This is a genomic window from Maribacter arenosus, assembly GCF_014610845.1.
In the GTDB taxonomy this organism is placed as follows: domain Bacteria; phylum Bacteroidota; class Bacteroidia; order Flavobacteriales; family Flavobacteriaceae; genus Maribacter_A; species Maribacter_A arenosus.
This window is the reverse complement of the sequence record NZ_JABTCG010000003.1, coordinates 346,029-403,699: the sequence shown is the minus strand read 5'-3', so window position 1 is coordinate 403,699 and position 57,671 is coordinate 346,029. Positions and strand designations below refer to the sequence as shown.

At 39.4% G+C, this 57,671-nt stretch carries 56 protein-coding genes (2 of these 56 cut by a window edge); 25 read left to right on the top strand and 31 right to left on the bottom strand.

The window, feature by feature from the left end; all coding sequences use genetic code 11:
- A protein-coding gene (locus tag HPE63_RS09835) for a M14 family zinc carboxypeptidase (protein WP_188314094.1) crosses the window boundary here: on the top strand, positions 1–1,897 show its 3' portion. It extends 635 nt beyond the left edge of the window; 1,897 of the gene's 2,532 nt are visible here — the last part of the coding sequence; its start codon lies beyond the left edge, outside the window; its stop codon occupies positions 1,895–1,897.
- Position 1,898: 1 nt separating this feature from the next.
- Here the strand turns inward: HPE63_RS09835 and HPE63_RS09830 are convergent, their stop codons facing one another.
- Entirely contained in the window at positions 1,899–2,942 is a 1,044-nt protein-coding gene (locus HPE63_RS09830; protein WP_188314093.1) for a lysophospholipid acyltransferase family protein, read from the bottom strand.
- Positions 2,939–3,862: a bile acid:sodium symporter family protein gene (locus HPE63_RS09825; RefSeq protein WP_188314092.1), complete on the bottom strand. Its 924-nt coding sequence runs from the start codon at positions 3,860–3,862 to the stop codon at positions 2,939–2,941. Before HPE63_RS09825 ends, HPE63_RS09830 begins: the two co-directional genes overlap by 4 nt.
- 343 nt (positions 3,863–4,205) lie before the next feature.
- Between HPE63_RS09825 and HPE63_RS09820 the strand changes: the two genes are divergently transcribed.
- A complete protein-coding gene (locus HPE63_RS09820; RefSeq protein ID WP_188314091.1) occupies positions 4,206–4,769 on the top strand; it encodes a thioredoxin family protein in 564 nt (187 codons plus the stop codon).
- A 350-nt stretch (positions 4,770–5,119) separates the two neighbouring features.
- Here HPE63_RS09820 and HPE63_RS09815 read toward each other — a convergent pair whose 3' ends face one another.
- Complete coding sequence (locus HPE63_RS09815) at positions 5,120–5,662, bottom strand: YfiT family bacillithiol transferase (RefSeq protein ID WP_188314090.1); 543 nt, start codon at positions 5,660–5,662, stop codon at positions 5,120–5,122.
- 110 nt (positions 5,663–5,772) lie between these two features.
- Between HPE63_RS09815 and HPE63_RS09810 the strand changes: the two genes are divergently transcribed.
- Both HPE63_RS09810 and HPE63_RS09805 read left to right on the top strand, forming a co-directional pair.
- On the top strand, positions 5,773–6,411 hold the full coding sequence (locus HPE63_RS09810; RefSeq protein WP_188314089.1) for a peroxiredoxin: 639 nt from the start codon (positions 5,773–5,775) through the stop codon (positions 6,409–6,411).
- A gap of 162 nt (positions 6,412–6,573) precedes the next feature.
- Positions 6,574–6,768, top strand: a complete 195-nt coding sequence (locus tag HPE63_RS09805; RefSeq protein ID WP_027064347.1) for a cold-shock protein — start codon at positions 6,574–6,576, stop codon at positions 6,766–6,768.
- Between the two features lie 513 nt (positions 6,769–7,281).
- On the opposite strand, the gene HPE63_RS09800 is transcribed toward HPE63_RS09805, so the two are convergent.
- The 3 genes from HPE63_RS09800 to HPE63_RS09790 all read right to left on the bottom strand — a co-directional run bounded on the left by HPE63_RS09800 (position 7,282) and on the right by HPE63_RS09790 (position 10,628).
- Positions 7,282–8,214, bottom strand: a complete 933-nt coding sequence (locus HPE63_RS09800; RefSeq protein WP_188314088.1) for a peptidylprolyl isomerase — start codon at positions 8,212–8,214, stop codon at positions 7,282–7,284.
- Positions 8,215–8,364: 150 nt separating this feature from the next.
- Positions 8,365–9,753 (bottom strand): M20/M25/M40 family metallo-hydrolase, encoded by a 1,389-nt coding sequence (locus HPE63_RS09795; protein ID WP_188314087.1) that lies wholly within the window; start codon positions 9,751–9,753, stop codon positions 8,365–8,367.
- Positions 9,750–10,628 (bottom strand): PPK2 family polyphosphate kinase, encoded by an 879-nt coding sequence (locus tag HPE63_RS09790; protein WP_188314086.1) that lies wholly within the window; start codon positions 10,626–10,628, stop codon positions 9,750–9,752. The genes HPE63_RS09795 and HPE63_RS09790 overlap by 4 nt, the downstream gene beginning before the upstream one ends.
- Positions 10,629–10,829: 201 nt before the next feature.
- Here HPE63_RS09790 and HPE63_RS09785 point away from each other — a divergent pair, with 201 nt between their 5' ends.
- Positions 10,830–11,513, top strand: coding sequence for a hypothetical protein (locus HPE63_RS09785; RefSeq protein ID WP_223198111.1), 684 nt, complete (start codon positions 10,830–10,832; stop codon positions 11,511–11,513).
- Positions 11,514–11,519: 6 nt separating this feature from the next.
- Here HPE63_RS09785 and HPE63_RS09780 read toward each other — a convergent pair whose 3' ends face one another.
- From HPE63_RS09780 to HPE63_RS09735, 10 genes are all read right to left on the bottom strand, one after another.
- Entirely contained in the window at positions 11,520–12,683 is a 1,164-nt protein-coding gene (locus HPE63_RS09780) for a sigma-54-dependent transcriptional regulator (RefSeq protein ID WP_188314085.1), read from the bottom strand.
- A gap of 13 nt (positions 12,684–12,696) precedes the next feature.
- The gene (locus tag HPE63_RS09775) at positions 12,697–13,569 is read right to left on the bottom strand and encodes a DUF6268 family outer membrane beta-barrel protein (RefSeq protein ID WP_188314084.1); all 873 of its coding nucleotides are present in this window, start codon (positions 13,567–13,569) and stop codon (positions 12,697–12,699) included.
- A gap of 14 nt (positions 13,570–13,583) precedes the next feature.
- Positions 13,584–14,480 (bottom strand): mechanosensitive ion channel family protein, encoded by an 897-nt coding sequence (locus HPE63_RS09770; RefSeq protein ID WP_188314083.1) that lies wholly within the window; start codon positions 14,478–14,480, stop codon positions 13,584–13,586.
- Between the two features lie 2 nt (positions 14,481–14,482).
- On the bottom strand, positions 14,483–15,820 hold the full coding sequence (locus HPE63_RS09765) for an ABC transporter permease (RefSeq protein ID WP_188314082.1): 1,338 nt from the start codon (positions 15,818–15,820) through the stop codon (positions 14,483–14,485).
- Positions 15,813–16,748 carry an ABC transporter ATP-binding protein gene (locus HPE63_RS09760; RefSeq protein ID WP_188314081.1) on the bottom strand — a complete coding sequence of 312 codons (936 nt, stop codon included), beginning with the start codon at positions 16,746–16,748 and terminating at the stop codon, positions 15,813–15,815. The genes HPE63_RS09765 and HPE63_RS09760 overlap by 8 nt, the downstream gene beginning before the upstream one ends.
- Positions 16,749–17,061: 313 nt before the next feature.
- Positions 17,062–18,183 (bottom strand): molecular chaperone DnaJ, encoded by a 1,122-nt coding sequence (gene dnaJ, locus HPE63_RS09755; protein WP_188314080.1) that lies wholly within the window; start codon positions 18,181–18,183, stop codon positions 17,062–17,064.
- 9 nt (positions 18,184–18,192) lie between these two features.
- The gene (locus HPE63_RS09750) at positions 18,193–18,753 is read right to left on the bottom strand and encodes a nucleotide exchange factor GrpE (RefSeq protein ID WP_188314079.1); all 561 of its coding nucleotides are present in this window, start codon (positions 18,751–18,753) and stop codon (positions 18,193–18,195) included.
- 184 nt (positions 18,754–18,937) lie between these two features.
- The gene (locus tag HPE63_RS09745) at positions 18,938–19,852 is read right to left on the bottom strand and encodes a TIGR01777 family oxidoreductase (RefSeq protein ID WP_188314078.1); all 915 of its coding nucleotides are present in this window, start codon (positions 19,850–19,852) and stop codon (positions 18,938–18,940) included.
- A gap of 123 nt (positions 19,853–19,975) precedes the next feature.
- Positions 19,976–20,638: a tRNA (5-methylaminomethyl-2-thiouridine)(34)-methyltransferase MnmD gene (gene mnmD, locus HPE63_RS09740; RefSeq protein ID WP_188314077.1), complete on the bottom strand. Its 663-nt coding sequence runs from the start codon at positions 20,636–20,638 to the stop codon at positions 19,976–19,978.
- Positions 20,638–21,111: a DUF4920 domain-containing protein gene (locus tag HPE63_RS09735; RefSeq protein WP_188314076.1), complete on the bottom strand. Its 474-nt coding sequence runs from the start codon at positions 21,109–21,111 to the stop codon at positions 20,638–20,640. The genes mnmD and HPE63_RS09735 overlap by 1 nt, the downstream gene beginning before the upstream one ends.
- Positions 21,112–21,214: 103 nt before the next feature.
- On the opposite strand from HPE63_RS09735, the gene HPE63_RS09730 reads away from it, so the two are divergent.
- On the top strand, positions 21,215–22,279 hold the full coding sequence (locus HPE63_RS09730) for a branched-chain amino acid aminotransferase (RefSeq protein ID WP_188314075.1): 1,065 nt from the start codon (positions 21,215–21,217) through the stop codon (positions 22,277–22,279).
- A gap of 131 nt (positions 22,280–22,410) precedes the next feature.
- The gene (locus tag HPE63_RS09725) at positions 22,411–23,268 is read left to right on the top strand and encodes a hypothetical protein (RefSeq protein WP_188314074.1); all 858 of its coding nucleotides are present in this window, start codon (positions 22,411–22,413) and stop codon (positions 23,266–23,268) included.
- Between the two features lie 95 nt (positions 23,269–23,363).
- On the opposite strand, the gene HPE63_RS09720 is transcribed toward HPE63_RS09725, so the two are convergent.
- On the bottom strand, positions 23,364–23,750 hold the full coding sequence (locus HPE63_RS09720) for a pyrophosphohydrolase domain-containing protein (RefSeq protein ID WP_188314073.1): 387 nt from the start codon (positions 23,748–23,750) through the stop codon (positions 23,364–23,366).
- A 164-nt stretch (positions 23,751–23,914) separates the two neighbouring features.
- On the opposite strand from HPE63_RS09720, the gene HPE63_RS09715 reads away from it, so the two are divergent.
- The 6 genes from HPE63_RS09715 to HPE63_RS09690 all read left to right on the top strand — a co-directional run bounded on the left by HPE63_RS09715 (position 23,915) and on the right by HPE63_RS09690 (position 28,356).
- Positions 23,915–24,103 (top strand): hypothetical protein, encoded by a 189-nt coding sequence (locus HPE63_RS09715; protein ID WP_188314072.1) that lies wholly within the window; start codon positions 23,915–23,917, stop codon positions 24,101–24,103.
- A gap of 388 nt (positions 24,104–24,491) precedes the next feature.
- The gene (crcB, locus tag HPE63_RS09710) at positions 24,492–24,866 is read left to right on the top strand and encodes a fluoride efflux transporter CrcB (RefSeq protein ID WP_188314071.1); all 375 of its coding nucleotides are present in this window, start codon (positions 24,492–24,494) and stop codon (positions 24,864–24,866) included.
- 247 nt (positions 24,867–25,113) lie between these two features.
- Positions 25,114–25,452 (top strand): P-II family nitrogen regulator, encoded by a 339-nt coding sequence (locus HPE63_RS09705; RefSeq protein WP_188314070.1) that lies wholly within the window; start codon positions 25,114–25,116, stop codon positions 25,450–25,452.
- 26 nt (positions 25,453–25,478) lie between these two features.
- Positions 25,479–26,726 carry an ammonium transporter gene (locus tag HPE63_RS09700; protein ID WP_188314069.1) on the top strand — a complete coding sequence of 416 codons (1,248 nt, stop codon included), beginning with the start codon at positions 25,479–25,481 and terminating at the stop codon, positions 26,724–26,726.
- A gap of 106 nt (positions 26,727–26,832) precedes the next feature.
- Positions 26,833–27,891: an outer membrane beta-barrel protein gene (locus HPE63_RS09695; RefSeq protein ID WP_188314068.1), complete on the top strand. Its 1,059-nt coding sequence runs from the start codon at positions 26,833–26,835 to the stop codon at positions 27,889–27,891.
- A 126-nt stretch (positions 27,892–28,017) separates the two neighbouring features.
- On the top strand, positions 28,018–28,356 hold the full coding sequence (locus HPE63_RS09690) for a P-II family nitrogen regulator (protein ID WP_188314067.1): 339 nt from the start codon (positions 28,018–28,020) through the stop codon (positions 28,354–28,356).
- Positions 28,357–28,445: 89 nt separating this feature from the next.
- Here the strand turns inward: HPE63_RS09690 and HPE63_RS09685 are convergent, their stop codons facing one another.
- On the bottom strand, positions 28,446–29,102 hold the full coding sequence (locus HPE63_RS09685) for a DUF1684 domain-containing protein (protein ID WP_188314066.1): 657 nt from the start codon (positions 29,100–29,102) through the stop codon (positions 28,446–28,448).
- Positions 29,103–29,319: 217 nt separating this feature from the next.
- Between HPE63_RS09685 and HPE63_RS09680 the strand changes: the two genes are divergently transcribed.
- A complete protein-coding gene (locus HPE63_RS09680; protein ID WP_188314065.1) occupies positions 29,320–30,534 on the top strand; it encodes an MDR family MFS transporter in 1,215 nt (404 codons plus the stop codon).
- A gap of 38 nt (positions 30,535–30,572) precedes the next feature.
- The gene (locus HPE63_RS09675) at positions 30,573–31,268 is read left to right on the top strand and encodes a DJ-1/PfpI family protein (protein WP_223198110.1); all 696 of its coding nucleotides are present in this window, start codon (positions 30,573–30,575) and stop codon (positions 31,266–31,268) included.
- Here the strand turns inward: HPE63_RS09675 and HPE63_RS09670 are convergent.
- Both HPE63_RS09670 and HPE63_RS09665 read right to left on the bottom strand, forming a co-directional pair.
- Complete coding sequence (locus HPE63_RS09670; protein ID WP_188314063.1) at positions 31,255–32,667, bottom strand: alpha/beta hydrolase; 1,413 nt, start codon at positions 32,665–32,667, stop codon at positions 31,255–31,257. The two genes, HPE63_RS09675 and HPE63_RS09670, sit on opposite strands and share 14 nt — an antisense overlap.
- A gap of 147 nt (positions 32,668–32,814) precedes the next feature.
- The gene (locus HPE63_RS09665) at positions 32,815–33,276 is read right to left on the bottom strand and encodes an Lrp/AsnC family transcriptional regulator (RefSeq protein WP_188314062.1); all 462 of its coding nucleotides are present in this window, start codon (positions 33,274–33,276) and stop codon (positions 32,815–32,817) included.
- A gap of 109 nt (positions 33,277–33,385) precedes the next feature.
- Here HPE63_RS09665 and HPE63_RS09660 point away from each other — a divergent pair, with 109 nt between their 5' ends.
- The 8 genes from HPE63_RS09660 to HPE63_RS09625 all read left to right on the top strand — a co-directional run bounded on the left by HPE63_RS09660 (position 33,386) and on the right by HPE63_RS09625 (position 45,505).
- A complete protein-coding gene (locus HPE63_RS09660; protein WP_188314061.1) occupies positions 33,386–33,799 on the top strand; it encodes a hypothetical protein in 414 nt (137 codons plus the stop codon).
- A gap of 94 nt (positions 33,800–33,893) precedes the next feature.
- Positions 33,894–34,745 (top strand): formyltetrahydrofolate deformylase, encoded by an 852-nt coding sequence (gene purU, locus HPE63_RS09655; protein WP_188314060.1) that lies wholly within the window; start codon positions 33,894–33,896, stop codon positions 34,743–34,745.
- Positions 34,746–34,899: 154 nt separating this feature from the next.
- Positions 34,900–35,610: a DUF4197 domain-containing protein gene (locus HPE63_RS09650; RefSeq protein ID WP_188314059.1), complete on the top strand. Its 711-nt coding sequence runs from the start codon at positions 34,900–34,902 to the stop codon at positions 35,608–35,610.
- A 366-nt stretch (positions 35,611–35,976) separates the two neighbouring features.
- Positions 35,977–37,497 (top strand): helix-turn-helix transcriptional regulator, encoded by a 1,521-nt coding sequence (locus tag HPE63_RS09645; RefSeq protein WP_188314058.1) that lies wholly within the window; start codon positions 35,977–35,979, stop codon positions 37,495–37,497.
- A gap of 620 nt (positions 37,498–38,117) precedes the next feature.
- On the top strand, positions 38,118–41,300 hold the full coding sequence (locus tag HPE63_RS09640; protein ID WP_188314057.1) for a SusC/RagA family TonB-linked outer membrane protein: 3,183 nt from the start codon (positions 38,118–38,120) through the stop codon (positions 41,298–41,300).
- Positions 41,301–41,310: 10 nt separating this feature from the next.
- Positions 41,311–43,011 (top strand): SusD/RagB family nutrient-binding outer membrane lipoprotein, encoded by a 1,701-nt coding sequence (locus tag HPE63_RS09635; RefSeq protein WP_188314056.1) that lies wholly within the window; start codon positions 41,311–41,313, stop codon positions 43,009–43,011.
- Between the two features lie 10 nt (positions 43,012–43,021).
- The gene (locus HPE63_RS09630) at positions 43,022–43,939 is read left to right on the top strand and encodes a hypothetical protein (protein WP_188314055.1); all 918 of its coding nucleotides are present in this window, start codon (positions 43,022–43,024) and stop codon (positions 43,937–43,939) included.
- A 105-nt stretch (positions 43,940–44,044) separates the two neighbouring features.
- Positions 44,045–45,505, top strand: a complete 1,461-nt coding sequence (locus HPE63_RS09625) for an aryl-sulfate sulfotransferase (protein WP_188314054.1) — start codon at positions 44,045–44,047, stop codon at positions 45,503–45,505.
- 284 nt (positions 45,506–45,789) lie between these two features.
- Here HPE63_RS09625 and HPE63_RS09620 read toward each other — a convergent pair whose 3' ends face one another.
- Both HPE63_RS09620 and HPE63_RS09615 read right to left on the bottom strand, forming a co-directional pair.
- Positions 45,790–46,314 (bottom strand): hypothetical protein, encoded by a 525-nt coding sequence (locus HPE63_RS09620; RefSeq protein WP_223198109.1) that lies wholly within the window; start codon positions 46,312–46,314, stop codon positions 45,790–45,792.
- A gap of 27 nt (positions 46,315–46,341) precedes the next feature.
- The gene (locus HPE63_RS09615; RefSeq protein WP_188314053.1) at positions 46,342–47,127 is read right to left on the bottom strand and encodes an alpha/beta fold hydrolase; all 786 of its coding nucleotides are present in this window, start codon (positions 47,125–47,127) and stop codon (positions 46,342–46,344) included.
- Positions 47,128–47,353: 226 nt separating this feature from the next.
- On the opposite strand from HPE63_RS09615, the gene HPE63_RS09610 reads away from it, so the two are divergent.
- Positions 47,354–47,548 carry a hypothetical protein gene (locus HPE63_RS09610; protein WP_188314052.1) on the top strand — a complete coding sequence of 65 codons (195 nt, stop codon included), beginning with the start codon at positions 47,354–47,356 and terminating at the stop codon, positions 47,546–47,548.
- Positions 47,549–47,554: 6 nt separating this feature from the next.
- Here the strand turns inward: HPE63_RS09610 and pyrF are convergent, their stop codons facing one another.
- The 9 genes from pyrF to HPE63_RS09565 all read right to left on the bottom strand — a co-directional run bounded on the left by pyrF (position 47,555) and on the right by HPE63_RS09565 (position 56,789).
- Positions 47,555–48,376, bottom strand: a complete 822-nt coding sequence (gene pyrF, locus HPE63_RS09605; RefSeq protein WP_188314051.1) for an orotidine-5'-phosphate decarboxylase — start codon at positions 48,374–48,376, stop codon at positions 47,555–47,557.
- Between the two features lie 97 nt (positions 48,377–48,473).
- The gene (gene prfA, locus HPE63_RS09600) at positions 48,474–49,550 is read right to left on the bottom strand and encodes a peptide chain release factor 1 (protein ID WP_188314050.1); all 1,077 of its coding nucleotides are present in this window, start codon (positions 49,548–49,550) and stop codon (positions 48,474–48,476) included.
- Positions 49,551–49,683: 133 nt separating this feature from the next.
- Entirely contained in the window at positions 49,684–50,958 is a 1,275-nt protein-coding gene (locus HPE63_RS09595) for a DUF3570 domain-containing protein (protein ID WP_317172910.1), read from the bottom strand.
- Positions 50,959–51,041: 83 nt separating this feature from the next.
- On the bottom strand, positions 51,042–51,251 hold the full coding sequence (locus HPE63_RS09590; RefSeq protein ID WP_188314049.1) for a DUF4266 domain-containing protein: 210 nt from the start codon (positions 51,249–51,251) through the stop codon (positions 51,042–51,044).
- Between the two features lie 9 nt (positions 51,252–51,260).
- Positions 51,261–52,256: an FAD:protein FMN transferase gene (locus HPE63_RS09585; protein WP_188314048.1), complete on the bottom strand. Its 996-nt coding sequence runs from the start codon at positions 52,254–52,256 to the stop codon at positions 51,261–51,263.
- Positions 52,253–52,687, bottom strand: a complete 435-nt coding sequence (locus HPE63_RS09580; protein ID WP_188314047.1) for a thioredoxin family protein — start codon at positions 52,685–52,687, stop codon at positions 52,253–52,255. The genes HPE63_RS09585 and HPE63_RS09580 overlap by 4 nt, the downstream gene beginning before the upstream one ends.
- A 23-nt stretch (positions 52,688–52,710) precedes the next feature.
- Complete coding sequence (locus HPE63_RS09575) at positions 52,711–53,151, bottom strand: QcrA and Rieske domain-containing protein (protein ID WP_188314046.1); 441 nt, start codon at positions 53,149–53,151, stop codon at positions 52,711–52,713.
- 181 nt (positions 53,152–53,332) lie between these two features.
- Positions 53,333–54,514, bottom strand: a complete 1,182-nt coding sequence (locus tag HPE63_RS09570; protein WP_188314045.1) for an AIR synthase related protein — start codon at positions 54,512–54,514, stop codon at positions 53,333–53,335.
- An 88-nt stretch (positions 54,515–54,602) separates the two neighbouring features.
- Positions 54,603–56,789, bottom strand: a complete 2,187-nt coding sequence (locus tag HPE63_RS09565; RefSeq protein ID WP_188314044.1) for a glutamine synthetase III family protein — start codon at positions 56,787–56,789, stop codon at positions 54,603–54,605.
- A 211-nt stretch (positions 56,790–57,000) separates the two neighbouring features.
- Between HPE63_RS09565 and HPE63_RS09560 the strand changes: the two genes are divergently transcribed.
- On the top strand, positions 57,001–57,671 hold the 5' portion of the coding sequence (locus tag HPE63_RS09560) for a glutamine synthetase beta-grasp domain-containing protein (RefSeq protein ID WP_188314043.1). 340 nt of this gene lie beyond the right edge of the window; 671 of the gene's 1,011 nt are visible here — the first part of the coding sequence; its start codon is at positions 57,001–57,003; its stop codon lies beyond the right edge, outside the window.

Here is a 57,671-nt window from a genome sequence, read left to right as displayed (position 1 = left end):
GACGAACCATTATTGGTTCGACATGAACCGTGATTGGTTACCTGTACAGTTGCCTGAAAGTAGGGCACGTATCAAGAGTTATCATAAATGGAAGCCAAATATCCTTACTGACCATCATGAAATGGGAACGAATTCCACCTTCTTTTTCCAACCGGGCGAACCCACCAGGGTACACCCATTGACCCCTAAAATGAATCAGGAGTTGACCGCTGAAATAGGTACCTACCATGCGAAAGCCTTGGACAAAATAGGTTCGCTCTATTATTCTGAGGAAAATTATGACGATTACTACTATGGCAAAGGTTCTACTTTCCCGGATGTCAACGGGGGAATAGGTATTTTGTTCGAACAAGGCAGTTCCCGGGGTCATGTTCAAGAATCGGAAAACGGCCTATTGACCTTCCCATTCACTATACGAAATCAGTTTACAACGGCCTTGTCTACCATTGAAGCTGCTAAAAACTTAAGGATTAAGCTATTGGATTATCAACGCGGGTTTTTTAAGGATTCACGAGCGGAAGCGTCCAAAAGCAAAGTTAGATCCATTGTTTTTGGCGACAGCAAAGATGCTTCTAAAAACTGGCATTTGGCAGAGATTTTGAATCGTCATCAAATAAAATTCCATGCCTTGTCGAATGATGCGACGATAAATGGAAAAAGTTATAAAAAAGAATCTAGCTACGTAATACCCCTAGATCAAAAAAACAATCGATTGATCAAGGCTATGTTTGAAAAACGTACCACGTTTACCGATAGCCTATTTTATGATATCTCGGCTTGGACATTGCCTTTGGCTTTCAATGTAGATTATGCTGAAGAAAATAATGTTTCACATTTAGGAAAAGAAATCATTGACCTTGAACCTTTGATAGGAAATATCAGTGGTAAGAGTACCTACGCCTATTTGTTCGAATGGAATGAATATTATACCCCAAAAGCCCTTAACAGCATAGTCGAAAAGGGGCTTAGGGCCAAAGTAGCAAAATCCCCTTTCGGCTTAGAGGGTAAGAACTATGATTATGGTACCATTATGATACCGGTTCAGAATCAGGATTTGAATCCAGAGGAGCTTTACGCTTTTCTAAAAGGAGTGGCCCAGGAAAGTCAATTGCAGATTACTGCCGTTGCAACGGGACTTTCAAAGGGTATCGATTTGGGAAGCAACCAATTCGATCCCATAAAAAAACAAAAGGTGGCCATATTGGTTGGTCAGGGCATTCGGCCCTATGACGCTGGTGAAATCTGGCATTTGTTCGATACGCGGTACAACATTCAATTGACAAAGTTGGATATGTCCTATTTCAGTAAGGTGGATTTAAGCAAGTACACTGATCTGATTATACCTGGTATGAGTTCTACGGGTAATAATGCTATCAGTAAAAAAGATGCTGAAAGATTAAAGGAATGGGTCAAAGATGGGGGTACCTTGATCGGCTATCGAAATGTTGCTGAATGGGTTGATAAAAATGAGATCATCACCTTGAAGTTCAGAAAAGACACGTTGGTCGCCAAGGATATTTCCTTTGCCATGAAAAATGATTTCAAAGGAGCCCAAGTCACAGGAGGGGCTATTTTCGAAGCAAAATTGGATAGATCACATCCGATAAATTATGGATATAAGAATGACAGATTGGCCTTGTTCAGAAACACGACCATCTATATTGAACCCGATAAGAATAGTTATAATAATCCCATCCAATATACCAACAACCCTTTATTAAGCGGGTACATCTCGGAGGAAAACCTAGAGCATTTAAAAGGTTCAGTTCCGTTCCAAGTAAAGCGGGTCGGTAAGGGTCGGGCAGTTATTTTTACGGACAATACGAATTTTAGGGCCTTTTGGTATGGCACCAATAAATTGCTAATGAATGCTATATTTTTTGGGGACATAATGTAAACTAGCCCAACTTTACAAACAAAAAGTTTAACAACAAAAGGGCCAAAAGGATTACCAAAGCCCATCCTTGGCCTAACAAATAGACAAAAACCATAAACACTATTAGGTAATATAATGGAAAAAGGATCAGACCTACGGCAAAACGTAAGGTAGTCCTGAATTCTATATCCAGGTCCAATGGCTTCACGAATTTGTTCCACAAGAGTATAATAGGAAAGTTGATCATAATAAAAATCCACTTTTTTAGTATTGAAAACCAATGGGTTTTCTCTTGAATCGAAGTCTTCGATAAAGTAGAATCGATTTCTTGGATGGCCCTATTAACCTTAGAGGGATTTAAATAATCAACGTTTTGGTTCCTCAGTTGTACCAACGTATTATCATAATCCATCTCCTTGGGTATATGGGTTGTAAGCAGCTTCAATCTGGCATAGACCTCATCTTTGAGTAGGGTTTCGGTGGCATCCAAATTTTTTGGATTATAAAAATCCTGTACCGCAAAATCCCTCCCAATATGCAACGCAACACTATCTGGAAAACCTTCTGCTTTAAGATAATTCAATCCTACAGGCACAATTCTAACATCCAGATCCGGATTCTTTTCCAAGGCACTGAAAATCATCTGTACAAAACCCTTTCGCATAGGCCATCTAACCCTTCTCTGAATCCCATGGTTTCCCTCAGGGAAAAGCATTATGGTTTTTTGTTTTGCTAGTAGCTCACCGCATTTTTGAAAAATGGCAGGATTATTCTTTAAAGTATCCCTACCATCCCTAATTCTATAAATGGGTATCATTTGCAGGTAATGCAAAAACGTACTTACCTGTCGATTTTTAAACAAATCAGATCGAGCTAAAAAATAGGGTGCAACCCTGACGTTCATCACAATCATCAATGCATCCATCAAGGCATTTTGATGGTTTGCCAATAATATTATGGGTTTGTCCTTGGGAATGTTTTCACGACCTTCAACCTTAATCTTTTTATAGTAAAAAAACAGACCGGTCCTGATATAAAACTTTAAAATGTTATATCCTATCTTCATGAAGCCAATTCCTCTTTCTCGATCGGCTTAAACCCCCAAATGCCAGAAAGAACCAAACCGGATACCAAATGCCAGATGCCCCAAAAGGCTGCTAGTAAGGCCATCCCTCCCAATCCATCGAAGAAGGTGAAAATCAATAGTAGTCCCAAACCTGAATTTTGGATTCCCGTTTCGATAGTAATAGAGCGCACATCCCTATTGGTAAGCCCTATAAGCTTGGCAATGGAAAAACCAGTTAAGAAAGCCAAAAGGTTATGGAAGATCACGATCCAAAAAACGTAAAAAACATAGTCCATAAATATTTCCCTGTTCTTGTAAAGTGCTAGGAAAATCAGAGAAATAAAAAAGAGCAGTGAGACCCATTTCAATACTTTGGCCATTCTTTTGGCCAAGACGGGACTAAGATAATTGACCCACATTCCCAAAACCAAAGGAATTGCCAGCAAAAGGGAAACTAATTTCACCATCTCAAAGGGTGATATGGCGACATCCCTCAAGATCGAAGCCGTTGGTCCGTACAAAGATCCCCAAAATTGTAGGTTTATAGGGGTCATGAAAACGGCCAGTAGGGTTGCCACCGCAGTAAGGCTTACTGATAATGCGGAATTACCTTTCGCCAAATGGGTAATAAAATTTGAAATATTCCCGCCTGGACATGCAGCTACCATGAACATACCCAATGCTATACTGGGAATGGGTTCGATTAACCATACCAACAGAAAGGTAATTAGAGGCAAGAGTAAAAACTGGCTAAAAATACCTGTAAATATAGATTTAGGGCTTTGGAACAGTCGTTTAAAATCTTCCACGGAAATCTCAAGGGCAATACCGAACATGACCAAGGCCAAGACCGCATTTAATATCCAAAGGGTTTGGCTATCAAAATTAATATGAATAGTATCAAGCACGGTATCGGTCAAACGGTCAGGTTATTTTAGTGTTGGGAACTGTTGGTTCTAACTAGTATAAAACAACATCAATTCCAGCATCGGATCCCAAGATAAGACATTCGCCTAAAAAATTCGCTATTTGTTTTTTGTGAAAAATAATTAAGGCAAACAATTCTTTAATTGAAAGCTCCTTTTTTTATACGATTTGGCATTTCTTGGCAAGTGTTTTTTCCAATCCTACTTCCAAAATCAGTTCTAGGTCATATCACTGTTGAACTGGCCATACGCATGGGTTCAATTTAAAAATATAAATGTACAACCGATAGTATTAACGAATTACTTTTAACTTTAAGTACTTTTTAAATGCGAAACTATGGCCGATACCCCAAGTAATATGTTGCCTTTGGGCACTAAAGCACCTCCCTTTGAGCTAATGGATACCGTTAGTGGCAAAACCTTGTCCTTGAATGGGCTTAAAGGAGAAATTGGAACAATAATTCTATTCATTTGCAACCACTGCCCTTTTGTAATCCATATTAATCCCGAAATCACAAAAATGGCTAAGGAATATCAGGAAAAGGGCATATCCTTTATTGCTATTTCCAGTAATGATATCATTAATTATCCGCAAGATGCGCCGCATTTAATGAAACAAAAAGCGAAAGAAGCGGGGTATGGTTTTCCGTATTTATATGATGAAACGCAGGAAGTAGCAAAGGCCTACCGCGCGGCATGTACGCCCGATATTTATCTATTCGACAAAGCATTGGGACTTGTTTATAGAGGGCAATTGGATGACTCACGCCCGGGGAATGACATTCCCGTTACCGGAAAGGATTTACGGGACGCCATTGAGGCGTTGATTGCGGGCAGGGAAATCAATCCTAACCAAAAACCCAGTATTGGATGTAGTATAAAATGGGCAGATCGTCGGTAGATCGTCAAAATGAAAATCGACAAAAACGATGCACTATTAAAACGAGCAGCAAGTGATACACCTTTATAACACTATTTGAGCAAGATACATAAACCGTTAAGGTGTATAAACCTGATAAGTGGATTTTCAACAACCCCATAGTCGGGATGAAGTTTACATGATTATTTCGAGTTCGGGGGCCTTTTGGAATAATGGACAACGAACGTCGTTCCAAGCCTGGGGATTTTCTCTTTATCCCCGCCGGTAATGAACATCGCTTTGAAAACATTACCGATGATTTTGTTACCTAGGTAATCTTTTACGGTTCAATGGGAGGCAAAAAACCGAAAACTTAGCACATTAGATGAGATCTACCAACCCTTTCTCGAAATTAATCCTTGGATATGGGCACAATGATGGCGGCTGTGCCATGCATACTTTCCAATATTCTCTTTAACTGAAATCTTAAGATTATTGTCAGGATGAACATAAGACTTGTCCATATCCTCTGGGGTCAAACCTTTTAAAAGAAATACCAATTTGGCATGCAATGCTGTTATATAGTCCAAGGAAAGGGCCGTGGGGGCCGTTTTTGCATCAATTAAATCACTCCAACTTTTCTCATCATAAGCCTTTATCACGGGGTCCTTCTCAGTCATTGCCCATTTAAATCGGGTATAGCTATGATGATGGCTATCTGCCAAATGATGTACGACTTGCCTTACGGTCCATCCGCCAGGCCGATAAGGAGTATCCAATTGCTCGCTGGTCAAAGGGTTTATCAAATTCTTCAAGGTATTCGGTAATTCTTCCAAGTCCTGAATCCAATTGTCAATGGTATCCTTCCCAACCATTGGCGAATATTCAAAATGCCCAATAGGGTATTTCAAAGCTTCCAACTTTGCGTCTTCCATGCAATAAAAATAGAAAAATTAATACAGTTTTAACCAAATATGAATGTTTGCAAACCAATTATCTACTATTTTTATCGGGTAAATAGTTTACTAATTTAAAAACAACCAAAATGGCAACAATTCGATTGGGGGATAAGGCCCCGGATTTTACAGCAGACAGTTCGATGGGAACTATTAATCTATATAATTACTTAGGGGACAGTTGGGGAATCCTATTTTCTCATCCCGCAGATTTTACACCCGTATGTACTACGGAATTGGGTACGGCGGCCAAGTTTAAGGGTGAATTCGATAAACGTAATGTAAAGATGCTCGCATTGAGTGTCGACGGGGCCGCATCGCACAATGAATGGATCAAAGACATCAACGAGGTTCAAAAAACCACGGTGAACTTTCCCATTATCGCGGATGAAGATAAAAAGGTTTCCGATTTGTACGATATGATCCATCCAAATGCGGACAATAACTTAACCGTTCGTTCTGTATTTATTATTGCTCCGGACAAAACGGTTAAACTGACCTTAACCTACCCTGCTTCGACAGGACGTAATTTTTATGAACTTTTAAGGGTTGTGGACTCGCTACAATTAACTGCCTATCATAAAGTGGCCACCCCAGCGAACTGGGAACATGGCCAAGATGTGGTTGTTAGCCCCGCCATACCAACCGATGAAGCGCGAAAAATGTTCAACAAAGGGGTGGTTGAAGTTAAACCCTATTTAAGAATGACCCCCGATCCAACCACTTAATGCAAGGATATGTAATCGCTACAGCAGATTATTCTTCCAGTATGAATAAGGTTTTTTATTAATTTAATAAAAGAGATAACATAAAGATAACTTACAAAATTTCACACATTTAAATAATTTAAACTACATTTGCCCTTTAATTAATATTTAATAATTTTTATTATGAGTAAAGGAACAGTTAAATTCTTCAATGATTCCAAAGGATATGGTTTTATCACTGAAGATGGTTCGAACGAAGATCATTTTGTACACATTTCTGGCTTAATCGACGAAGTTCGAGAAGGTGATGTTGTGGAATTTGAACTACAACAAGGTAAAAAAGGATTAAACGCCGTTAATGTGAAAGTAATTGACTAGGTAACGATTTTAACTTTTTTATAGTACCCCCAATGACAATTCATCGGGGGTTTTTTTTTAAAAGTTTTTTCCAACTCTAAGGTTTGTTAATTATTTTTGTTGAAGTATTAACGCAACCTTTACCGTTTTAGGGCATCATTAGTTAAACAAAACCATTCCCCACAATTACTAATAATCTATTTAGGCATGACTACCTTTGTATCCATTTTACTATCACTGGTCTTTATTAACATATTACTCTTATTGGTAAGCATTTTGGGAACCAAAAAATAGTAATGTCCCTACATTTTTGAAACCACAAAGTAGGGTTAGTAGTTTTATTGTTGTTATATATTAACAACACCTATTAATTTCTGACCATGTCTACTTTCATCGCCGTCGTATCTATACTAATATTGATCAATATTGCTCTATTGCTAGCGAGTTTTGGCCAGCAGTTGAAGAAATGAACTCTGGAACAAAAAAGCCCCGGTATGTACCGAGGCCAAATAATATCACAAAACTAGGTATTTCTTACTTAGTACCCATCAACTCCACATCGAAGATCAATGTAGCGTCTGGAGGGATCACCCCACCAGCACCAGCACTTCCATAACCCAAATTCGATGGAATCACAAATCGAGCTTTATCACCGACCTGCAATAAGGCGATACCTTCATCCCATCCTGGAATGACCTGACCAACCCCTAACTGAAAATCGATAGGTTGATTTCTTTTATAGGAAGAATCAAAAACTTGACCATTCAAAAGGGAGCCTTCATAATGTACCGAAACAGTCTGCCCGACCTTGGCCTTTTCCCCATTTCCTTTTTGAATTATTTTGTACCGAAGTCCACTTTCGGTTTCGTCGAAACCCGCTGCTACCTTGTCCAATGCCCTAGCCTGTTTGGCCTTTTCCTCTGCCAATCTTTGCGTTTTGGAACTTTCAAAAGTTTTAAAAGCAGCCACAGCATCCCAATTTTCAGCTTCAATGCCGACCCTTACGATTTCCAAACTTTCAATAGTATCAGATTGGCCAATGGCATCGACCACCTCTTGTCCGGCTTCCACACGACCGAAGACCGTATGCTTGTTATCCAACCATGGTGTAGGCACATGGGTTATGAAGAATTGACTGCCATTGGTGCCAGGTCCAGCGTTTGCCATCGATAATATTCCGGGGACATCATGTACCAAATCTGGATGGAATTCATCATCGAACTTATAACCAGGATCTCCTGTGCCCGTACCCAATGGACATCCCCCTTGAATCATAAAATCCGGGATAACCCTATGGAATTTTAATCCATTATAATAAGGTACGCCAAGTGCCTTGGCGGTGTTTTCCCTAGCCCCCTCAGCCAAGGCCACGAAATTACCCACTGTTCCCGGGGTTTTATCATGAGTTAATTTTACAAGTATTTCTCCCTTTGAAGTATTGAATTTTGCGTAGATTCCTTCTTGCATTTTTCGCTTTTTTTAATGAGCTGCAAAGATATACAAATTAGTTAGGTAAAAGAATTTCGGCAGACATGTTCAAAAGGAAATACATCCACAATTCATTCTTAGTCGCTCTTATTATGGGGTGCGCCTTCTACTCTACCTTACTTCACCAGCCTATGGGGATTTTACAATCCCATACTTATCAAACAAATAGACCAAACTGGTCATTGCCGCTGCCCCAAGTTCCAATTCCCTTTTATTGACATGTTCAAAGGTGTCATTTTCAGCATGATGATGGGCAAAGTAGCGTTGTGAATCGGGGCGTAAACCTGCCAATACAATGCCGTCATCTTTCAAAAGTCCTACGTCTGCCCCACTACCACCACGGACAAACAGATGAATAAGATAGGGTTCAAAAAGATGTCGCCAATTATTGACTTGCTCGAAATGGGCATCTGTACAATCGAATGAAAAACCCCTAGGGGTAAAGCCTCCCGCATCACTTTCGAGGGCAAAAACATGGTTTTCCTTTTTATCTTTGGCGACTTCGGCATATTTTCTGCCACCTCGTAACCCATTTTCCTCATTCATAAAAAGCACCACCCTAATGGTACGTTGTGGTTTATAACCACTTGCTTTTAAAAGCCGCAGAACCTCCATGCTCTGCACACAACCTGCACCATCATCATGTGATCCATCTCCTAAATCCCAAGAATCCAAATGCCCACCAATCACCATAATTTCATCGGGATATTTACTACCACGTATTTCGCCAATGACGTTAAAGGATTCAACGTCATCGAATATTTTACAATTCTGTTTAAAATAGAACTTGGCATTGGGACTCAGTTTTAGGGTAGCACTTAAAAACTCTGCCCCTTTTGTGCTGATCGCTGCCGCAGGTATGCGCTTTGATGCCACGGTATTTCCATAATCCATAGCACCCGTATGGGGTAAATCATCCAATCTTAAATTCATTGAACGCACAATGACACCAATGGCACCGAATTTGGCAGCTTCCTTGGCGCCAGAATAGCGTTGATCCACACAACCTGAATAGGCTTCAAATGTGCTAATCAGTGTAGGGTCCATAGGTCTATTGTAAAACACGATTTTACCCGTTATTTTTTCCGCTCCCAAAGTCGCCAATTCCTCTATGCCGTTCACCTCAATAATATTTGCCTTAATACCTCCCAAGGGTGTGGCTACGGAACCACCCAATGCGCAAATAGGCAAGTTAGTGGTTAATCCTGGGGTAGTCTCGACATATGCAAATTCGGGAGTGCCCCTCACCCATTTAGGCACCATTACTGGCTGAAGCCAAACTCGGTCTATTCCCATAGAATCCAATAGTGATTTGGTATACTCCACGGCTTGCTGGGCCTGGACTGTCCCTGAGAGCCTGCCTCCAATCTGATTGGACAAATAATTGAGCCAATCGTACGATTTTCCTTTGGTCAACGCCAAATCATAAATAGCCTTTATCTGTTTCTCATCTTCAAATTGGGAATTCCCCTGATGCGCAGTAAATAAAATAAAAAAGATAATAATCAAAAACCTCATTCGCTTTGTAGTTGTTGTTTATAGCTGTCTAAATTAGCCTTTATTTTATCATCGAGTTCGGGCTCGGCGATATCTTTGTATTTTTTTAACTCTTGTATTAATATTTGGGCCACAATTAACCTTGCCGCTTTTTTATTGTCTGCAGGTATAACAAACCATGGTGCTTTTGGTTTCGAAGTCCTTTGTATGGCCTCTTGATAACACTGTTGATATTTTGACCATAATTTCCTTTCTTTTAAATCCCCAGGGGAAAATTTCCAATGCTTTTGTTTTAAACGTAATCTTCTTAGGAGCCTTTGCCGTTGTTCTTCCTTTGAGAGGTTTAGGAAAAATTTAAAGATAATGGTCCCATTTGCTGCCAAGTGATTTTCAAAGTTGATGATTTGATCAAATCGGGAATCCCAAAAATGCTGATCAATATCCGAAACTTCATTGATACCTGGTATATTCTCTCCTAGGATATATTCGGGATGTACCCGGGTAACCAACACGTTTTCGTAATGAGTTCGATTAAAAATCCCGAATTTACCTTTGGCGGGAAGGGCGATATAGTGCCTCCATAAGTAATCATGCTTCAATTCCAATTCGGTCGGTACCTTAAAACTATGCACGACCACGCCTCTAACATTAAAATCTTTGAATACTTCCCGAATAAGACTATCCTTGCCCGAAGTATCCATACCCTGTAAACAAATCAAAACGCTATACTTGCCGTGGGCATAAAGCATATCTTGAAATTCCCCAAGTTCTTTCCGAACCGTTCTTAGGTCTTTTTTCAATTGTTTGTCGGTAACCCCAAAATTCTCAATTGTGGGTATAATATCTAGATTTGTAGTTAAATCTGCCTTATAATTCTTTATATCGATATTCTTCATGCCTTGAATATAAAATATTTTTATCGTTGAAATGCATTAATTGTTAAAAATAAAGACCGTTTAACCCTGCAATTTCACTCCTTGTCCAAAATATGGGTGATACCCTGCGTTCTAACGAAAAAAATGGGTTGCAAAGGCATTTCGTGCGTAATTTTACCATGTAATATTCCCAAATTTTACAACGGACAAATTACCTATATTATGAAGAACTATTCACTAATAGCAATAGTACTACTGGTTTTGTTTTCTTCCTTCACAGTGGATAATGCTTGTGATTACGCAGGTTCAAATATAAACTATGTGAAATCGCAGACTGAGAAGGCCCTAGCGGTCGACGATATAAACCAAGCCAGGTTTTATACCTATAAGGCTGTGAATTCCATTGAAAAATCAAAAAAACAACTCAAGGATTGTGGTTGTAATTATGCAGAGGAAAGTATTACCGATGGACTATCAAATCTAATCCATGCCACTAAGGCAACTTCATTGAACGGTGCACGCATACTCCTGAACAGAGCTTTGGAACATATAATCGGAGCGATTGAATCTATCGAAGAACATGAATTGCACAACAGCAAATATGGTAGTGATTTATTGGCTATGAATACTATAGTTTCCAATGCGGAAAAGGTGGCCATGAAAAAACCTAGTGGGAAGGAATTTGAGGTTAAAATTGATACCTATTTGGAAAAATACCGCGAATCCCTTGACAAAATAGTGAATTCGGTGGATTGCGAATCGGCGCGTGCATTTGCAGAAAACATCTACTTTCATTGCGAACAACAATTGCTGCTTCCCAATCTTTCCGAGGGTAAAAAATATTATAATTTTAGGACTAAGGAAATTACCGCGGAAGCCTTGGAAAAACTCAAGGGCTGTAAATAAAATATGCTATTTGCTCGCAAATAACCTTACATCCTCTTCTGTAACTTCCTGACCTCCCAATATAATCAACCGTTCAACAACGTTTCGTAATTCTCGTATATTACCGGTCCAATCGTATCCTTTCAATAGTTTTATGGCTCCTTTGGAAAACGCTTTTGGCACAATACCCTGCTCATTTGCAATCTTATTGGCAAAATAATCGATCAATAAAGGAATATCGTCCCTCCGCTCATTTAAAGCAGGTACATTTATTAATATTACAGCAAGTCGGTGGTAAAGATCTTCCCTGAACCTATTCTTCTTTATTTCCTCGGCCAAATCCTTGTTGGTTGCCGCAATCACCCTCACATCGACCTTTATATCTTTATCCGAACCTACCCTTGAAATTTTATTCTCCTGTAGGGCCCGAAGTACCTTAGCCTGTGCAGAAAGGCTCATATCGCCGATTTCATCTAAAAACAGGGTTCCCTTATTGGCAGCTTCAAACCTACCAGCCCTATCTTTAACAGCAGAGGTAAATGCCCCCTTAACATGGCCAAAAAGTTCACTTTCTATTAGTTCGGAAGGTATGGCAGCACAATTTACTTCGATAAAAGGCGATGAGCTTCTTGGACTTTTTTCATGGATCCAATGGGCCACCAATTCTTTTCCCGTTCCATTTGAACCCGTAATCAAAACGCGGGCATCAGTCGGGGCCACTTTTTCGATTATATCCTTGATAGCCGTAATTTCTTTGCTTTCCCCGATCATTTCATAATTCTTGCTAACCTTCTTCTTTAGAATTTTATTCTCTACGACCAATTCCTTCCTATCCAAGGCATTTCTCACCGTAGTTAAAAGTCGATTTAAATCCGGGGGTTTCGAGATATAGTCAAACGCCCCTAAACGCATGGTATTTACAGCGGTATCAAGATCGCCATGACCCGATATCATAATAAATGGAATTTCTGGTTTGATCTTACGTGCAGCCTCAAGTACTTCAACACCATCCATTTTTGGCATCTTAATATCGCATAATACCAAATCATAATCATTGTTTTTTACGGCCTCCAAACCTTTTACCCCATCTTCAGCCTCTTCTACTTGATATGCTTCGTTCTCTTCGGAAAGTATTTTGACCAATACCCTTCGAATAGCCGATTCATCCTCTACCACCAAAATCTTTGACATAGTGCACTTTTTTTTAAATTCCTATTCTAAATCCTGTCCTAAAATACAGACTGGGTTCATCATTCAACGTAAAAATATCATTTCTATCTTGATCCCGTAACACCCCATCCTGAAAAATCGTATGTCCGGCATATCCGTAGAACGACATATTTTTTGATATGTTATATTGATACCCTATCGTTATCAATGCCGCCGATGACGAAATAGACGATGCGAACCCGGTATTTGGCAAGATGATGTTATTTTGAAGATTCACAAAATACCCATCCAATATGAACTCGGTCTGAATCATATGGTTCTCTTTCAGGTGGTGTTTCAATCCCATTTTTGGGACCCCAACCACGTAGGTCCATTTAGGATGAAATTTTTTTTCAAAATATATAATGGGCAATGGAACGCGCAAGGCAACCGTAGAATTATACGCAATGCCCAGAACCAAGCGTATGGGCTTATCAATCTGTTGTTTATCCTTAAAAGCACCAACGGTTACATTTACGGAAACATCCCCATTCTCAAGGGAATTGGTTAGCGTTGATGATAACCTTGGCGTCAAAACCCCAATAAATCGCCAATCGTCTTTATACTTATATACATATGCAAGATTAAGATCGATGATGTGAAGATTTTTGATTCCTTCATTATCAAAAGGAGCATTATCCCCTATATCGTAGGCCAAATAATTATATTCGGTCCCTACGATAATGTTATCCGTGTCACGAACCTTTAAAGGTACATTGGCAACGAGTTTGTAACGCGAAAGTTCGGCCTCGGCCTTATTCTTCGGCATGAGCATATACTCTAACCTGAAAATATCAGGGGATTGGGCAAAAGCCTGAAAACCACCAAAACCCCACATAAGCATCAGTGCTATTCCTATCCTCCCCATTTGAGTACCATCTTTCATGGCTTTGGAGAATGTTGAAAGAGATGAACATCTCTCTGAGGAAAAGGTATTGAAATTTGATGCTCCCTAAACTTGGCATCGATTTTATAGCGTACTTCACTCTTGATTCTTGGATCGGTAAAACTGTCATTTGTATAAAAATTCAATGAGAACAACAGGGCCGAATCCCCAAAATCATCAAATAGAACAAATGGTTTCGGATTTTTTAAAATACCTTTTTGACTTTGGGCTATTTCTTCCAATATACTGGTAACCAGTCTAACATCACTACCATAGGCTACACCGATTTTCACATTCTCCCTTGTGGTCTTATGATTTTGGGTGAAGTTGTATACTATATCACTGATAAATTTATGATTGGGTATGATCACGACCTTATCATCCCTGGTAATGGCCCTTACCGTTCGTAGTTTTATTTCGAAGACCTTCCCGACCTTACCATCTACCTCTATAATATCACCAACACTTAATGATTTGTCTATAATGATAAAAATGCCCCCGATAATATCTTGGAATAGCTCTTGCAGAGCCAATCCCAAACCAACGAAAAGGGCAGCGGATGCAGTTATCAAAATAGTTATGTCGACACCTGCCATGCTTAGGGTAATCAAAACAACCACTACGTAGACCGCATATTTGATAAACTTGAAAATACTGATGAATTTCAATTTATCGTCTTGAACCATATTCCTTGTAAAGATCTGGCGCATCCATTTCAATGCAAAACTGGTTATAATAAACGCAATGGTAATCAGTAAAAGTAGCCCTACCGTAACGTCTATGGCCTTAGCGCCCTCCCCAACATGTATTCCCAAATCCAAAAACTCCTTTATAGAACCCCAGATATCCTTTTCTATGATGTCTTTAATTTTTTCGGACTCGTCCTGACTCATAATCAATATTTTATCCATTTAAACAATTCCTTATAACTTGGCTTCTTGCCATACATAAGGATACCCACCCTATATATTTTTGCGGCCAACCACACAATCCCAATAAATGTAATGATCAACAATAATATAGAAGTCACTAATTCCCATACGGGCACGCCCCCTTCCCCAATGCCCCCTGGCAAACGCATAAGCATTACTATTGGCGATGTTAACGGAAACAGGGAAAAACCTACTGCTATCGGACCATGTGGATTACTGAAAACCGAAAAGAACCCTACGTAAATCGCCAACATCAGGGGTAGGATTACAGGGAATATGAATTGCTGTGTATCCGTCTCATTATCAACGGCTGCCCCAATGGCAGCATAAATAGAACTATAAATCAAATACCCAAGGATAAAATAAACCACAAAAAAACAGATTAGCATTAACCATGGTATTTTATAAAGTTCCTGGGCATATGCCTGAATGGTCTGGTTAGGTGTAGGTACGGGAGGTGCCATGTTTCCTGCCATGCCCGTTACATCAGCCCCATTGCTCAATGTTGCGGGATCTATATCAAAAATGGCGAATGCCACCATCAAAAGTAAGGAGGCAGAGACTATCCATATGGCGAATTGGGTGATACCGGCCAAGGATGTTCCAATGATCTTACCCATCATCAATTCAAATGGTTTTACCGAGGATATGATAACTTCGATAATTCTACTGGTCTTTTCCTCAATTACACTTCGCATTACAAAACCTCCATATATTATGATGAACATCATAATCAAATATCCAAATCCGCCGCCAATGATCGCTTTGATTTCGTTAATGCCCTTTAGATTTTGTTCCCCATCAAAGGTGGCGGTATTAATTTCATATTTCTTGTCCATCAAGGCAAATTCCTTAGAAGAAACGCCCATATCCTGCAATCTTCGTTCCCTTAACCTATCTAGGAAAACGTCCTCTAATCTATCCAAAACGGATGTGCTCGGCGCCTCCTTTGTATAAAAATAAGCATGCTCGGCCACTTTCTCCAATTCGTCTTCATGGGGAATATGCAATAATCCATAATACCCCATTTGGGTTGTAGAATCTTTTGCTTGCTTTAATGTAATATCCTTAAACTGAACATAGGAAGTACTCTCTGTCGGATTAAAATCATTTGAGAAATAATCACTTTCATTGAAAACCCCTATAATCCGTTTTTGATTATCATTTATTTTGGTTAAATACGCGATAAGAACGACCATACCAACCATTAGGATAGGACTGAGAAAAGTCATAATGACAAAGGACTTGTTTCGAACTTTTGCCAAATACTCCCGACGTATGATGATGGGCAGTTTATTCATTTGCATCTTTATCTTGAATGGTTTGAATGAATATCTCGTTGGCCGAGGGGATAATCTCTACAAATTGATGGATTTTGGACCGTTTTGCCAAAAAAGACAGGATTTCTCCCGAATCATTCGAAGGTAGCTGTATGGTGAAGTCCAAATGATTTTCCTTTGGATCGATTTCCGAAGCTATTAAATTGAACTTGTCGGACAATATTGGTAACAGTTCATCTACATTATCGGCTGTAAGCCCTACTTTGAATACATTATTTTTGTAGGTCTTTTTAATATCGGCCAATTTGCCATCGAGAAGTTTTTCCGATTGATGGATTAGGGCGATGTATTCGCACAATTCTTCAACGGATTCCATACGATGGGTAGAAAATATGATGGATGTTCCATTCTCCTTTAAATTGATAATTTCATCTTTAATGATATTGGCATTGATCGGATCAAAGCCGCTGAAAGGTTCATCGAAAATGAGCAATTTGGGTTCATGAAGCACGGTCACTATGAATTGGATCTTCTGGGCCATTCCTTTTGACAACTCTTGGACCTTCTTATTCCACCAATCCCCAATTTCCAACTTCTCAAACCAATACTTCAATCTTTTTTTGGCTTCCACTTTTGTCAATCCTTTCAATTGGGCCAAATACAGGGCTTGTTCGCCTACTTTCATTCCCTTGTACAAACCCCTTTCCTCTGGTAGATAACCAATGGTCGAAATATGTTTGGGCTTTAATAATTCCCCATCAAAATATACCTCACCCATATCGGGGTAAGTTATTTGGTTGATGATACGGATCAAGGTAGTCTTACCTGCTCCGTTAGGGCCCAATAGGCCATAGATACTATTTTTTGGGATTTCCAAGGAAACTTTATTCAAAGCGACATGATTTCCAAAGTGTTTGGTAACCTCCTTAGTGACCAAGATGTTATTCATTAAAGCAATTTTGCCAAAGATATAGAATTGCTTCAAAACACAATTCCAAAAACACAATTATACGCCACTTAAACCACTGTAGTAATTTTTAAAAAATAAAAAGGCAAGGAAACCGATCATTCCGGATGGCTCAAAAAACAAAAACGACCATATTTATTCGTTTTAATGGAATTGGTGTTTCCCTAAAAAACAAAACCCACCCTTAATTGAATTAAGGATGGGAAAAAAATTGCTATGAAAAAGAAAATTAATATTGGTTTCCCAATATTATCCCAAATATACGTTTTTTATTTTATACACAAATTGATATTTGTCACGAGAACATATCTTTCACTTTTTCAAAGAATGATTTGTCAGATTTCTCAGGTTTTGGTTCAAAATTATCAGAACCGTCCATTCGTTCAAAAAATTCTTTTTGTTCTTTATTGAGTTCTTTAGGGGTCCATACGTTTACATGCACCAAGAGATCTCCACTACCATAACCATTAATACTCGAAATACCTTTACCCCTTAACCGTAATATTTTGCCCGATTGTATGCCTGGTTCCAATTTAATACGGACTTTACCTCCGACAGCATCGATTTCCTTGGAGGTTCCCAAAACGGCTTCCGGAAAACTTATGTAAAGGTCATAGTGTAGATTGTCCCCTTCCCGTTTGAGCGTTTCGTGATCTACGGTCTCTATGGCAACCAAAAGGTCTCCTGGTATTCCATTTCCTGGAGCTTCATTACCTTTGCCCGGAACTTTCAATTGCATACCATCCTCTACCCCGGCAGGAATTTTTATGGAGACGGTCTCTTCGTTTATTTTTAAACCTTGGGCATCGGCATCAGACGGTCTTTTATCAATAATCTGACCACTTCCACCACAGGCTGTACATGCTGCTGCAGTTTGCATTCGGCCGAGTATGGTATTGGTTATTTTGGTTACTTGGCCTCTACCCCCACAGGTGCCACAGGTTTTATAGGTAACACCTGAAGCCTGTATTTTACGTCTAACCTTGACTTTCTTCTCAACACCATGTGCCACTTCATCCAAGGTCATTTTAACCCTTATCCTTAGGTTACTACCTTTGACCCGTCGTTGGCCACCACCACCAAAACCACCAAAACCACTGAAGCCACCACCACCAAAGGCACCACCGAAGATATCCCCAAATTGACTGAAAATATCATCCATATTCATTCCACCTCCACCGAAACCACCGGCACCATCAAATGCGGCATGTCCGAATTGGTCATAACGTGCCTTCTTATCAGGATTGCTAAGTACCTCATACGCTTCTGCTGATTTCTTAAAAAGCTCCTCCGCCTTTTTATCACCAGGGTTTTTATCCGGATGGTATTCCAACGCTTTTTTGCGATAGGCCTTTTTTATCTCTGCAGCTGTGGCACTTTTACTAATGCCCAGTATTTCGTAATAATCTTCCTTCATACTAGAATTTTAGTTTCCGACAACTACTTTTGGATGACGGATGATCCTATCTCCCATTTTATATCCACGCTCAACAACATCCAATATTTTGCCTTTCAACTTTTTTGTCGGAGCCGGTATTTGGGTAATGGCATCATGAATTTCAGCATCAAAAACATCACCCTGTTTTACACCTACCTCTTCCATGCCTTTAGATTTCAAGGTATCCCTTAGTTTACCATTTATCAACTCTATACCTTTGAACATTTCCTTGTCTTCTGACTTGGACAATTCCTTTAAAGCACGTTCAAAATCATCCAATACGGGAAGTAAGGAAATTATGACCTCTTGCCCAGCGGTTTTGAACAAATCCATTCGTTCCTTAGACGTACGTTTTTTATAATTTTCGAATTCAGCAAACAATCTTAGAAACTTATCTTTCTCTTTAGCCAGTTCATTTTGAAGCTGTTCTTCTACAGACTGAATCTCTTCGTTGTCCGCAGATTCATCCTGTTCATTCCCCGTGTGGTTTATGGGTTGCTCATCAAGGATAGGATCATTTACCTCTTCGGCTTTATTTTTCTCACTCATTTTCAATTTACAGTTTTGGTATTATTTCTTAGGATGGCAAAAGTACTGCCATTTATTTAAAAATGTCAAAATGTCACGAATCTTTAGCAAATTTTATTCGGTATTCGAGAAAATAAAGAAAAGCATATAACTATAAGTTGATGTTGGGAACATATGCCGTATGGCAATCACCTAAAGGAATATTTTAATCCCCGTTATAAAAAAATTGAAGGGCATTGGCTATATTGGGATAGTCAAAAACAAATCCTTCCTCGGCAATTTTTTTACTACTCACCCGTTGGCTCGCATATAACAAATGTGACATCTCACCAAGAATCGATTGCATTGCAAACTTTGGGATATTAGGTAATAGAAGGGGTGCTTTCAAGACCTTTGCCAATTCGCATACCATTTTTTTATGTGTTATAGGATTCGGGGCCACCCCATTGTATATACCCTCTAATTGGTTTTGTACAACAAATAAAAATAGCCGAGCCAAATCGTTTATATGAACCCACGATTGCCATTGCTTACCACTGCCGAAAGTAGCCCCAACATAATATGAAATCGGTTTGGCCAGTTTCGGCATTACACCACCATCCTTCGACAACACCAAGCCTACCCTTATTTTCGCGACTGGAAACCCAAAATGTGCCAAAGCATCGATCTCCTTTTCCCATTTGTCAACAACCTCACCTAAAAAACTATTGTCGATCGATTGTTCTTCTTCGGTATATAAATGGTCGATTGAACTTGGATAAATACCGACCGCTGAAGCCGAAACCAAAGAAGTAATCGCACTAGTATCGATTTTACCCAAAGCATAGCCCAGAGTATTCAATGAATTTATGCGACTATATAAAATCTCGTTCTTGTATTCGGCAGTCCACCTCTGTGAAATACTCGAACCAGCTAGATTGATGATTGCCGTGACCCCTTCAAAACAATCTAAATCAATTTCATTTTGCTTAGGATTCCAATAGTACCCTTCGAAATTTTCGTTAGAAACGATCTTCTCTTTACTCGTACTCAAATAATTTACAGGAATCCCCTGCTTATTGCTTAATTCAACAATAGCTCTTCCCACTAACCCAGTCGCACCCGTTATCAATAACTTCATGCGACAAAGGTATGGCATCTAAAATCCGTGTAAGCGTATTTTAATTTCGATTTAACAGTCTTAACAGCCTATTTTGAAGATATTCAATTAGATATCTGCTTTTTTATGTTAAGTGAAGAAAAATCAATCCTTTCTGGCCCTCAACATTTCCCTTTTTCCGGGCGGGCCGGGTAATCTTTCGACTTTAAAACCAACTGATTGCATGGCTCTTCTTACGCTACCCTTAGCCGCGTAGGTGACCAAGATTCCCCCTTTTTTCAGTGCCTTGAACATAATCTTAAACATGTCTTCTGTCCATAATTCCGGTTGTATCCGGGCACCAAAAGCATCAAAATAAATAAGATCTATGCAGTCTTTATAGGTGATTTCTGCAAACTTGCATTGATTTTTGTGTAATGTAAAACCATCGGATATAGTTACTTCCGTATGCCATGGGGCACTATGCATATTTTCAAAGTGCTTCTTAAAATAGGGTGCATTCAATTCAGAAACATAATTCAATTGGGTAACTTCCTCTGCGGAGACGGGATATGCCTCTACCCCATAATACATGATTTTTTTGGATAACTTGGTAGCCTCTAATAATGTGATCAAGGCATTGAGGCCAGTACCGAAACCTATTTCCAGAATATACAGATCCTGCTTTTTGAATAAATCCAGTCCATGTTTTATAAAAACATGGTAAGACTCTTGAATAGCACCATGTTTTGAATGGTACTGTTCGTCCCAATCCTTAATCCGAATAGTCTTTGATCCATCAGCCGTTGTTATGATTTCGCGTTGCATTACTCTTTTAAAAGAACGCCATCGGCTTCAAAGCCTAATGTTCTTTTTGGCTTTGTGATTTCTGCAATCTCGTCTGCCGATTTGCCAGCATCCTCTGCATAATGCTTTTGGTCGTCAACACTCATTTCTTCAACGAAAGCCAAACCATTGATGATCACCTCTTTCCCCGCAATATCTTTCGGCATAAAAAATCCGTAATCCTTAAAGCGCACCATGGCTTCTTCCCCATCCTCCAACTCTACCTTCATCCAACAACCTTTTGACTGGCAAACTTCCTTGACCACTCCAGTAAATTTTGACTGAACGGTATCGGCAACAACCATAACTTTGTATGTTTCCAACATTTGTAGACTGGTCATACTCCCACTAGCCTCAATTTCATCACCAAACGATATCAATCCCTCATTAATTTCCTGTCCAGAACACATAGCGATGAACAAGAAGAATGCAACAAATATGTTAAAACCTTTCATAATTATCAATTTTTGGATTTACGTTGTAAAATTGATCAATTTTAAAGAAAAAAGGGAAATCCCTAGGGATTATTTTCTAATTTTATTCCTTAAACCATATGCAATGGAGACAAAGACGATGAACATAAAAGTTGAAAAGGCAAAAACATCAAAAATAGATCAGGTAGATTTCGAAAATTTATCCTTTGGTACTGTATTTACAGATCATATGTTGATATGTAGATACAAAAAAGGTTCATGGAAAGTACCTGAAATCATTCCCTACCAACCCCTTACGCTTGACCCCTCTGCTAAAATATTCCATTATGGACAGTCGATCTTTGAGGGAATGAAAGCCTATAAAGATGATAATGACGATGTCTGGCTTTTTCGCCCATTGGATAATTGTAGGCGGTTGAATATCTCGGCTAAAAGAATGGCCATTCCAGAATTGCCGGAGGAGTATTTTATGGATGGACTGATTGCACTTTTAAAGCTGGAAAAGGATTGGATACCAAAAACCCCAGGAAGTTCATTATATATACGTCCTTTTATTTTTGCTTCTGGAACAGGGTTCCATGCCTCCCCTGCCGATGAATATACCTTCATTATTGCCTTTGCCCCATCTGGCGCTTATTTTTCAGGTAAGGTCAAAGTGCTGATTGAAGAGAAATATTCAAGATCTGCCAATGGTGGTGTAGGTTTTGCAAAAGCCGGTGGTAATTATGCCGGGCAGTTTTATCCGACCCAACTTGCGATTGAGAAAGGATATAACCAGGTCATCTGGACAGATGACAACACCCATGAATTTATTGAGGAAGCGGGAGCAATGAATATTTTTGTTCGAATCAATGACACTTTGATTACTGCACCAACGAGCGATAGAATTCTGGATGGAATTACACGAAAGAGCATATTGGATATTGCCAAGGACGAAGGCATTACTGTCGAAGTACGTAAAATAACCGTCTCTGAAATCGTGGAGGCCGCCAAGGATGGGTCTTTGAAAGAAATGTTCGGTGCAGGTACAGCGGCCGTCATTTCACCAATTGCAGCTTTTGGTTTCCGAGATGTCGATTACGACTTACCGCAATTGAGCCATAGCTATGCCTCACTGCTAAAAAAACGTATCACCGATATACAATATAATAGGGCCGAAGATAAATTTGGTTGGAGGTTCAAAGTATAACCTTGCCCATTAATTCATGCATATCGCTGGTCCTAAATTCCCAAAAAGAAAAAACGGACTTGAATATTTTTTTCCCAATACCATTGAAGAGGATGTTCAGCTATACAATTACTAATATTTAATTTAAAACCATGCGGAAAACATTGGTTCTGGTTGCGGTTATAATAATTGGACTTAGTTCGGCTTGTAAGTCGAAGGACAAGAGAACAACCTCCGAGGAGCAACAGCAAGAATCGCAAAACCCGGTGATAGAAAGAATAGCAACGTTAAAAAAAGCAGGATTTGAGATCGTTGATTACCACAGCCATTTAAAAGGTGGGCTCACCATGGAGGATTTATTGGCACATTCCAAAAAAACAGGTATCGATTATGGGGTTGCCTTTAATGCCGGCATTGGCTTTCCCATCACCGATGATTCCACCCTATTGGCCAACTACGAGCAGTATAAGGACTATCCTGTTTATATGGCCATGCAGGCCGAAGGAAGGGAATGGGTAGATATGTTCTCAGAGGAGAATATTGCTACATTTGATTATGTATTTACTGATGCCATGACTTGGACCGATCGTAAAGGTAGACGAATGCGTCTTTGGATACCCGAAGAAGTTTTCGTGGATGACAAAGACGACTTTATGGATCAATTGGTGGATAAAATTGTTGGGGTAATGACCAATGAGCCTATTGATCTGTACGTGAATTCTACTTACTTACCCGATATTCTACAACCGGATTATGATGTCTTGTGGACGGCGGAGAGGATGGACAAAGTAATAGATGCTGCTGTGACCAACAATATTGCCATCGAAATCAATGCGCGATATAAAATACCTTCGGCTACTTTTATTAAAAAGGGCAAGGCGGCAGGTGTAAAATTCAGTATGGGCACCAATAACACCGATAAAAATCTCGGAACCTTGGATTACGCTATTCAAATGATCGATGAGTGCGGTCTTGAGCCCGGTGACTTTTTTCAACCTTCAAAAAAATAAGGTTGTCCCTTTATATTAAATGCACTGGCCATGTAAGCGTATATGCCACGACATGACCATGCACCTAAAATAAATCTACACCGCTAAACACCGCATTACTTGTCTAACACTTGTCGAATATTGGGCTTAAAATAATTTGGGCCCTTAAGCACTTTCCCATCTTCCCTATAAATGGGTTTGCCATCAGCGCCCAACTTGCTCATATTGCTCTTCTGAATCTCTTCAAAAACCTCCTCTATTTTATATTGCATCCCATGCTCCAAGATCGTACCACATAATATATAAAGCATATCGCCCAATGCATCGGCAACCTCGACCAGATCATTATTATTTGCTGCCTCAAGATATTCCTTATTTTCCTCATCCATCAAATTAAACCGCAATCTGTTCTTTTCAAACCCTAAATTTGCCCTCATCTTTTCTGATACCCCTAATCCGAATGAATTATGGAACAACTCCACAGCACTTATTTTATGCTTCATATTTCTATAATTAAATTAGCTTTGTTAAAAATATAAAAGAAAGGTATATTTCTTGGATCATTTTATCCACAATCAGAGAACCGCTCTTGTGGGAAATACCAAAAAAATGATGTTAAGTATATCCAATTTTCATAAACAGAAAACCACTAATTCCCTTAGCTATTATGTTCAGTAACGGACAATTGATTTTTGCCATTCTATTTATCGTCGTATTCGCCACGGTCATTGCCTATACCTATAAAAAAGATAAAAAACTGCATTCCAAGAATTATAAAGGAGTTAAGTGGGTAGGAATAATCTTTATATTATTCTTGATTATCCTATTCTATATTAAGTATATGCTTAATAATTAAGATAAAATTTGCATTTACCACAAAAGTTAAGGCTTTCACAACAATTTAGGTATTTTGTCCCGTATATAATACCAAACAACGTAATTTTGCGTTGTTCTACTAAAGAATCCAACAAATGATAACATTTATTACCTTGGTTTTGATATTGGTTTGCATCAATGCGGTTATGATACTTACAAGCCTTTATGGCGCAAACAAGAGTAGAAGCACCTCAAATAAAAGTATTGCAGATTCTTCTATATCAAAAATCTACCCTTTGGATTTATTTTCTACAGACTACAAAAAAGCCGTTTAGTTTTTTACCTTTAAAGAAAATCTAGCCTTGCAAGAGTAGTATCTGCATTAGGTACCTGCTCTTCAGCGGTCTTCATATGAACGTAAAAACCAGATGAAACAATTGTTGCTTGTTTTTTTAGGAGGCGGTGTCGGTAGTATCTTAAGACACATTATCTCAAGAACGTTCAACAATTATTTTCAACACTTTTATCTCGGCACTTTTGTCGTCAATATTATCGGCTGCCTTATTATAGGATTGGTATTGGGCCTCTCCTTAAAAAATAATTTACTCACCCAAAATCAAACCCTATTATTGACAACCGGGTTTTGTGGTGGTTTTACTACCTTCTCTTCTTTCGCATTGGAAAACCACTCCTTGTTAAAAGCTGGTGATATCCTACATTTTTCACTTTACACGATTTCAAGTATTGCCGTTGGAATATTGGCGGTCGTAATCGGTTTTTGGCTATCCAAGCTTATCCATTAAATAAGAATCCATTTCATTTTTGAATTTTTAGGAGTAAGGCCAGGCCTTTTTCTTAAAATACATTCCTTTTTCAACCTACCCCACTCTGTTTTTGTATATAAATTAAAAATATTACTATTCTATTTAAACTATACCCCTATTTTTTTGGGGTATAATTTATTATAATCGTAATTATTTGCAATATACCCCCTTTTTTTTGTGGGTATCAAATGAAAAATTATACATTTGACGCCATAAACTAAAAATTATGAAGCAAATCGAAGCAATTATTAGAAAATCAAAATTTGATGAAGTAAAGGATGCTTTACATCAAATTGAGGTCAATTTTTTTAGTTACTGGGATGTAACCGGAGTTGGCAATGAGAAACAAGGGCATGTTTATAGAGGTATATCCTATAGCACCAGTGATATACAGCGAAGATATTTGTCCATAGTGGTTTCAGATGAATTTTTGGAAAGAACCGTAACTACAATTCTAGATGCTGCCTACACCGGTAATGTTGGGGATGGAAAGATATTCGTTTCTGAAGTTTTGGAAGCTTACAGAATACGAACCAAGGAAAACGGGCACGCCGGAATTAACTAAATTTTAAACAACTAAACTTTTACAAAATGGATGCAGGATTATTTACAGCGAACAATGTTTGGATGATGGTTTGTACGGCCCTCGTTTTCTTTATGCACACGGGGTTCTCCTTATTGGAAATTGGTCTTACCAGAGAAAAAAACACAATTAATATATTATTCAAGAATGTCTTTATTATATGTATAGGACTCTTGTTATACTACATCGGGGGGTTTAATTTAATGTACCCAGGTGATTTTAACGGTTTCATAGGTTTTGGCGGATTTGGCCTCCCTATTGGGGCTGATGGACTTACACCGGAATATGCGGATGGAGGATATACCTATTGGACAGATTTCTTGTTCCAAGCTATGTTTGCAGCTACGGCAGCGACTATCGTATCGGGTGCAGTTGCCGAACGGGTGAAGCTAGGTGCCTTTATGATTTTTGTTATCATCTACGTTGGCTTGGTATACCCTATTGTAGGATCATGGCAATGGGGCGGTGGATTCCTTTCCACCCTAGGTGGAGACGAAGGCGGATTCTATGATTTCGCAGGTTCTACCCTAGTACATTCCGTTGGAGGATGGGCCGCACTTGTCGCTATTTATCTATTAGGTGCACGTATTGGCAAATTTGGGAAAGATGGTAAACCAAAAGCGATACCGGGCCATAATATTCCCATGGCTACCGCTGGGGTATTTATACTTTGGTTAGGCTGGTTTGGGTTTAATGGAGGTTCGGTACTTTCAGCCGATCCCGCATTGACTTCATTGGTTCTAGTGACAACGTGTTTAGCCGCTGCCGCGGGAGGGGTTTCCGCTTTTATTACCTCTTCGTTGTTATACAAGAATTTTGACGTGACCATGTTTCTAAATGGTATTCTAGGTGGTCTTGTAGGAATTACTGCCGGTGCAGACCTAATGTCTCCCTTGGAAGCAATCGCCATTGGATTAATTGCCGGTGTAATCATTGTATTTGGGGTTGCCTTCATAGACAAAATGAAATTGGATGATCCTGTTGGTGCGGTAACCGTACACCTTATCTGTGGTATTTGGGGCACGTTGGCCGTAGGTCTCTTCGGCGATAAAGCTGGTTTAGACCAGTTGGGCTACCAATTGATCGGAATCGGGGCAGCTGCAGTGTTCTGTTGTTTAACCTCCTTTATCATAATCTTCGCCCTTAAGAAAACCATGGGTATTCGGGTATCAAAAGAAGAAGAAGTCGAAGGACTGGATATTCACGAACATGGAATGGATGCCTATCCTGATTTTAGAATGAACCAACAATCTTAAAATAAAGACGGAGCGTTGGGTAGAACGCTCCGTTAATTACGCTTTCAATAAACATCAAATTTAATCATTAAAAATCTCCAATAAAGGAGTTCTAAAACATTGAATTATGAAAACGATTTTCAATACAATTTACGTAAAATATTCATTTATTTTATCCCTTTTTTTCATGGCAACAGTAACTTTTGCCCAGGAAGAGGAAGAAGCTAAACCGAAATTTGCTCTGAGCGGTTCAATTGATGCCTATTACCGAGCCAACCTGAATTCTGCGAATTCAGGAGCCAATTACTCAGCACCAGGCAGTTCATTTGCAAACCTTCCCGGTTTTGCACTGGGCATGGCCAATGTGATTGCAGGGTACGAAGGAGAAAAAGTTGGGTTTGTGGCAGATTTGGTTTTCGGACCAAGGGGTACTGATGCTATTTTTGCTTCTCCAATGTATTCCGCTACAGGAAATATTGTAAATCAGCTATATGCTTACTGGAATGTAAGTGATAATGTAACCCTTACATTTGGTAATTTCAATACATTCCTCGGTTACGAGGTGATTTCGCCGGTGGCGAATTTCAACTATAGTACATCTTATCTATTCTCTTATGGACCCTTTAGCCATACCGGCTTAAAAGCGGATTTTGATTTGGGTAATGATTGGTCGGCCATGTTAGCGGTAATGAATCCAACTGATTTGACAGAGTTCAACCCAAATGGGAAATATGCCTACGGAGCACAATTAGGTTATAGTGGTCAATATTTGAATTTCTTGGCAGATGACGGGTCTTTTGAAGTGGACTTCACCGGTGGATTTGATGTTTCTGAAGATTTCTTTTTAGGAATCAATGCAGCCTATTTCGATGGTGCCGAAGGTATTGGTAGTTTTGCAGGAGCAGCAATCTATCCTCAATTGACAACTTCAGAAAACTTTACTATCGGGTTAAGAGGAGAATATTTTACTGAAACTGATTTCTTTGGAGCTATTGGAGCGACTGATACAGAAGGAGATGCCAGTGTATTTGCGGTTACATTAACCGGTAGTGCAACCATTGGTGATTTAATAATAAAACCGGAATTAAGGCTTGATAGTGCTTCTGAAGATGCATTTTTGGATGCCGATGGGGAACCTCTTGGAAGTCTTTCTTCTTTTGTTATAGCAGCGATTTATTCGTTCTAAAAATAGTTAGTTGATTTTTATTATAGTTTAAGCTTGGTACAAAACCCTGACATTACTGTCAGGGTTTTGCATTTATTAATAATGAATATTTTACCTTTATATGTACTTAAATCTAAAAAACCAATTATGAAAAAAATAGAAGCGATTATTCGGAAATCAAGGTTTAAGGAAGTTAAGAACGCATTACATGAAATCGAGGTAAATTTTTTTAGTTACTGGGATGTAACCGGGGTTGGAAATGAAAAACAAGGTCATGTCTATAGGGGAATTACCTATAGCACAAGTGACATTCAAAGAAGGTTTCTTACCATTGTGATCACCGATGAGTTCCTAGAAAGGACTGTAAAAGCTATACTTGATTCTGCCTATACGGGCCAAGTGGGCGATGGTAAAATTTTTGTTTCGGAAATCACGGAGGCCTATAGGATTCGAACCAAGGAAAATGGTCATGAAGGAATCAACTAAAATTTTGACAGCAAACCCTAAATTGGTCAATTGACAGGCATGCTTATTTGATATTTTCAATAAACCATTCATCTACCAAGTTTCAGGTATTATTCCTTGTCCTTCTTAAAATCCATCACTCCCGCCAAAACTCGGGTGTCCATGGTATTTACATTGGGTACGATGGGGCAGGAATATTTCTTGTTATAGGCACAATAGGGATTATAGGCCTTGTTAAAATCAATGATTATACTATCTCCATTAGGAATGGCAAGGTCGATATACCTACCTCCGGAATAGGTTTCTTCCCCGTTGGTCTTGTCGGTAAACGGAAGAAAAAGATAATCCTTATGTTCTTCCTGCTGCATTAATTCCTTGTTCTGGTAAATCTCTAACCGATGCTCTTTCCCATTGAGCTGAAAATGGGCAATGCCATAAACGACCTCCTCTGATTTCCTATCCGTGGTGGTCGGCATTAAAAAGGGTAAGGCTTCAGGTGTCAAGACCAACTTTGCCTTAACCACATAATCCGTATTAGGTTCAAAAAATGCAAGACCTTCAAAATCCTTCCGATACCTATCGGGCAAGGGGGAGGTTTCGGGATTTTTGAATTCTTCATTCATATTGTCCTGAAACTTTAAGATATCTTTCAAAACATCATCCACGGCACTTGCTTTAGCATCCTTGGTCTCATCATGGTACCTTTTGTCTTCCTTGCACCCTAATAAAACCAACACCATCAATGTCAACAAAAAAGTCTGTCTCATTACAACCTCTATTTATTCTCCAAAAATACAACATATCAGATTTTTACTTAGATTTATTGCTTGGAAGAATCAATTATGGGACAAAAGTCGATTACTAAGTATGTAACTCTGTATCTATTTGAATGGATCCAGTGCTCCTATGTTTGAAAGTCGATTGAAAATCAATAACATAATAAGCCTGGCAAATTTGCCAGGCTTTTTTTATGACAATCAACCAATGAAAAAGCTTTACCTCGGTTATATAAATTCCTTTAACGGACTTTCCAAAGAAGTTTGGTGGCTGGCTTTGATCACTTTGGTCAACCGTGCTGGTACTATGGTCATTCCATTTCTATCTTTATACCTCACCCAAAACCTAGGGTTTAGCTTGGAAAATGTCGGAGGTATTATGACCAGTTTTGGTTTGGGCTCACTGGCAGGCACATGGATTGGAGGTAGGTTAACAGATAAAATAGGGTATTATAAAGTAATGCTGAACAGTCTTACCGTAGCAGGATTTCTATTTATCGCGATTCAATTCCTTGAGGGTTTTTGGCCCATTTGCATCGGTATATTCGTGCTCATGGTTGTTGCGGATGCCTTTAGGCCAGCGGTATTTGTGGCATTGAATGCCTACAGTAAACCAGAAAACAGAACTCGTTCTGTCACTTTAATTCGATTGGCCATCAACTTGGGGTTTTCAGCAGGGCCAACACTTGGAGGCATAATTATAGTCTCGTTGGGTTATGGAGGTCTTTTTTGGGTCGATGGGTTAACCTGTATGATTGCCGGAGTTCTTTTGTTGATTATACTACATCCTAAAAAATCGAGAGTATCGGATAACGTACTAGTTGAATCACCGAAATCGGCCTATAAGGACCCACAATTTCTTTTGTTTATTGCGGCCATGGTTTTATTTGGGTTTGCCTTTGTACAATACTTTTCTACAATGCCTGTGTATTATAGTGAAATCCATTCGTTGAGTGAATTTCAAATAGGTATGTTATTGGGACTCAACGGTTTTTTCATATTTGTTTTTGAAATGCCCTTGATCAAGTACATGGAAAGTAGACCTTGGTCCAAAATTTCGAATGTAATCATTGGCCTCGGTTTAACCGCCCTGAGCTTTGTAATCTTGAATTTAACTACGTGGATTGGAGTATTGACCATCGGTATTTTGTTAATGACCCTTGGAGAAATGATCGCGTTTCCTTTTTCAAATGCATTTGCGATGGACCGTGCTAAAAGAGGAAACCAAGGTGAATATATGGCACTTTACAGCATTTCTTTCTCAATTGCACATGTTTTTGGTCATAATTCGGGCATGCAGGGTGTAGCTCATTTCGGTTATGAAATAACGTGGTATGCAATTACCATGGTCTGTATTTTAGGAATATTGCTACTTTTACTTTTAAGAAATGTGCTATTAAAAACCCCAATAGAAAACAAATGAGATATCTATGTATTTACCTATTAATATGTGTTTTTTCTATGGGATGTAATCCGAAGAAAGTGGAAACAAGTGCAATTGGAAAAAGTGGAAGATATCTTCCCGAATTAACACCCAACAATTATAATGTTGCTTTTTTAATTATGAACGGCACATACAATACAGAGTTCACGGCCCCCTTCGACATATTTCAGCATACACGGTTCAGGAAGGGAATAAAGGCAATGAATACATTCACGGTCGCCAACTCTTTAGACCCCATAACAACATTTGAAGGCGTACGGATTCTGCCTGATTTTGATTACACCCGGGATTCTATCCCAAATATAGATATATTGGTAGTACCTAGCGCTGAACATCATTTAGATTCGGATTTAAAGGATTCTTTACTATTGAATTTCGTTAGGAAAATTGATAAGAATGCGCTGTTTATGACTTCACATTGCGATGGCGCCTTTGTATTGGCGGCTGCCGGAATACTTGATAGTGTAACATCAACCACGTTTCCTGGCGATATCGAATTGTATCGAAAGACCTTTCCCCACATAAAGGTAGAGGATAGTATTCTATTCGTGCACGACCACAAATACATCACCTCGGCTGGCGGGGCCAAAAGCTTTGAAGCGGCACTTTATCTATGTGAATTGTTATATGGCAAGGAAATAGCAATGTCGATTGCCAAAGGATTGGTAATTGATTGGGATGTCACTAAAGTTCCCCATCTTATTCTTCAATAATATCGTACCTCGCTTTTTTAAGATATTTATCGACCAATGCATTGAATTCAGGAGTAATTCTCAATAGTGCGGTATTTTCCAAGGCATAAAGCTCATCGACATTGTCATATCCGATCTTTAGTAATTCCTCCAAATAAAACAGGGCAGTCCCAAAATCCTCGACCTTGGCATTCAGGGAGATTACCCTCAAATACGCAGAATAATCCTCTGGAGCCGTTATGGTTTTCAACATCCAAAGAAAATTCAGCGCTTCCTCATCAAGTGGGGAATGCGCATTTACCATATCGATATTATCAGCAATCAAGGCATTCAAGTAGCCTTCTAGGCGTATTCCCATTTGTCGTTGAAAAATATTGGCACTTTTTTTATGCTTTTTGAGTTCATCCATTTGATAATTCCACCAACCCAAATTATTATAATTATAGGTAAGCATATCTTCCTCCAAATAATAATTATAATCATCCCTGATCAGTTCTTCCTTGAATAATATTGAACTTTGATTACGCTTTTGGTTTTTATATCCACTACTTCTTTTCAAGGCCTTCAGACTGTTCTTAAGTGTGTCCACGGTAATCAATGGTTTATATATCTCGACTATTTCATTGAGCTTGCGATAGGCTTCCAAAGGCATATTATTAGATATGAGTCTATTGGTCCAATTCAAGTTTTTGGTATACGTTTCCATGATAAAAGCGGTATCCATTGGAATGACCCTTTTTTCCATGGCCTTAAGATCAAACAATTCCATGGCTTGTGTTAACAACTCCTGAGATGGCCATTGTTGTCCGCCATCAAAAACCAAAGTCTGATTCGGGAATTTTAAAAAATCAAAAACACTCTTAATCTTCAGCATATTGGGGTAGTTAAAATCCTCGACCCCTACGATACCTATAAAATGAAAGGGATTCTTGCTCGATAGGACCTCAGTATTTGCAATGCTAGACCCACAAGAAACAACACCTTCGATCTGGGATAGAAATGTAGGCAATACCGAAGCCATTCGTGCCCCACCGTTAAAACCAGCGGTATATACCCGCCCTTTTTGAATATTGAACAGCTTAAAAACGGTCTGGAACAAACGTTTTGAGACAAGTACGTTCTTACTTAATGAAAGGCTATCGTTAATACTGTTCGATGCGGCCAACACGTACTGGTTCTTTTCGGCCGCCGTTAAAAACATACGAATTACTTTTTCGCCCCTACCCTGCATATCGTAAATGAATAAAATAGGCGACGGCTTGGTAACTTCAAATTTGGTTGGGAGATAGAGGGCAAAACTTTCGGCAATGGTATCATTGACGCTTATAGAATCCATCACAACACCTTTTTTAAAGGTCAATTGCTGAGCATAGGTTGAAAATGAGGCAAGAAAGATAATTAGGAAAAGGTTCTTTTTCATACCAATGATTTCATCAAAAATCTCGCCAAAGAGACTTAACAAAGATACAAATAAGGGGATTTAAATCGAAAATATTCTCCTATATCGATCCCATACATTAAATATGCATTGATATGGTGGGCAAAAACTATAAGAAAATGATAGTTTTTAATATTGTTTAGTTGCAATAGGGGCGCTAGATATAACCTCCGAGAGAATGATATGCGTTCTTGTCTCCCCGTATTGGATCAACTTATCAATAAATCGTTCTAAATGAAACTGGTCTCTAAGCACAACCTCCATCACAATATTCTCATTGCCCGTAACCCTGTAGCAATTAACGACCTCCTCTAAATTTTTCACGGTTTCTAGAAAGGGTTTTAATTTACCCATAAACGCCCTTAATGTAATAATAGCTTTCATTTGATGACCTGTTAAAGTATGCGATAGAATCGTTTTATATCCCATGATTACACCGATATCCTCAAGTTTTTTCACCCGTTCTGCCACTGCAGGTGGGGTTAGCCCAACTTTTCTCCCTATGCTCGCAAAAGATTCCCTCGCATTCTCTTGAAGGCATGCCAGAATACGCCAATTTAAGTCATCTAAGGTATTATTTAAAGCATTCATCCTATATTATCTTTGATTGTAAAGTAAATATAAGTTTTTACTTTTGATTCAAAATAAGAATTTTAAAAATCGAACGTAACTTTATTATATATTAATTGCTATTTGAAAAATGTCACGTAATAATTTAGGTAGTATACCAGTGTACAGAAAAGCCCTTGATCTTTGCAATATGAGCAGGGCTATCGCCTCGTATGTGACATTCAATAAAGATTTGCTTAAGCTCTATACATCGAATAGCCTAAGGGATATCATAGCGGATGCACTTTTGACCGATGCCATATTGATTCCCCAAAAAATTGCCCAAACCGAATTCTCATTGTCAAATGATGAGAAAAATAAAAATATCTCGTTTATCAAAGTCATGATAAAGAATATAAATTCCTATTGTACAGGATTGGAACGGGATGGCGTTCAGGAAATCGAATACTTGAACCTACTGCGAAAAGAAATAAAGAGTTTTAGAAAGTTATTTAAAACATGGACGGGCACTTTGCCCCATAACGGTAATATTCAATTGCCATAGACCGGAAGAATCGCCTTGGTCAATAAAAAACCACATTTTCATACTATTTTGATGCTTTTTTAGTTCTAATTTTGGATTATATAAATTAGTTAGCTTGAAAACCACAATACTCATTCATTGTCCTGACCAATCGGGAATCATTAGCGCTGTTACGGGTTTTATCCATGCGAAAGGCGGAAATATCATTTACCTTGACCAACATGTTGATAAAGAGGCCGATGTGTTCTTTATGCGTTTGGAAAGTGATTTTGACCCTAATTCATTGGACTTGGACCAGTTTAAAAACGAATTTACGACTACCTTGTCCAAGCCATATCAAATGGATTGGAGTTTACACTTGGATACCGTACTGCCAAGAATGGCGATCTTTGTCTCCAAATACAACCATTGTCTTTACGATCTTTTAAGTAGGCATCATTCGGGTGAATTAAATGCCGAAATCCCATTTATAGTTAGTAACCATAATGATTTGGAGCACATTGCCGAACAATTCAATATTCCTTTTTACCATATTCCCTTCTCCAAGGCTGCTAAACTAAAGGCCGAAAACCAACAGTTGGCATTGTTGAAAGAACACAAGGTTGATTTTATTGTTTTGGCCAGGTATATGCAAATCGTTAGTGGTACGTTGATAGATGAATATCCAAATAGGATAATCAATATCCATCATTCATTCTTACCGGCTTTCGCTGGGGCCAAACCCTACCATGCCGCTTTCGAAAGAGGGGTAAAGATCATTGGCGCCACAAGTCATTATGTTACGGAGGAACTCGATGCAGGACCGATTATCGAACAGGATGTAACTACCGTCTCCCATGCGCATTCTATCCAGGATTTTATAGGAAAGGGCAGGGATTTGGAAAAAATAGTGTTATCAAGGGCCGTTAAATTACATGTAAAACGTAAAACAATGGTATATAACAATAAAACTGTAATCTTTTCTTGATTTTAAATGAATAGTCAAAAATAGGAAATGGAATTTTCAAGTAGCATTCAATTTCCATGAAAAGAATGTTTTAGACCTTAATTGTGGAGCATTGAGGTAAACCTGTTCTCGTTTTTTAGAAACCCTATTCAAATAATCATAAATATATTATCGTATGAAAAAAAAGATACTAATATTGCTTCTCTCTTTCAATTTTATAGCCTGCGGGGAATTGCAACAAGTTATCAACCAGTTACCCCAAGATGAAACAGGAATCAGCAATATTGAAATTGCACAGGGTCTTAGGGAAGCCTTAAATATGGGTATCGAAAAACAGGTAAGTAAGCTGACACTTACCGATGGTTTTTACAAAAATGATCTCGTCAAGATCTTATTGCCAGAGGAGTTACAAAAGGTTGATAATACCCTCAGGGATATTGGTTTGGGAAATTTGGCCGATGAAGGACTCAAAGTTTTGAACAGGGCTGCTGAAGATGCTGTTGGTGAAGCTACGCCTATATTCATTGATGCCGTAAAAGGCATCACCTTCAATGATGCCAAAAACATATTGATGGGCAGTGATGATGCAGCTACCCAATACCTGACAAATGCCACCCAGGCAGCCCTATATAACAAATTCAATCCGGTAATCAAAAGCTCTTTCCAAAAAGTAGGGGCTGATCAAATCTGGAATAATTTGATTACCAGATACAATGGTTTGCCATTTACCCAAAAAGTAAATCCAGATCTCACAGATTATGTCACGAACCAAGCCCTTAATGGGGTCTATACCATGATTGCCATCGAAGAAAAGGAAATTCGAACAAAAGTAGGCTCGCGAACCACAGATCTTTTACGGAAAGTTTTTACACTGCAGGATCGATAAAAATAATTCATACATCACCCATACTAAAATCTATTTGTTGCCGTTAATTTATTATAGGGCAATTTTAACATTTTGCTAATCTTTAATTAACTAAGTTCTATCGTTAATTAAGTTATTTTGTATACGAATTATTTGAGTTAGTATTTTTTTGAGTTAGTTAGTTTAAAACCGGTGGGAGCACCGGTTTTTTTTTGCAATTTCCGCAACTTTTGCCACTCCCTTCCATAAACAAAACATTCATACGATTAAGAATTTATATCCTAGATCTCCAGGGTAATATATTATCGGGGTTTACCTTTTTAATATTTTTTTAAGATTTAGACCTCATATTATGTTTAACTTCAAGCAAGCTAATTCATCGATCTAATGAAGAAAATAGGAATCTTAATCACATTCTTGCTCTTCTTTATAAAACTCTACCCAGCGCATTCTAAGGTTTATAAGGAAAATAATCACCTTCTAAAAGGCGCGATTTATAGTGGAATATTGTCTGGTCTCGAAAATCCAATGGGATTATTCCCAAACGAAAATCTACGTATAAAACCTGTTAATGACCTCATTCTTACGTACACTTTGATGGGCATTTCCCCATTATCCCAAATAGGGATTTATCCGATTTTGAATGGCTTTGCGCGGCATACGCCAAAGATATTATCCATAAATTCCGAGTGGGGATCACATGGTTCTTTTTTGGGCAATGAGGAGTCTGATTATGACACCCTATCAAGAATCAGTATTCCTGAAAAATATAGACCAAAATTAAATTTTTGGATAATCATCTACCTTTATGTGGCCATGATAGGGTTTTACATTTCGGCTATAATCAATTTTAATCGTAAAATTGATTTTTTAGCCAGGATCCTGATCAGCAGTTTCGTTTTTATTCATTCCTTTTTTATTTTTCACGTATGCGTAAGTATATCAAACTTTGAATTCGTCTACCCGCATGCTTATAGAATGTCGTTGCCGTTTTCATTGCTTTATGGACCCTTACTTTATTTTTATTTTAAACGGATTACAGAACAATATCGGTTTAAGAAAAGTGATCTTCTTCATTTGGCGCCTACGGTATTATTACTTATATACGTAATCCCAATCTATTTGATGCCAGCCGAAGAAAAGCTAGCCGATTTGTTGACCAGATACAATGGTGGATTCGAAGAGGCCAAACGCCTACATGTGGTAACCCTGGTTGCCCTAAAGTTATCTTCCCTGATTATCTATGGCTACTTCATAAGAAAACTATACCTAAAAAGTAGAGACCAGGAAAAGTTGAGTAAAGGAAATAAAATCTGGAACAGGAATCTTTATAGAATCCATTTTCTATATGTTATAGCTTACTCCTTCTATGGTTTTATGATAGTCAATAATCTAGGTCATAATCTTATTTTCAATTTACAAGTCTCGGCAATGGCCCTAATGGTATTGTATTTGGGATATTCGGCCAATATTCAGCCCCAATTGTTCAGTGGGCTTTACTCTTATGACAATCAACTTTTTTATAAGTATGAGAAATCGGGTCTGACCGATAGCTTATCATCAGAGCTCAAGGAACGGTTAAAATTCTTGTTTGATGAGGAGAAAATCTACAAAGAAAATGACATTAACCTGGAAACCATCGCTGACCGGCTGAATACTACCAGACATAATGCGTCGCAGGTAATCAACGAGCATTTTGATATGAACTTCCATAAATTAATCAATAAATATAGGATTCAGGAAGCGATGTCGATTCTCGATACAGACTATCAACGAAACCTCAATATCATCGACATTGCCTATGAGGTTGGTTATAATAATAAGGTGACCTTCAATAAGGCCTTCAAGGAATATGCCCATGTAACGCCAAGCGAATATCAGAGAATTTCGGTCGGGGCCCAAACGTAAAAGCCTCGTAAACGTTCGTCGGTAAAGGAAAGGTTTATAAGTCTTATCCTCCATTAACCCTAAAGTGTTTTTATTTGGGGTATTCATCAATCAAAGTGTAAAAAGCAGCTCTGAGGGTTATACTCTTTAAATAATTCTTCTATCTCATTTTTAGGGTAGTCATTTGAATTAGTCATCAAAATTGTTCAGGGCTGCGCTTTACATTTCATATTGCATACCATATTCAGTAACCATCATTACGTCAATCCTTCCCTACTTACTTCCCTCCCAATACTCCATTACTATAATGCTATCCATTGGCAACATCCAAGAAGTGAAAAAAATTCCAAGTACATGGGCTTATATTGATTACCCATAGACCAATGTTGATGACTCTCAGAATATACCTTTTAGCCGCAGATACGATATAAAAGGTAAAACAAGCGTAAGCTTTCGTCGGTTAAGTAAACGTTTATAAGGCTTTCCTAAAATTGTGTTAATAGCATGTTACTTTGTCCTTAATGACTAATTAATGGTAACAAAGCTCTAAAACAATTACTCCTCAAATAGTTGAAACGCACCTAGGAATTCCCAAACCTAAATCAAATACAGAGTAACTGTTTTGAATTAAAATTCTAAGTATGAAAAAAAAATGTAATTGGGTGATTATGCTCTTCCTTATTGGAATATCGTGGGCATATACACAAGAAAAAACGGTTGCCGGTAATGTAACCGATCAGACCGGCATTCCACTCCCAGGTGTGAACATCTTGGTTGCCGGTACAACTAATGGTACGCAAACCGATTTTGATGGCAACTATGCGATTCAAGTGAGTGAAGGTGATATTTTGGTGTTCTCATATATCGGCCAAAAAACAAAGCGAACAACCGTAACTTCATCGAATGTAGTGAACGTACAACTAGAGGATGACACACAGGCTTTGGAAGAAGTAGTGGTCACCGCTTTTGGCATAAAACGGAATCCAAAGAATTTGGGCTATGCCGTAAGTAAAGTAGAATCAGAGGATATCATCGAGAACTCCGAACCTGATTTGATACGCTCGTTATCCGGTAAGGTACCTGGGGTAAATGTGAATTTTTCCACCGGAGTTGCAGGAGCATCCAATCAAATAAATATAAGGGGTGCCACTACTTTCGGAAGTTCTTCCCAACCACTGATCATTGTCGATGGTATTGCCTATGACAATTCACAAACGACTACGGCAGACTTGGCACCATCGAGCAGCCAGTCTACAGGAGGTGGAGGTTACGAATCGGGACTATCCTCCCTGGATCCTAATGATATTGCCTCGGTAAATGTTTTAAAAAGTACAGCAGCTGCGGCTTTGTATGGTTCACGAGCCGCTGATGGTGTAATCGTTATCACTACCAAGGCTGGTGCAGGTGGCAATACGGCCAATAAATTAAACGTGACCTTTAATTCTGGTACTTATTTCGAAAAAATTGCTAACCTTCCAGAATATCAAAATACCTATGGAAATGGTGTGAATTTCGGCTATGTTAATGCCAATGGATCATGGGGGCCAAGGTTCGATTCCTTGGCAACAATTCCGACTTGGCCTAATCTATTGAACGCCTTTCCTGATCTATTTGGACCTACTGTTCCCTATGAGGCCCAGCCGAACAATGTGGAAAACTTGTTTAGGGTCGGAACGGTATATGATAATTCGGTCAACCTTTCTTATGGCGGTGAAGATGGAAACTTTAGTGTTACAGTTTCCGATCTTACCCAGGAAGGCTATATCCCCTACAATACTTTTGACAGGACTTCAGTTTCTGCCGGAGGTAATTTCAAACTGCAGAACGGTATTAATGTTGGGGCCTCACTCAGCTACTCAGACACCAAACAGGTTGGTGGCTTCTTTGGTGAAAACCAGTTTGCGGGTTCAGCTTCCTCATTTGCAAGAACATTATGGCTTGGAAGGGTTTGGGATACATCGCTACCTTTTGAACATCCGGTAACCGGCGCATCCGTAACCCCAAACAATGGTTGGGATCACCCACTTTGGTCCTGGAAACACGATCAGATTATCACCAATACAAATAGAACAGTTGCGAATGTCAATGCATCTTACGATTTCAATGATCACATATCCACATCATTACGTGTGGGAATCAATAAGTACAATTTGGACCGAAAGGAGATTCGTGATCTTGGATCACGGGCAAACAATGGTTTGGGAGCCGTGACTACCGATAATTTTACGAACGAAGATATAGAATCTACATTTTTGGTGAATTTTGACTATGACATTAATGAGGAAATTGGATTTACTTCCATTTTGGGCAGCAACGTGCTTCAAAGTACCTCCGATCGCCATGCTATTCTGGCCAATACATTTATATCTCCGGGAATCTATACCGTAGAAAACAATCTGAATGTCACTTTGGTAAACCCTACTCCGACCAATGGAATCGGGTTTGCAAGAAAAAGAAACGTTGGCGTATTTGCTGAGCTTGGTCTTTCGTATAAAGACTTCCTATTTCTTACCGCCACGGGAAGGAACGACTGGAGTTCAACACTTCCTAAAAACAACAATTCATATTTCTATCCATCTATATCCTCATCCTTTATATTCACGGATGCCTTTAACCTAGATAGCGATGTTCTGACTTTTGGTAAAATCAGGATTGGCTATGCTTCTGTAGGTAGGGATGCCGATCCAGAATTTTTAAACAGGACTTTTGCGGTGGGCAATGCCTTTTCAGGAGCCCCAGTCATAGCGAACCGATCAGCATTAGGGGATACCGAACTTACCCCTGAATTTACCGATGAAATCGAGGCCGGTCTTGATTTGGAATTTTTCAGAAGACGTATTGTACTGGATTTTAGCTGGTACAAAAAAACCACTACGGACTTAATTTCTCCCGTTAGTGTTCCTTCTTCCAGTGGATTTGCCACTTTTAATACCAACATTGGGGAAATTCAGAATACAGGGGTTGAAGTTGGACTTACCCTAGTGCCTATACAGACCGAAAATTTCAAATGGACTTCATTCACCACATTTACTAAAAATGAAAACGAAGTTACAGAGTTGGTAGAGGGATTGGAACGGATCCAATTTAATGCCAATGAAATAGCTCATGCCATCGTAGGGGAACCTTTCGGGGTGTTTTTTGGACAACGATTCGCCCGTGATGCCGATGGAAACTATCTCATTAACCAAGCCGGAGGCGGTATTGTGCAAGATTTGGAAAATGGTGTAATCGGCGATCCCAACCCAGATTTCAGGGTAGGTTTGATAAATACCTTTACCTATAAAAATCTGTCGTTAAGGGCACAATTCGATTGGAAGGAAGGTGGTGATATTCAATCCTCCAGTATTGTCGCTTTATTGGGACGAGGTGTTACCAAGGATACGGAAGATAGGGAACGTACTTTCATTATCCCCGGTTTCTATGGCGATAATGCCGGTAATCCCATTTTGGATGCCAGTGGAAACCAAATCCCGAATACCACTCAAATCGACATGAATGAATTGTATTTCTCCCCTGCAGGAGGTAATACGTTTGGAATTAATACCGTAGATGAAGGAGAAATATACGATGGCACTGTCTATCGTCTTAGGGAGATGAGCCTAACGTATGATTTCCCATCCAAATGGTTGGACAAAACACCTTTTGGCAAAATAAGTTTTAGTGTAATGGGCAACAACCTTTGGTACTTTGCCCCCAATGTTCCAAAATATACAAATTTTGACCCTGAGGTAACCAGTTTTGGTTCAACAAGACTACAGGGTATTGAGATTTCCGCCGCTCCTACGTCAAAACGATATGGGTTTAAACTTAATTTAACTTTCTAATAAAAAAGGCATGAAAAATATAAAATACACAAGATTTTTAACATACACCTTGGCTTGGTTGTTTCTGTCAGGTCCATTTATCAGTTGCGAGAAATACTTGGATGTCGATACGGATACCGATAGTCCAACAACCGCTCCTTTGGGCCAATTATTGACCAACATCGATATAGCGGTTGCAAACACGGCAGATTTTCGATTGTGGAGTGGGGATATGTTATCTGTTTATACCCACCAATTTACAGCAAGGGAAGAACAAGACCAATATGGTACTAAGGCAGACAATATTAACCTCAACAACGATTGGGACACCATATACCTCACCTTAACCGATATAGAAACACTTATTGCGCAGGCCACTGAAAGCGGGGACATGGTATATGTGGGTATTGCAGAGATATTGAAAGCTTACCTGATGTCGGTGGCAGTCGACCTTTGGGGCGATGTTCCTTTTTCGGAAGCGACCCTTTTGGAAGGGGGTACGGTTAGTCCTGTTTTTGATGATCAGGAAGCGGTGTATCAGGCTGTTTTGGATTTGCTCGATTCCGGAAAGGCAAAAGTATCAGGTGGGCAAGGATTGGCTTTTCCCTCCTCTGACGACTTGTATTACGGTGGATCTTCGAGCAAATGGGTGAAATTTGCCAATACGTTTAAATTGAAGTTATACAACCAAATACGATTGTCCTCATTATTCAATTCATCAGATTTTGATGCTTTGGTGGCCGAGAACAATTTTCTTTCTTCCATAGCTGACGACTTTCAATTTACCCATACGATAGCACAAGCCCCATCCGATGAGCGCAATCAACTTTTCATTGATGCTTATGGGGGGGCACAGGTGACCAAATATATCAGTCCTTGGTTTTATGAAATATTAATGGGTATGAACCCGAATATACATACAGGAAACAAAGACCCCAGGATTCCATATTATTGGGCCAACCAGTTAACTCCCGGACAATTTCCAAGAGATCAAGGGGATACTTCAACAGGGGACCCTAATGCAGACTATTGGGATTCTTCAACAGGATTTTTCACAATTCGCTTTGGCAGTATTGGACCCGACCGTGATCATGCCGTACAGACAGATGCGACCTTTCCCGGCATATTCCCTTGTGGAGGACGATATGATGACGGACAAGGGTTTGCAAGAACCATTGGCAGTGGTACTGGCGTGGCGCCAAGGAGAATACTAACCTATGATGAGTTTTTATATATCCAAGCCGAGCTAATACAAGTAGGATTGCTAAGTGGAAATGCCGGCACCAAACTCAGGGAAGCCATGGAGGCAAGTTTTGCGAAAGTAGATCAAGTGGTTGCCGGATCAGGTACTTCACAAACGGTTCCAACACTCGTAGGTTCCCCGGAAGTCATAGCCTTTATGGATAATATAGATGCCGAATTTGCCGCTGCCAGCGATGAAAAAAAACTGGAACTTATCTTAACCCAAAAATGGGTGGCCACTTTCGGTGATTCCATGGATCAATACAACGATTACAGAAGGACGGGTTATCCCGTTTTGGCGGATCCCAATGGAGCTTCTCCGGAATATCAGTTAGACAATGGTGACGGTTGGCCCTTATTGGACAATTTGACAGTGCTTAACAACGGTTTTCAACATTCATTTTTCTGGCCCCAGCCGGAGTTGAACCTCAATCAAAATGCACCGGCTCAAAAAGATCCAACAACTGTCAAAATATTTTGGGACAATTAATAAAGAAATCATGAAAAAAATCAAAACTATACTACTCCTAGTGTTGACCATTACATTCGCGATATCATGCGAGGATGATGGTGGAACTTCAGTAATCCCTTTAGATGAAGGTGCGGCACCTAACATGGTAAAAGCTGCGAGTGCCCCAGCATTCATCGACCTTGTAAAAGCGCAGAATGGCGAGCCGATAACTTTGCAATTCAACGCCTCTGTTGCTCAAGGAGAACCAGCATCAACTGATATTGTAGGTGTCTATACCACCTTTGCAGGGCCTGTTTATAATGCTGTCTTGTTCAGTAATGTAACCCTACCGGGAGATTTTAGCCTAACCGCGGCAGATGTGGTAGCTGCATTTTCCGAAATCAATAGCGGTGCTGATTTTCAGGTAGGGGATGTTCTGACCATTACCACCCGGTTTACTATGCCCAATGGTACCGTTCTCGACATTGTTAGTCCGGATGGAATAATAGGGGGTACAGGAACCAATATTCAAACAACGGTGCTTTTTACCACGGTAATCAATTATCCGGTTTCTTGTACCTCTAGCCTTGGCGGGACCCACTCCTTTGTGTCCTCCAATTTGCAGGCGATAACAGGTACCTGTCCTAGTGGGGAAGTAACCGGGACAGTTACATGGACAGATCAAGGGGGCGGTATCTATTTAACATCGGACCTTGGTTTTGGCCAATATGGAACGACTTGTTGGAGCGATTCCCCGGCAACAAGTGGAGGTGCAACGTTTACAGATGCCTGTAATCTTATCATTTCAGGTGGGCAAGACCAATACGGATTGACCTATACATGGGTCATTACCGATGTCAATGGCCCGGAAATGTCCCTTTCATGGTCCAACGATTATGGGGATTCAGGAGATGTTGTGATTACTAGGGAAGGAGGAGCCGATTGGCCTGATTTGTTTACTCAATAAATTTATTTAGACATCCGGAAAAGCAGCTTACTAACCATAAGCTGTTTTTCTTTTCGGACTAAATCCGTTCCTATTGCGTTTGGTTTTCATTCTATTTCGTATCCAATGAAAAAATTATCACTTCACATTCTTATCATCCTTTGGATATCATCTTTTTTAAGTTGTTCTGTTGATAGTGTTAACACCCAAATTACGAAACCGGTTTCTAAAGAACCAGATGCTATAGCGATTCCCGAATCAAACACTTTGGGAACATTATTAAATGACCCAAAAGCTTATGACGGCTATACCCTTTTCACCATTCATAAGACCACTTATCTTATCGATAATTGCGGGCGGGTCATTAAACAATGGACAAGTACTTATGACAGGGGTGGTGCATTCAGCCTCATGGAAGACGGTTCCTTGTTAAGGGCTGGCAAAATAGTCAATCCAGAGCTACCCTATGGCGGTATTGGTGGAATTATTGAGAAATTCAGTTGGGGCGGTGAACTAATTTGGAGTTTTCGATATTCCAATCCAATGTATAGCCAGCACCATGGATTGGTTCCATTACCCAATGGCAATATCCTATTTTTATCCGTACATAAAAAATCAAAGGAAGATGCCATTCATACCGGAAGGAACCCGGAAAACCTCTCGGAAGATGGACTCTATGATGAGCGTATTATTGAAATTGAACCCAGTGGTAGCAATGGTGGTAATGTTGTTTGGGAATGGAGAACATGGGACCATCTTGTTCAGGACTTTGACAACACCAAGGATAATTATGGGGTTGTTTCAGAAAATCCTCAACTATTGGATATCAATTACCTGGGAAGCTCAAACGGGGATTCTGATTGGTTGCACTTTAATTCAATACAATATCATGTCGACCTTGATCAAATTATTATAAGTTCCCAGAAACTTAGCGAGATATATATCATAGACCATTCAACCACCACCGAAGAGGCCAAATTTGACGATGGAGGGAATAGTGATATGGGTGGCGATTTTATTTTTAGATGGGGAAATCCTGAAGCATATCATCATGGGACGCCAGCCGATAGAAAACTATTTGGGCAGCACAATGCCTATTGGATACCAAATGAATATCCCGATGGGAGTAAGATAATGCTCTTTAATAATGGCTTGGGAAGAAAAACGGATTATTCCTCTATCGATATCATAAGTACACCAAAAGAAGGAATCTACAACTATGTTTATAACCTAGGGCAGCCATATGGTCCACAGGCTGCCGAATGGACCTATATCGACCCTGAGGAACCCACAAAGTTCTATTCAAAAATACTTTCCAGTGCCCAACGCCTGCCTAATGGCAATACCTTGATCTGTGAAGGTACCCAAGGTAAATTTTTCGAGATTGATGAAGACCTCACTATCGTTTGGAAATACATCAACCCGGTAACAAACCATGGCCAAAGGCTATCACAAGGGGATTCCGCTGCAAGCAACATTTTTCAAGCCATTAAGTATAGCCCTGATTATATCGGCCTGAACGATAAAGATCTTACCCCAGGAAACCCATTGGAACTAAACTTTGATATTGGTACCTGTGAGCAATGATAGTCATTTACTTAAATCACAGTGACTGCATATAGTCCTGGGTAAATAAAGAGTAATTTTTTGTCGGAAACGGAAACGTTTATAAGCCTTTCCTTTAAACAGGACGATAGTCTTTAAATTAGGGCATTAATCAATATGCTAAATGTATGGCAGTCCTGGGATCTACTTCTAAGAAAATCAAAAATCTCATTTTTAGAGGCATTATTTGAGTTAGCTATCAATTTTTCCAGGGCTGCAATTTACATCAAGATCTAACTTGTTTCATTCCAATAATGGATATCCTCTTAATCCTTAGTCCCCTCGACCCTCTCGTACAAACCATCAAAAGCAACACCTACAACTTTTTCGCCTTCCAATATTTCCCAAAGTTGACGTACCGTACCATCTTCATTCATGGTCCAGGTAATCCGGTTACGATTCAGCACACCCATCTTATTTTCAAATTCTTCCGAAGCCAAAATCATTTGATTACCGATTCGATTCCCCGAGAGCTTTAAATGTCCCCCAGTACTGTCGATCCACAATTGCTCCCATTGCTTGGTAATCTGATTATAAAAATTAGTGCTTATTCCTGTAAATCCTGCCTGTGTACTGGTCCAATTTTCCTGAATAACACAGTTATTTTCCGATTTTACAATGGTATTCCTTCCAGCAAGTGTGCCATCGGCATTAGAAACCAACCAGGAACCTACCCAGAAATCAAATGCTTTATGGTCCTCAGTACAGCAAGCGCATTTTTCTTCTTGGCCGAACGCATGGCCGGCCCAAAGCATACAACAAATCAATAATAAATATTTATGTGCTGCCATAAGTATAATATAGGATTATTTAATGAATCAATTACTGGTATCGGCCACATAACCGATGACCAAGTGATTAAAAAGCTGTGGTTGTTCCACATTGACTACGTGTCCGCAATATTCTATCGTCAATAAACTACAAGCTGTATGTTTCTGTACAAGTTTCTTTACCGCTGGTAGAAAAAGGTAGTCTTCTCCTCCCATGACGTACAATGTCGGTATTTTGGTGTCCACTGCCCTGAAGACGCGAAGCAAAGGGTTTATTTCCGAGGTCAATTTAAACCATCTTGTAAATTCCTTTTGATAGAGTTTCTTTGCTTCCCGAACAAACAAGAGCCTTGATTCTTTATGGTTTCTATGGGGCATTATTATAAATGCGAAAAACTTATATAACCATAAGTAGGGAACTATAGATTGGAATAAGATGCCTAATCGCATTAATATTTGTGAGCGAAAATCGAGTTGCATAATTGCTCCGCCCATGACCATACTCTCCACCCTATGGGGATATTTCTCTGCAAGGTTTCGTATAAGAATGGTCCCAAGGGAAATGCCAATAAAATGCGATTTTTTAATTTTTAGATGGTCAATAACCTCAACGATATCCTCCGTAATGGAATCAAAGGTATACTTGTCGTTAAAAGCATCTTTTAGACTAGGTTTTGAATTCCCATGTCCTCTTAAATCCAATAATAATATGTTGAAATGATTTTTGAATTCCCGCACTTGCTTATACCAAATGGAAGAGCTTCCCCCTGCTCCATGAACAAAGGTTACCCAAGTGGTCGAATCATTATGTAAATATGTGTAGTAACTTAACAATGGTGTTCTCTAAGTGTCCGATGTTTAGCAATCGCGCAATGTATTAAATCTTTTTTACTCTAACTGAATTGAATTTATTTTTAACAACCATTTTCATTTATTTTTATGAACAATATTAAGTTTTTGTTAATAATTGGATAAATAACCTGAAAATTAGTTGACTTACAAGGTTGTGAACGTCTAAAATGATAATTCGCCCGTATATTTGTTATAACACTTTAGTACTATGGATAAGCAATATTGTAAAGTCGGATCTGTAACTCCAATCACTTCTGGAAATCAAGCTATATCGATATTGGAATACCAGTATCAAAGCTTTATGGAAAAAGCCTCTAATCTAGAATATAACAATACGAAATTGGGGGAGTTTTTTGAGCAGAAAGCACAAAAAATAAAAAAAAGGTTGGAAGAACTAATATAGGTTAGATTAACCTAAAGCTTTTAATTCATCCTGCATCTGCAGCTGCAATTCTTTTGCTTTTTCGGCAGCTTTTAAGGCGAAATCCTGATTTTTTGAGGCATAAATGATTCCTCTGGAAGAGTTCACCAACAAACCTATATCCTGGTTCATTCCATAGTGGCAAACTTCTTTTAAACTACCTCCCTGAGCACCTACACCGGGAACCAATAAAAAACTTTCGGGAACGATCTTGCGAATATCCCCAAGGTAACTCGCCTTTGTCGCACCTACCACATACATTAAATTATGGGCATTTTTATAGGTAAGTGAGGTTTTAATTACTTTTTCATACAAAGCAGCCCCTTCCAGTATTTGGGTCTGGAAATCATAGGCCCCCTCATTGGATGTCAATGCCAATAATATCGTATGCTTATTTTCAAAGGCCAAAAATGGTTCAACGGAATCCTTTCCCATATATGGAGCTACAGTAATGGAATCAAAACCAAATTCCTCAAAAAATGCCTTGGCATATCTTGTTGACGTATTACCGATATCCCCTCTTTTGGCATCCGCAATGGTGAATATTTCTGGATGGTTTGTATTGAGATAATCGATTGTTTTCCCTAAGGCTTGCCAACCTTTGATTCCATACGCCTCATAGAAAGCGGTATTGGGCTTGTAGGCCACGCACAGATGATGGGTAGCATCGATGATTGCCTTATTGAAAGCAAATAGAGGATCTTTCTCCTGTAGTAGATAAGGAGGTATCTTTTCTAAATCAGTATCCAATCCGATGCAAAGAAAGGATTGTTTCTTGTAGATCTGTTCGATTAATTGTTGGGTAGTCATAAAATTTAAACCTACTCGATCGCAGTAGAGCGGTTAAAATTAATTTAATGTCCTTGAAGTTCTCGACTGCGCTCGAACGGACTTAAGGTTGTCATTTCTAAAAAATCTCCGATGCCTCTTTAAGTTTTTCTGTATTTTCAACCAGGCTAAGCTCATCGATGATTTTTTGAATATCACCATTAATAATATTTTGTAAATCATAAAGGGTCAACCCAATACGGTGGTCGGTTACTCGACCTTGAGCGTAATTATAGGTTCTTATTTTGGCCGATCTATCCCCACTACTTACCTGAGAATTTCTTTTGGCTGCATCTTCTTCTTGTTTCTTGGCCAACTCCATGTCATATAATCTCGAACGCAATACCTTAAAAGCCTTTTCCTTGTTCTTATGCTGGGATTTTTGGTCTTGACATTGGGCAACCAAACCTGTAGGGAGATGTGTAAGTCTTACCGCTGAATACGTGGTATTTACCGACTGACCCCCTGGTCCGGATGAGCAAAAGAAATCTATTCTTACATCCTTGGGGTCTACCTGCACATCAAAATCCTCGGCTTCTGGCAAGACCATGACCGTCGCCGCACTTGTATGCACACGGCCTTGTGTTTCGGTCTGTGGAACCCTTTGTACCCGGTGTACCCCAGCCTCAAATTTTAGGGTACCATATACATCCTCCCCAGTGACCTCAAACTGTATTTCTTTATAGCCACCACTTGTACCTTCACTTAGGTCGATGACATTGGTTTTCCAACCTTTACTTTCGCAATATTTGGTGTACATTCTAAAAAGGTCACCAGCAAAAATACTGGCCTCGTCTCCACCTGTACCCGCGCGAATCTCAACAACTACATCCTTTGCATCTTCTGGATCCTTGGGTATCAACATTAACTTTATCTCCTCTTCGAGTTGGGGCAGGGCCGCTTTAGCCTCTTCTAATTGAATCTTTGCCATTTCCAACATCTCGGCATCACTGCCATCCGCTATAATCTCTTCCGCTTCTTGGATATGGTTCAAAAGTTCTATGTACATTTCGCGTTTACCTATAAGTTTCTTAAGGTCCTTATACTCCTTCGTGAGCTGCACATATTGCTTTTGGTCGGCAATTATATCGGGTTGTATAATAAGGTCAGAAACCTCATCAAAACGCTGTTTAACAATATTCAATTTATCAATCATAATCTTTCCTCTAATCGACTACGAATTTACGATAAATTTGAACACAAGTGGTATGGCTACTTTTTGTAGGGTAATATTGTTGATGAACGATCATTAAGAAAAAACAAAGATTCCAAGTATTGCAATTTCAGCTTTAATCCCCAACAAAAGTAGTCCCTAGGCTGAAAATATAAGAGGAGAGTCCATCACTCCGATCATACTTATTGAAACGAAAATCAATCGTCTTTAATCCGAAAGTAAAGACCTTGGCACTTGTAAAGATATCCTTGTAACGCAGCCCCATGCCATATTGATGTGAATTGAATGCAGAAAGATCATAATCCGAAGTGTAGAAATCTAAACTGGAAACAGCCATTTCTTTTTCGTAAAAATAATCCGCCGAAGTTTGTTGATAAAAGCGATAATTAGGATATAGGGTGAATTTATCATTTAATTTAACGGGCACCTCCAAACTGGCGGTATGGCCGGTGATCCCCCAATCATCGGAATAATATCTGTAGTAACTACGCAGTACGACCAAATCGTTCAAATAATAATTTAAACGGGCACCTATCGGGATCTTAAACCGGTTTTTCGGTAATTGCTCTACCCCATCGGCCAACTGAAATTCCTCAATGAAAAAGTCATCGACATCACCAAAATAGACCCTTTGATGAGGAGTACCCAACAATCCCTTTTGGGACACAAGGTCCATAAAAATGGAACCTTGTATTCGTTTGCTTAAAATTTGGGAAACACTTAAGGAGAGGGAGTATGAATTTCTTGTTTCATCATTGAATTCGGTAAAATTTGGATTGTAGGTACCACTGCCCGTTATTCTTGTATCGAAAAAACCATTTCTTAATTCTATCGGATATTGAGGATTCCACTTGTCCAAAAAGACTTGAAAACTTGCAGCAACCTGAGTATTCTTTTCATTGAAAAAACGAGTATACCCACCACCAAAACCTACAGAAAAATAATCATATTCCGATGAAACATAGGCCTGAGCGGAATATACGGAATTACGGTCTTCCGAACTATGTTCATAGGAGGGATTGAAATGTACCAAGGCATCACTTTGGGAAGCCCCGGAGGAAGCACTGAAAGGACTAGCTAGCCTACTGCTTTTGTCAAAGGGATCGATATTGCTTGAAGAGGCCGAGGAATAAGCTGAAATACCCACATCGACCGTTAGGATGTCATCAGGGTTCAAGGGCATTTTTACCACAATACTAGACGTTGCATCTGTCAACTCTTCGGTACCTTCCCCACCCGTAACAGCAGCATTTTCCCCATCTTGGTTGTAAAAACTAAAGAGTAAATCTATTTCTGAGGTTTCCAAAACCCGCTTTTGATAGCTATTGGAGTTATCGTCTTGGGAAAAACCCCAATTAAACAGTAACACTATGAGTAGAACGCTAATTATTTTCAATGAAGTCTAAGCTATTTGTTACCAATAAAAATCTAATCCTTCTATTACAGAATTTCTCTGACAAAGGCTCGTTGCACCTAATTACAACCGCAGCCTCCGCCCGATTTACCACCATTGGCACCCGCAGCAGCCTCCCGGTATATCTGGAAGTTAGTCTCAAAACGCTCAGAACCTTTAGCGCTCAGGGCCATCTCTTCATCATTTAGGTAGATTTTGTCATATTCCTTTACTACGACACAAGAACTAGACAAAGCCGTAAAAACCATAAGTAGGAACAACTTTTTCATAGATTAAAATTAAGGATTATTATCGAACAGTATGCCACTACTTTTATGGATTTTATTCTCACTGTCGACCAATATTACCTCAGTACCCCCAAGTTGGTTGATCAACGAAAGACCAGCATCCTTTCCCATTATAAATACAGCTGTTGCCAAGGCATCGCAAAGTTCGGCGCTTTTAGCGAAAATTGAAACACTATTCACTCCTTGGGAAGGATACCCGGTTCTGGGGTCAATGATATGGGTATATTTCTTTCCATCGAAGATTACGAATTTCTCATAATTACCAGACGTTGCCACGGAAGATTCGACAATGGGCAACCAAGAAAAGATTTTATCCTTGCTTAAAGGATTGGCAATACCGATTAACCATTTTTCCCCACTGGCTTTTGTTCCCCAAGTGGTCAAATCCCCTGAAGCATTGATTATACCTGCCACCACTTGCTTTGAAACCAATAATTCCTTGGCCTTATCCGCCGCATAACCCTTGCCAATGGCCCCAAAAGATATTTTCATACCTTTCTGTTTTAAGAAAACGGTCCGATCATCCGAATTCAATATTATTTTTTGATAGCCTACCTTGGCAATTGACTTTCTAATGGCTTCTTTTGTTGGCATGTAGGTCATGCTACCGTCAAATTGCCAAATTTCATCCATTGATGAATACGAAATATCGAAAGCCCCATCGGTTATCTCCGATATCTGCTTGGTACGTTCAATAAGTTTAAAAAGCTCCATACTCACCTTTACAGGTCGTATGCCCGCATTCTTATTGATCAATGATGTTTCGGATTCGGGATTCCAGGAAGATATCAAGTTTTCAATACGGGTAATTTCCGCAATGGCTTCATCGATATTTATATAACCGATTTCCTCATTTGCGGCGACTACCGTAATTTCAAAGCGGCTGCCCATTAATTTTTGGGTCCGGTGAACGGTTACGTATTTGCGTTCTTGTCCAAATCCTGCTATGACGAAGAAGACAATAAACAGGGGGACAAGTTTTCTCACTTTAAAAATGAGTTTAACAGTGAAATGTAGGCGTCTGGGGTTATTTTTTTATAGCCAGTGGTACCTAGAACCTGTTCCTTGGAATTCATGACCACCACAAAAGGGAAAAAGCCATTAGGATTATAGGTTTTGGCCAATTCACCATTCTTATCGGCTATTTCGGCTGGCAATTGATTGCTTTTTTTTCTTGGGAAATCCGCTTTGTAAAGCACATAGTTTTCCTTTGCATAGCCAATGAATTCAGGTGACTGCCAAATACTTCTATCCAATTTTATACAAGGGGCACACCAATCCGATCCTGCAAAAACAAGGATGATGGGTTTATTCTCCTTTGCGGAAACCGACAACGCATCGGAATACGTAGGTCGCCAATCCTGGGCTGATACCAACACCGTACATAACATGGCCATTATGAAAGTCAACTTCTTCATTTTAAATTTTGAGGCACTAAAGATTATTCAAAAACGCGGAGCATATTCCCGTTGAGTTCGGTATTGTATATTTTCAATGGTTTGGCGGTCTTACTATCGACTTGATTTAAAGGGGCGCCATCCAAGGCAAAACGTGAACCATGTACATCACAGTAGAAAATACCACCATCATTGGATAGAAATCGCACTTGATCATACGATTCATGACTACATACTTGGGTAGCGGCTACAAAATTGCCATTCAAGTCCTTGACCACGACAACTAGATTCTTTAGAATAAAACTACCATTGTTGGCCAACTTTTGACCTTCCGTGGAGTTTAAGTCAATTGTAAAGTCGATACCTGTTGGTTGCTCCACTTTGTCCCCATTGACATCATCCTTTGAACATCCTTGTAAACAAGGAAAAGTCAATGCAAAGGCCGCACCTGCCCCTAAACTTCTGAGAAATTCCTTTCTTTCCATAGCATTGGTTTTATTATAAACAACGTGGTATTTAGGCTAATCGTATAACCAAAACAATAAAGTCGATTAACTCATGGATTATGATACTAGATTTAGTTACAATTTCAGGCCTTAAACCAAATTTTCAGAATTTGGGCTAACTCGAAACAAGTTAAACGCCTTTACGTAATTATTTGCTTTTTTACTCATAAACAAACGTGCCGAAACCACTTTTTATAGTAAGCTTTTTAGAGGCATTCCCCTCTACCCTTCCCACTATCCTGGCATCCACTCCAAAACTCTTGGAAATATCTATCAAATCCTGTGCCACGGTGGCGTTTGTATAGATTTCCATGCGATGCCCACAATTGAAAACCTGATACATTTCGCGCCAATCGGTATCTGATTGTTCCTGGATCAATTTGAATAATGGAGGTATGGGAAAAAGATTATCTTTTACGATATGAAGATTGTCGATAAAATGAAGGATCTTGGTTTGAGCACCACCACTGCAATGCACCATGCCATGAATATCCATCGCATTGTACTTCGACAAGATTTTCTTTATGATGGGTGCATAGGTACGGGTGGGTGATAGCACCAATTTACCCGCATCAATAGGGGAATCCGGGACCTTGTCGGTCAAACCTATATTCCCGGAATATACCAAGTCCTCAGGAACAGCTGAATCGAAACTTTCGGGATATTTTTCGGCTAAATATTTAGAAAAGACATCGTGTCTTGCAGATGTTAATCCATTACTACCCATACCCCCGTTATATTCCTTTTCATATACGGCCTTTCCAAAAGATTCCAGACCTACTATAACGTCACCTGCCTTAATATTGGCATTATCAATAACATTCTCACGCTTTAATCTAGCAGTCACCGTGGAGTCTACGATTATCGTTCGTACCAAATCACCTACATCGGCTGTCTCTCCGCCCGTGGAATGGATCACTATTCCGTGTTCGGCCAAATCGGCTATCAATTCCTCAGTACCATTAATAATGGCGGATATAACTTCTCCTGGAATCAAATTCTTATTACGACCAATGGTTGAGGACAATAAAATATTATCGGTCGCTCCTACACAGATCAAATCATCTATATTCATGATCAATGCATCTTGGGCTATTCCTTTCCAGACCGAAATATCCCCAGTTTCCTTCCAATACATGTAGGCCAAGGACGATTTGGTGCCTGCACCATCGGCATGCATAACCAGGCAATACGCTTCATCATCGGTCAAGTAATCCGGAACAATTTTACAGAAGGCTTTGGGAAAAAGCCCTTTATCGATATTCTTTATGGCATTATGAACATCTTCTTTTGAAGCTGAAACCCCTCTCTGTTTGTATCTTTCACTGTTTGATGTCCCCATTGACTCAAGTTTGAGGCAAAAATAATGGATTAGTTAAAAAAAGCCCACAAATTGTGAGCTTTTAAATTCTCTCGAACGTTAGAGGGCATTACTTTACAAACAATAACTCCCGATATTTGGTCAATGGCCAAAGTTGATCATCTACCAAACGTTCCAATTTATCACAATGATATCGTATTACTTCGAAGTAGGGTTTCACCCTATCGCAATAGGCATACGCTTTCGTATGCGTGTCGGTCATGATATTGGCCTTTTTCCGCTCCTCCACCATGGCATCGGTCTTCTCCTTTAAATATTCAAGATGACCAGATATTTCTTCAATAAGTACCAATTGACCTTTGGCTTTCTTTTGATAGGAAGCTCCATAAATCTCCTTTAGTCCACGAACGTTTTTGATAAGGCGGTTTTGGTATTCCACCACCGAGGGAATAACATAGCTATAAATAAGTTCATTAAACACCCTGCCTTCTATTTGAACGTGCATGATATAAGCTTCAAGCTCTACTTCTTGTCTTGCCCTTACTTCGACCTCGCTCATGACATTCATTGACCGGAATAGATCTAAACTTTCCTTTTTAACCAATACCTGAAGTGCATCTGGGGTGTTTTTATTATTACTTAGTTTTCTTTTTACCGCTTCTTTTTCCCAATCCGAGCTATACCCATCCCCATCGAACCGAATTCTTTTTGAGGTTTTGATGTACTCCCGTAAAACATTGAATATTGCTTCGTCCTTTTTAAGGTTTTTGTTATCGACCAAGAGATCAACTTCCTCTTTAAAGGCCTTCAACTGTTTGGCCACAATCGTGTTTAACACGGTCATGGGTTTGGCACAATTGGTTTTGGAACCCACCCCACGCATTTCGAATTTATTACCCGTAAAGGCAAAAGGCGAGGTCCTGTTCCTATCCGTATTGTCGAGCATAATCTCCGGAATCTTGCCGACCACGTTCAATTTTAATTCCGTTTTTTCTTCCGGGGATAATTTACCTTTTGAAACCCCTTCCAATTCATCAAGAACACTGCTCAATTGTTTACCAATAAATATGGAAATTATCGCCGGTGGTGCCTCGTTCGCCCCCAATCTGTAATCATTACTTGCAGAAGCGATCGAAGACCTTAAGAGTTCTTCATAGGTATCTACAGCCTTTATGGTATTCACAAAAAAGGTAAGGAACTGCAAATTCTTCATGGGTGTGGATCCCGGGCTCAATAAGTTTACTCCAGTGTCCGTTGACAATGACCAATTGTTATGTTTTCCCGAGCCATTGATTCCAGCAAAAGGTTTTTCATGAAAAAGAACCTTCATATGATGTTTCTCGGCCACTTTCTCCATCACATCCATCAATAAGAGATTATGGTCTACGGCCAAATTTGCTTCTTCAAAAATCGGGGCCAGTTCAAATTGGTTCGGCGCCACCTCATTATGTCGGGTTTTTACCGGGATACCCAATTTGGTACATTCCACTTCCAAATGACGCATAAAACTCAAGACACGACTCGGAATCACCCCGAAATAGTGATCATCCAATTGCTGCCCTTTAGCTGCGGTTTGGCCTATCAAGGTACGCCCTGTCATCACAATATCGGGTCGGGACATGGCCAATGACTTATCGATCAAGAAGTACTCTTGCTCCCAACCCAAAGTAGCATTTACTTTTGAAACATTTTTATCAAAATACTTGGCCACGGCGGTAGCCGCATCATCTACAGCAAGTAATGCCCGCAGCAACGGTGCCTTATTATCCAAGGCCTCTCCAGTATATGCAACAAATATCGTTGGGATACAAAGCGTTGTCCCGTAAACAAAAGCTGGTGACGTTGGATCCCATGCGGTATAACCCCTCGCTTCAAAAGTATTTCTGATTCCTCCATGTGGAAAACTTGATGCATCCGGTTCTTGTTGTACCAATTGCCCGCCCCCAAATTTTTCCAGGGCCTTGCCTTCAGGCAATAGGTCAAAAAACGCATCATGTTTTTCGGCCGTAGTACCTGTTAAAGGTTGAAACCAATGGGTATAGTGGGTTGCCCCTTTATGAATCGCCCATCCTTTCATAGCCTCGGCTACCTGATCGGCAATTTTCCGTTCTATTTTGGTGCCGGAATCAATAGCTCCTTTAACACTTGCCAAAGCATCCTTGGTCAAATGTTGAAGCATTTTATCCTCATTGAATACATTAGAGGCGAAAAACTCAGAACGCCTTCCTATTTCCTCAATTGGCAGAGGAACCCTTTTTTGACTTTCAAAAATTGCCTTAAATCTTAATCCAGACATATTGATAATTAATTTCGGTAAAAATAATGATTAACGAATTAATAATTTAAACTATACAATAATAACTTTTACACAAAATACCCCAAAAAAAACAGGGGTATGCTGAATTATTAACCAATTGTTGATAAATACCCCCTTAAATATTAGATATATACCCCAAAAAAACTATTTTTGTTCGACTTTAAAATTATATCAATTATATCCTATTATTATGAGCAAATCAAAATTAGAATACATCTGGTTAGATGGTCATGAGCCCACTCAGAACATGAGAAGTAAAACTAAAATCGAAAATGATTTTAGCGGCAAGTTAGAAGATTGTGAGATCTGGTCTTTTGATGGTTCTTCAACAGAACAAGCTGAAGGTGGTTCCTCTGACTGTTTGTTGAAACCTGTGGCCATATTTCCTGATCCATCGAGGGAAAATGGATACCTGATAATGTCCGAGGTCTTAAATGCCGATGGAACACCCCATGTTTCTAATGCGCGTGCCAAAATTGACGATGACGACAACGATTTTTGGTTTGGTTTTGAACAAGAATACTTCTTAATGGATACCCATACCGATTTACCCTTGGGATTCCCAAGAGGTGGATTCCCTGGGCCACAAGGTAAATATTATTGTTCCGTTGGTGGTCGATATACTTGGGGTAGGGATTTCGTTGAAGAGCATGCCGACCTTTGTCTAAAAGCTGGATTGAACTTTGAAGGTATTAACCAGGAAGTGGCTCCAGGACAGTGGGAATTTCAAATATTCGCCAAAGGTGCTAAAAAAGCAGGTGATGAAATTTGGGTCGCCAGATATTTATTGGATCGTTTAACTGAAAAATATGGCTATTATATTGAGTATCACCCAAAACCTGTAAAAGGAGATTGGAATGG

Excerpts from the sequence above, each read along its gene's own strand:
- HPE63_RS09830 (WP_188314093.1), bottom strand. The coding sequence starts at position 2,942 with ATGAAGATAGGATATAACATTTTAAAGTTTTATATCAGGACCGGTCTG.
- HPE63_RS09820 (WP_188314091.1), top strand. The coding sequence starts at position 4,206 with ATGGCCGATACCCCAAGTAATATGTTGCCTTTGGGCACTAAAGCACCT.
- HPE63_RS09815 (WP_188314090.1), bottom strand. The coding sequence starts at position 5,662 with ATGGAAGACGCAAAGTTGGAAGCTTTGAAATACCCTATTGGGCATTTT.
- HPE63_RS09810 (WP_188314089.1), top strand. The coding sequence starts at position 5,773 with ATGGCAACAATTCGATTGGGGGATAAGGCCCCGGATTTTACAGCAGAC.
- HPE63_RS09805 (WP_027064347.1), top strand. The coding sequence starts at position 6,574 with ATGAGTAAAGGAACAGTTAAATTCTTCAATGATTCCAAAGGATATGGT.
- HPE63_RS09800 (WP_188314088.1), bottom strand. The coding sequence starts at position 8,214 with ATGCAAGAAGGAATCTACGCAAAATTCAATACTTCAAAGGGAGAAATA.
- HPE63_RS09795 (WP_188314087.1), bottom strand. The coding sequence starts at position 9,753 with ATGAGGTTTTTGATTATTATCTTTTTTATTTTATTTACTGCGCATCAG.
- HPE63_RS09790 (WP_188314086.1), bottom strand. The coding sequence starts at position 10,628 with ATGAAGAATATCGATATAAAGAATTATAAGGCAGATTTAACTACAAAT.
- HPE63_RS09785 (WP_223198111.1), top strand. The coding sequence starts at position 10,830 with ATGAAGAACTATTCACTAATAGCAATAGTACTACTGGTTTTGTTTTCT.
- HPE63_RS09780 (WP_188314085.1), bottom strand. The coding sequence starts at position 12,683 with ATGTCAAAGATTTTGGTGGTAGAGGATGAATCGGCTATTCGAAGGGTA.
- HPE63_RS09775 (WP_188314084.1), bottom strand. The coding sequence starts at position 13,569 with ATGGGGAGGATAGGAATAGCACTGATGCTTATGTGGGGTTTTGGTGGT.
- HPE63_RS09770 (WP_188314083.1), bottom strand. The coding sequence starts at position 14,480 with ATGAGTCAGGACGAGTCCGAAAAAATTAAAGACATCATAGAAAAGGAT.
- HPE63_RS09765 (WP_188314082.1), bottom strand. The coding sequence starts at position 15,820 with ATGAATAAACTGCCCATCATCATACGTCGGGAGTATTTGGCAAAAGTT.
- HPE63_RS09760 (WP_188314081.1), bottom strand. The coding sequence starts at position 16,748 with ATGAATAACATCTTGGTCACTAAGGAGGTTACCAAACACTTTGGAAAT.
- dnaJ (WP_188314080.1), bottom strand. The coding sequence starts at position 18,183 with ATGAAGGAAGATTATTACGAAATACTGGGCATTAGTAAAAGTGCCACA.
- HPE63_RS09750 (WP_188314079.1), bottom strand. The coding sequence starts at position 18,753 with ATGAGTGAGAAAAATAAAGCCGAAGAGGTAAATGATCCTATCCTTGAT.
- HPE63_RS09745 (WP_188314078.1), bottom strand. The coding sequence starts at position 19,852 with ATGAAGTTATTGATAACGGGTGCGACTGGGTTAGTGGGAAGAGCTATT.
- mnmD (WP_188314077.1), bottom strand. The coding sequence starts at position 20,638 with ATGCAACGCGAAATCATAACAACGGCTGATGGATCAAAGACTATTCGG.
- HPE63_RS09735 (WP_188314076.1), bottom strand. The coding sequence starts at position 21,111 with ATGAAAGGTTTTAACATATTTGTTGCATTCTTCTTGTTCATCGCTATG.
- HPE63_RS09730 (WP_188314075.1), top strand. The coding sequence starts at position 21,215 with ATGGAGACAAAGACGATGAACATAAAAGTTGAAAAGGCAAAAACATCA.
- HPE63_RS09725 (WP_188314074.1), top strand. The coding sequence starts at position 22,411 with ATGCGGAAAACATTGGTTCTGGTTGCGGTTATAATAATTGGACTTAGT.
- HPE63_RS09720 (WP_188314073.1), bottom strand. The coding sequence starts at position 23,750 with ATGAAGCATAAAATAAGTGCTGTGGAGTTGTTCCATAATTCATTCGGA.
- HPE63_RS09715 (WP_188314072.1), top strand. The coding sequence starts at position 23,915 with ATGTTCAGTAACGGACAATTGATTTTTGCCATTCTATTTATCGTCGTA.
- crcB (WP_188314071.1), top strand. The coding sequence starts at position 24,492 with ATGAAACAATTGTTGCTTGTTTTTTTAGGAGGCGGTGTCGGTAGTATC.
- HPE63_RS09705 (WP_188314070.1), top strand. The coding sequence starts at position 25,114 with ATGAAGCAAATCGAAGCAATTATTAGAAAATCAAAATTTGATGAAGTA.
- HPE63_RS09700 (WP_188314069.1), top strand. The coding sequence starts at position 25,479 with ATGGATGCAGGATTATTTACAGCGAACAATGTTTGGATGATGGTTTGT.
- HPE63_RS09695 (WP_188314068.1), top strand. The coding sequence starts at position 26,833 with ATGAAAACGATTTTCAATACAATTTACGTAAAATATTCATTTATTTTA.
- HPE63_RS09690 (WP_188314067.1), top strand. The coding sequence starts at position 28,018 with ATGAAAAAAATAGAAGCGATTATTCGGAAATCAAGGTTTAAGGAAGTT.
- HPE63_RS09685 (WP_188314066.1), bottom strand. The coding sequence starts at position 29,102 with ATGAGACAGACTTTTTTGTTGACATTGATGGTGTTGGTTTTATTAGGG.
- HPE63_RS09680 (WP_188314065.1), top strand. The coding sequence starts at position 29,320 with ATGAAAAAGCTTTACCTCGGTTATATAAATTCCTTTAACGGACTTTCC.
- HPE63_RS09675 (WP_223198110.1), top strand. The coding sequence starts at position 30,573 with ATGGGATGTAATCCGAAGAAAGTGGAAACAAGTGCAATTGGAAAAAGT.
- HPE63_RS09670 (WP_188314063.1), bottom strand. The coding sequence starts at position 32,667 with ATGAAAAAGAACCTTTTCCTAATTATCTTTCTTGCCTCATTTTCAACC.
- HPE63_RS09665 (WP_188314062.1), bottom strand. The coding sequence starts at position 33,276 with ATGAATGCTTTAAATAATACCTTAGATGACTTAAATTGGCGTATTCTG.
- HPE63_RS09660 (WP_188314061.1), top strand. The coding sequence starts at position 33,386 with ATGTCACGTAATAATTTAGGTAGTATACCAGTGTACAGAAAAGCCCTT.
- HPE63_RS09650 (WP_188314059.1), top strand. The coding sequence starts at position 34,900 with ATGAAAAAAAAGATACTAATATTGCTTCTCTCTTTCAATTTTATAGCC.
- HPE63_RS09645 (WP_188314058.1), top strand. The coding sequence starts at position 35,977 with ATGAAGAAAATAGGAATCTTAATCACATTCTTGCTCTTCTTTATAAAA.
- HPE63_RS09640 (WP_188314057.1), top strand. The coding sequence starts at position 38,118 with ATGAAAAAAAAATGTAATTGGGTGATTATGCTCTTCCTTATTGGAATA.
- HPE63_RS09635 (WP_188314056.1), top strand. The coding sequence starts at position 41,311 with ATGAAAAATATAAAATACACAAGATTTTTAACATACACCTTGGCTTGG.
- HPE63_RS09630 (WP_188314055.1), top strand. The coding sequence starts at position 43,022 with ATGAAAAAAATCAAAACTATACTACTCCTAGTGTTGACCATTACATTC.
- HPE63_RS09625 (WP_188314054.1), top strand. The coding sequence starts at position 44,045 with ATGAAAAAATTATCACTTCACATTCTTATCATCCTTTGGATATCATCT.
- HPE63_RS09620 (WP_223198109.1), bottom strand. The coding sequence starts at position 46,314 with ATGGCAGCACATAAATATTTATTATTGATTTGTTGTATGCTTTGGGCC.
- HPE63_RS09610 (WP_188314052.1), top strand. The coding sequence starts at position 47,354 with ATGGATAAGCAATATTGTAAAGTCGGATCTGTAACTCCAATCACTTCT.
- pyrF (WP_188314051.1), bottom strand. The coding sequence starts at position 48,376 with ATGACTACCCAACAATTAATCGAACAGATCTACAAGAAACAATCCTTT.
- prfA (WP_188314050.1), bottom strand. The coding sequence starts at position 49,550 with ATGATTGATAAATTGAATATTGTTAAACAGCGTTTTGATGAGGTTTCT.
- HPE63_RS09590 (WP_188314049.1), bottom strand. The coding sequence starts at position 51,251 with ATGAAAAAGTTGTTCCTACTTATGGTTTTTACGGCTTTGTCTAGTTCT.
- HPE63_RS09580 (WP_188314047.1), bottom strand. The coding sequence starts at position 52,687 with ATGAAGAAGTTGACTTTCATAATGGCCATGTTATGTACGGTGTTGGTA.
- HPE63_RS09575 (WP_188314046.1), bottom strand. The coding sequence starts at position 53,151 with ATGGAAAGAAAGGAATTTCTCAGAAGTTTAGGGGCAGGTGCGGCCTTT.
- HPE63_RS09570 (WP_188314045.1), bottom strand. The coding sequence starts at position 54,514 with ATGGGGACATCAAACAGTGAAAGATACAAACAGAGAGGGGTTTCAGCT.
- HPE63_RS09565 (WP_188314044.1), bottom strand. The coding sequence starts at position 56,789 with ATGTCTGGATTAAGATTTAAGGCAATTTTTGAAAGTCAAAAAAGGGTT.